This is a genomic window from Enterovibrio calviensis DSM 14347 (assembly GCF_000621165.1).
In the GTDB taxonomy this organism is placed as follows: Bacteria; Pseudomonadota; Gammaproteobacteria; order Enterobacterales; family Vibrionaceae; genus Enterovibrio; species Enterovibrio calviensis.
Genome location: NZ_JHZA01000001.1, coordinates 57,672 through 115,342, shown reverse-complemented (window position 1 = coordinate 115,342; position 57,671 = coordinate 57,672). Strand labels below are relative to the sequence as shown.

The window sequence follows — 57,671 nt, the reverse complement described above, 5'->3', positions numbered from 1 at the left end:
ACTTGGTGATGGCGCAAGCGCGTTTCCCCGTGACATCCGATGAAGAAATGAAAGATACAACGTTCGAAAATGGGTCAAATAATGACACCATTCGAAGCCACCTTGCCGCTCGCATTGGTGACTATGGCGTTGGGGCTGGCGAGCTAGCGACCAATCAGTGGCTTGCAGCTTTCCAAACCGGATTTAATAGTTCAGACGGCGCAACGACGTTAATCACCTACGACAATATCGCGAAAGCCCTTGCGGAGTATCAACGTTCGATGGTGTTTGTGAACTCCCCTTGGCAAAACTACCTTGATGGCGAGACCGATGCTTTAACCAATCTGCAAATTGAAGGTGCATTGTTATTTTTCACTGATACAACGCAAGGTGGTGCGGGGTGTGTGAATTGCCATAGTGGCATCCTGTTCAGCGACGGTTTGCACCACACTGTTGGCTTTCCACAAATAGGCCCAGGGAAAAATACAGGCGACGATGATGATTTTGGGCGTGAGCTGATTTCAGGCGACACCAATGACCGTCATCGCTTTCGTACCCCATCTCTCCTCAATATAGCGGTAACGGCACCTTATGGGCATGCAGGGGCTTATGGGAACATAGAGCGGGTATTGCGTCACTATGACAACCCGAGAAATACCGTGAATAACTATTTTAACAATGATCGACTGTGCGATTTAGATCAGTTTGAAAACGTGAGTAACTGCACTAGCCTGTATCCTGATGCGCGCTCGCATACGTTAGACGCCATTTCAAAACTGGAAGATGAACAAAACAATGGGACGTCGGAACTCAACAACGTCAATTTTGATGGCACTGAACGGGCACAGCTTGAAGCATTTCTCAATGCACTGACTGACCCTTGCGTGCTTGATCGAGCGTGTATGAGTGCGTGGATTGCTGATGAGGTAGATGATAATCCGGATGCTCAGGTCTTAATCGCGACGGATGAATTTGGTGCTCCTCTCTAGCGAATAATTAACGAAAAAAAACCGATGTAAAGCCGTGAAATGAACGACAGCACATCGGTTTTGTATCGATCTTTATGAACGATTTAAGCGCGAAGAATTACGCTTTTTTGATCGCTTTCTTGATCTGTTTTACTTTTGCTTTTGCTTTCTTCAATGATTTTTTCAGTTCTTTTTTAGTCTTAGCCATGTTGATTCTCCTTTAGTGGCTGATTAGAGAAACTTACCGGTACAACATACTCCGCCAAGCTTATTCCGAGTGGGTCAAAGACCCGTTTTCATTAATAAACTGTTTGATGAATCTTCGAATCTCTCGTGCGGATGACGTATCAAGGTCTTCACATAACGAGATGAACTCATCACGTTGCTTGCCATTGATACGAATGATTAGCTGACTGTCTTTCTTGTTTTCCGCACTTTTCTTTTTACTGCTCATCGCTATCACTTCGTGTAATGCGTTGCGTATACAATGTATATACATTTTTACGGGTGGGGCGAACAAGGCAAGCGTGAATCGCTGAGAGTGGGTTAAAGAAAAGCCACTATTGATGAGTGGCTCAATTACAGAAAGGGGTGATGTATCCCTAAAACGCTATTTTTCGAGATATTGGAGTAAAGAAGGAAATCCCCAACCGTCTTCTCCCACTTTTACTGGCTTGCCAGACAGGTATTCATACAGCGTTGGCGCAAGCGAACCATTCACCGCCGTTGGTATGCGTTTATCACTGGTGACTGGCGTTCCCCAGAAACCAATGAAGGCATCTTTTTCGTGGAAGTGCTCGCCAGCATGACGGCCCGGCACTTTGGTGTTGTAGCCCACACCCATGGCAGGGAACAAGTTGATGGTGCCAGCGCGATCTTCATCATAAAGGTGCGCTAACTGATTCACGCTGTCAGGCCGCGGTGTCAATCTCGTGAGTTGTTGCCACGTGCTTTCATCGCACCAGGTTTGCGGGTTGGCAGCATCTGCTTTGTTCATGCACTGTTCGAGCAATGTAGACTTCTCTTGCTGCTCTGATTTGCTTAGCGCTGCAGCATAAGGGTTGGCCTCATACAGATTCAATAGCACTGGGGGTTGGCCGTTTTTAGCATGATACAAGGAACGGTCGCCTTGGCGAGTAATGAACTCATCATGTCGAACACCGTCTTTCACGGCCACCAATCGCAACGTACAGGCTGACAAGCTGCAATCTTGTTCCCGTACCGCAAGGTAATCCAAACTGTCGCCAAGGCGTGAAGCGGTTTCGTGCACCATGTCTATCGCTGGGTCATTTTTCTGGGCGGACAATGGTTTCCAGACGATCAATTCACCATAGAGAGGTTGTGTTTCCCACCCACGTTGGCTGTTGAACAAATCCATCATGTAATTGCCGCCCGCGGTGGATGCCACAATCACATCAATCTCTTTATTGCTGGGGTAATCAAAGGTGTGAGTAATCTTTGGACCTTCACCTTCGTCAGACGAAATTTTGCGAAGACGCAAAGACATGTCGTAGTCCGATTGAATGCCCGCAAACACTTCTTTCTCTGGGCTGACGATATGGTAGATAGGCGACAAGCCATGATCCCCCGCCATGCCCCAAAGCACTTGATCGTACACCCCGGCTTTGCGGTAAACCGTTTCCATTTCCCCGAGCCAGAAATCTAAGCGATTAAGCTCGCCCGTCGGCGCGAGGATTTCATCCGCAAAGGGGCCAGTGAAGTGGGCGAAATGGTCGGCCCAAGGGTTATAGGCCAACACAAAGTCAGGCAGCCCTTTTTGAGAAAGCTGTGCGTAAACTTCCAGCTTGTCTTTAATGGTTAAGCGCTTGGTGGTGCGGGTCAGTGGCGTCCACCATGTGATGTCTTGATAGGCTTGAATGTCTTTGATTAAGCCTTCGCGCATTGAGTGAAGGGAGACTTCTATCTCGCCGCGCTGACGCAGATCTTTCAAGCAGCGTTGTTCGCCAAAATCACGTATCGCTTCCCCAAGACCAAGGTTGATCAGAGGATCGTAGCTGGATTGTGCATACCAATCATATTGGGCGTTGCAGTTAAGCGTGACGAGAGGGACAAGCCTTTCAAATTGGGTCTTTGCGCCGTTACCGCTGAATAAAGGGTCGAGCTGAATGGCGTCGTTACCAAAGAAGTAATAGGCCCGATCTTGTTCGCGATCGACAAAGTGGAAATTCGGGATGCCCGTGCCACCGTCTCCGGCCACGTTTGCCCCAGTTTTGATGATAGGCAAATTGCGGACGCTGATGGTGGGTGTGGTCGACACGCCATATTCCACGATGCCTTTCGCGCCGTCTTGATAAAGCTTGCTGAAAAACGGCAAGTAGCGCGGGTCGGTATAAGGTGTATCCGCAATCTCAAACAAGAAGGTGTTATCTGGCGTGTGGTCTGTTTGCGTAATGTCGACGCCTTTCGGCGCAAAGCGCTCGATGTTCTGTTCATCGCGCTTCACTTGCTGCAAGAAAGGCGAAGGTTGCTTGCTCACCAAGCCTTGAATCAGACCTTGTTGCAAACCATCGACCGTCATTTGGACGGCAAACGGGCGTGTGTTCTGATGGGCGAGATAGGCGAGTAGCCCCTCTGGATCATCGTCGAGCGCGTCTTGCATCCATTGATCGAGTGCGTCGATTTTTGCCCCTTCAAGCAGGTATTGGCGATAGCCTTTCAGCACGTTTAGTCGCACAAAGTCGACCAAACTGATGGTGATGGCTTGGGCGCGATTGTTCTCTTTGGTCTGGTTTTCAGGCTTGGCGTCATCAATGATGCCAAGAATGGCCGCTTTCATGTCGCCTTCTTCAAGGCTTTCGCTGTATTTAGTGAGCATCTTCACCAGCACTTGCTGCACGGTGGCGACCGTTTCTCTGTCCGCTTCGCTGTCAGTGAGGTATTGATATTGGTCTGGCAGCTCATCGCCATAAAGCAGTTTGTCTTTGCCAAACAGGGCATCATACAGCGTTACCAGCGCAGCGATAAATTGCCGATTCAGCAGCGCTTCTTCTTCTGTTTTGGGACCATGACTGCTTGAGTTAGACACCTCTTTTTTACCGTCGATTGAGAATAATGAATGCTCCCATTGTGCGAGCTCTGCTTTGCTGAAGGTGTCGAACAAATGTTGTTTGAAGATATCTTCATTGACCACTTCGCCGGTGTAGCGATCGTAAAAGCTATAGAGCAAGTGCCCGAGCTGGATCGCGTATTTCGGATTGGACAATTGAGAAATGACCCGAGCTTTCACGCTCGCATCGAGCGGCAAGGTCAACACCAGCGCATCGAGAGTCACGCCACCGACCGTAAACAACGCAATGTCACGGCTGGTGGCGGCACTGACGTTCATAGATTCGTAGATACCGGAGAAAACCAACTGGCTGCTGTTGTAAATAGTGCCGACGATAGGTGTACTGCCAAGATCGGTCTGGGTATTTGCAAAGGCAGAGAAAGGGGAGAAGGTCAGCGCGAAAGAGACTGCCGCTGCACAGCGTGTTAACGATTGGATGCGCGTCATGAGCCTATTACATTGTCATTGGGTATGACATAGAGCTTACTAAAGATATCAGATTGTTAGAAAGAGAGGCGGTGCAGTTTTGCGCAGTTGCTCCGCCCACAAGTGAGAACAAAACTCAGAATGTGTTATTCGCCATAATACGTGGCGAGGTAATCGAGAACACGTTCATGCTCCTCATCGTCAAGCTCATCCATGCCTTGTTCATCGACCATCCATTCCAAGGTTTCGTCCCAACTATCCCGACTGAGCCCTTGCTGCACAACAAGGTGTAAGGAATGACACACAGAACAGGCTGAGGCAACGAGCGCCATGTTTTCATCTGGGGCAAGAATACCTTCCCCCAAGGCTTTCACAGGAATCGCTTCATCACTGTTATGCCAATTTGGTGGCGTCGGATTTTTTGTGGCGAGCCATGCAATGATGGCAGCTCGCGCCCCGGGATCTTTCACGCCGGGATACACCATGTTGGTGCCCGGCGCGAAATCAGCGGGTGACGTCAAAAAGGCATCAAGGGATTCGGCATCCCACGTTTTCCCTTCAACACGGTTTGCTGAGAGCCCATCGCTATAGCTGAAACCCGAAAAACCGGCGATTTCTCGATCCGCGAGTCCGTATAGGGGAGGGCCAACAACCGTAATGCCGTTAGGTTCAACTTGGTGGCAGGCTTTGCACACGGCGGCTTGTTGTTCTCCTGCAGCAATCAACGCATCATCTGCGGCGTTTACTGCAAGGGGAGAAAACAGCAAAGCAGCGCCGAATAACGACGCTGTGGTTGATTTCATCAAAGCCATTTCACCTACCCTTTCACAACGAGTGCGATGCGGTGAAAGCTGTTGTTGAGGTAGCCTTTCGGATTCCATGCAATCGCGAAGGGTTGGCTAACGCCTTGGTCATCGGTCGCTTTTGCCCACACTTCGTAATAACCCGCTTGCGGGAAAGACACTTTTGATTCAAAGGTTTGCCATGCACCTTCGTTAGCGGGATCGGAAAGATCGGCATCGATCCATGTTGCGCCAAAATCATTCGAAAGCTGAACCTTGGAAACGTTACGATCCCCAGACCATGCATGACCGCGAACCAAGACTTCTTTGCCTTCGATTTCGCTGTTTGTTTGCGGCGAGGTGATCAGCGATTTCACGGGCATTCTTTCGATGATCACGAAATCGTCTTTATCGACTTTCTCACCGGGAGCAACAGGGCGGTTAGGCACGCGATACGCTTTGCCTGTCATCTTCGGCCCATCATGCACTTGGTCTCGCACTGTGATTTTGGTGAGCCATTTCTGCGAACACGACCCCGGCCAACCTGGCACAACCAAGCGAAGCGGTGCGCCGTTCATGTCGTGCAATGCCTCTCCATTTTGCGCAAAGGCAATCAGGTTTTCACCGCCCATGGCTTTCTCTATTGGTACACCGCGAGAAATAGGCAGTTTGCCTTCCTTGCCCGAAAGGTGTTTGTCTGCACTGTAGTGAGCGGTATACACCGCGCCTTCTTGCACGCCAGCTGCTTTCAATACATCAGCCAAGCGCACACCCGTCCATGAAGAACAGGCAACAGCACCCAAAGTCCATTGGTTGCCTTTGGCTTTCGGTTCAAAGTACGCGCGGCCGTTACCGCCACACTCCACAACCAATTGCTGTTCTACTACCTCAAAGTTCTTCTTCAGGTCTTCAATGGTGAGGGTCATGGGTTTATCGACTAAACCATCAATGGTCAGAGTCCACGTGTCAGCATCGACAGCGGTAGGCGGAATGCCGTTGTTACGAATGAAATGCCGAGCGGTTGGCGTGACATCGTCATTAAGCAGGTGAGGGGGCGTTTCTGCGTTTAGGGGTCTGTCATTGAGCACGATCAGCCCATCTTTACCTTCAATGGTGACGTCATCGAGGCCTTCAGCAAAGGCGGCAGGAACCATGCCCGCAGGCATATTGCGGTGAAAAGGAATTGCGCCGCCAAGGACGGCCGCCATGGTGGCTAAACCTGCACCTTTTAGAAATCCACGTCTGTCAGAGTGAGTCTTTCGACCAAACACGGTCTCGTCTGCGGTTTCTGGGTGTTTGCTATAGAGGTCGTAGATGCCTTCCGTTTGTTGCGCGTCCGTGTCTGAAGAATGTCCTTTCTTATCCGACATGGTGCCTCCTACTTAATGGGCCAACTGAACTGTTTGGAGAGTTGTTCAAAAATGTAAGCGGTTACATTTTTGACGATAAAGTATAGGCACACCTTTGATTGGGTTTTAGGGTGACTTGCAGGGCATTCTTAGTAGCGGGACATGGATGCACTATGCTGCATTGAAAACTGGGATGTCAGCTTGGTTTCTTTAACAAGTTTTTCTGATCTATTTTTGAACAATAGGGGGAGGGCAATCAATTTTTGTTCATGGTGTTGATTGGGGAATGGTCTTTGATTGCATCATCGCTGATTTTAGGAGAGCCGAATAGATAGGCCATTCGTTTAGATAACGGAGTTTTTGTCGGTGACAGGGCTAATCTAAAGAGTGTTCTCCATTGGTGAAAGGTAGCCACAAAGGGGTTCCAACTGTTAACGGCGTGAGGGATCCCGTAATCAATCTTGATGTCGTTTCTTTCTTCTACAAATGTGCCAAATAATTTGTCCCAGACAATCAGTACGCCGGCAAAATTACGGTCGATGTATTCTGGATTTCGCGCATGGTGCACTCTGTGATGAGATGGCGTGTTGAAGATATGCTCGACCCAGCCGAGTTTGCCAACCATTCGGGTGTGGACAAAGAATTGGAAACCAAGGTTAAGTGCAACAACGACCACAACGAAGGTCGGAGGGTAGCCGAGTAACATGAGCGGCGTCCAGAACAACCACATCCCTGATAGTGGGTAGGTTAGACTTTGGCGAAACGCGGTAGTGAAATTCATGCGCTCAGAACTGTGATGCGAGATATGTGAGGCCCATAGCCAATGCACATGGTGAGAGGCTCGATGAAACCAGTAATAGAAGAAGTCTTGTAGAATAAAAACGATGATGATTGAAAGCGGTGTGAGGGAAATATCAAAAACGCGGAATTGATAGAGCCAGAGGAAAAAGGGCATCAGCAACAGGGTAGCGATGATGTCTGAGGCCTGATGGAGTCCCGCCAAACTGAAATTACATAGCAGCTCTTTTAGCGAGTAGTCGTTGTCCCCTCGTTTTCGTAGCAGGCGATATTCGAGCACCATACATATAAAAAAGATAGGCGCGAGCAATACGAGCGTTAAAGACTCCCAGCCTGATCCCATGTCGTCTCCATACGAGGTATTGGCTTATGACAATCCAATATATACCACGAACATGTAGACGACAAATCGGTCAAATTGTTTGATAGCTAAACTATTTCTCTAGCTTGTTCAACGCTGCAGCCCATGGATCTGCGCTTTCAGTTTGACCGCAGAAAGTGTCGATATAAAGCTGTTCTGTTTTTTCTCTTGCCCACGGTGTTTTTCGCAAGAACTTGAGGCTTGATTTTACCGAAGGATCGCTGCGAAAACAGTTGATAGCAATTTGTTGGCCGAGAGACTGCCAACCATAATGTTCAACTAAATCGGTGACGATTTTCTCAAGTTTAAGGCCGTGAAGAGGGTTATTGGGTTGAACGTTCATGCTAATGCCGCAGGTGTGAGTGAATTCGGGAGCGACTTTGCCACAATGTACGTTTTGCTTCAATCAGTCGTGCAAAAAGAAAGGGAGCCTAAGCTCCCTTTCTTTTTGCAATCGAGCGCACTTAGCGGCGCATCGACAGGCTTTGTTCTGTAAATTGGCTCATATGAAGACGCGTTTTAATATCTTCACAGGCACGCTGAACACTGAAGGTTTGCTCTGCAGAAAGGTGTATTGACAGTGTACTTTTGAATCGAAAGTCTTCACAAATGGTCGCTAAGCCAAATAAATCAGTGACTTTAGCATCTTCTGGATCTTTCAGTAGCTTCTCGTGTTGCTTCTGAATTTGTATGACATAAATTTGATTGGAGTAAGTGATGGATGTCAGTGTCATCGCTACCATTGCGAAAAACAAAATAAGTGACACTGCAATCAGAGGTTTATTGTTCATATTGTACATAACTACCATTAATGGGGTGGAAAGTGATATTTCCATGCTCGAGAGTCTACTCTTCTAGGCATTCATTACGCAACAGTTTCAAACGCTTAAATGTAGATAATGTTGGAGATAAACCCAGCTTTTCGGACATCACTCTCAAACCGAAACCGTTTTAAGCTGATGACTTGGTTTTTGCACAATCCATCGAACGCAGGGTTAGATCTTTCTGTCAGGATATGACAGTATAATGAGAATCAATATCATTTAACGGGTGTTTATGTGCCTGAACTACTTTTAGTAGAAAGCAGACTTTCGCTATGCGGTTGGGTGAAGACCACACTCAATCAGCACGGTTGTAAGGTGACACGAGTGCTTGATATTCAGCAGGCTGAATGGGCGCTTAGGCAGTGTGATTTTGATTTGGTTTTTCTTGCGTCAGATACCATGCTGTCGTGCATAGCAGATGTTCAACACGTAAGGAGGCGTTCAACGCTGCCGTTGTTCGCTTTGTTGCCGAGTTTGACTGAAACAGAGCATGCTGCACTTATTCAGGCTGGTGTTGATGAGTTAATCTGCGAAAATACAACTCGCGAGACGCTCTGGACTCAAACCGAAAATTGGTTGAGTAGAGTCGCTCATCGTCCTGAACGGCAGAGATATTAACAAGCGAGATGCGGTTATCACATCGGTTGTAAGACTGGCGATAACCCATCGTATAGAAGGTGCATTAGGGTAAATCGTCTCAATAGCTAGCGAGATTTTTACACTGTAAATGCTGCAACGAACTTAGAGACACAAAATTTCATGAAATTCTTCACGCAAGCGATGGCGATTCCCCTGATAAGCCTGTCGTTCCCTGTAGTTGCCAATACTCTTGATACTGCAGCGTCTATCGAAGCTAAAACACTCCAATCGGCAGTAGCGTCGCAACAGCGGATCGATGTCAGTGATGATCGCGCCCAAAAAATGAAAGCGGAAATCGCGTTGCTTCAGCAAGACGTTGACAATCTTTCTGTCTATCGTACGCATTTACAGAATGTAACCCATGATCAAAGCCTTGAAGAGGCGAACCTGAATCAACAGTTAGAGGATATCAATCAGACAAGGCAAGGTATTGTTCCTCTGATGTATATGATGATTGATGGGTTGAAATTGTGGGTAGACACGGATTTGCCTATTAAGGCTGCACATCGCCAGAAACGTGTTGATTCATTAATCAGCATGATGTCGATGTCTGATGTGAGTGATGCAGAAAAATTCCGTCGAATTTTAGAGGCGTATCAGATCGAGTTGGATTATGGGTCGAAGCTCGGTAGCTATCAGGAAACTATCGTGTTGGATGGTGTTTCTCGTGATGTTGACATACTGCACCTTGGGCGAATTTCCCTTCTCGCAAGGCGATTGGATGGCAAAGCGTTTTGGTTTTTCAACAAAGACCAATCAATGTGGCACCCCGTCACCTCTTCTGATCACGAATCACTCGAACTCGCCTATCAAGTTGCCAACAAAAAATCAGCGCCGACTCTGTTGACCTTGCCTCTGTCCGTGTCTTCTTTGCAGGAGGAGCAGAAATGAATATGAAACGAGTACTTCCTGCACTGTTTATCTTTATGTCGCTATTGGTAGCACCTGTCCATGCGGATTTGGTAAGTGATACCCAGGCGGCCCATGCGGCTGATAAGTCGCACAACAGTGAGCGAGAGTCTGCGTTTGAAGAGCAAGAGACGGCGCTGCAACGTCAGTTGGAAGCATTGAAGCAGCAGCAGAAAACGTTAGAGAGTGACATTGAACGACTAAGCGATGACTTTGCAGCCAATGAAAATACATTGGCTGACCTAGAGCAAACCTTGTTGCTTGAAACAGGCAGTTTGGGCGAAGTGTTTGGTGTTGTCCGACAGGTTGCCAAAGAGATCCAGCAAGAGCGTGATGGCTTACCTGTGACTGCATCACAGCCTATGTTTGAGCAAGAGCTAGCTGCGATCGCAGACGCTGATGCCTTGCCGTCTCTTTCAGATCTTACCGCAATGTATTTGGGCATCATGAATGATTTGTCAGCCAGCAGCCAGATCGGCTCACTGAAGCTGAATGTACGTGATGCTAATGGCGTGATGAACCAAAAAGAAGTGCAGCACGTGGGTAACATTGCGCTCGTCGGACAAAACGGATATCTCGAGTGGGATGGCAAACGCCAGCAAGCGAATTTATCGCCGTTTCAGCCTGAGGGCGGACTCACCACGAAAGCGTTAGAGCAAGATGTGGCTGGTGACTTAGTGGTGATAGATCCCACGGGCAGTGCCGTACTTAATCAACTCGCAGCGACGCCAACGTTGGCCCAACGTTTTGAACAAGCCGGGCTTGTCGGTAAAGTGATCGCGGCGCTACTGGTGATAGGTGTGGGTATTGTGTGTGTGCGAGGGTTCGTCTTGTACCGCACAGGGTTGATGATCCGCCGCCAAATGAATACGCCTGAAGCACCAGGAGATAACCCATTAGGGCGTGTATTGAATGTGTATCGTTTAGAGCCTAATCGAAGTCTGGATGCGCTTGAGTTAAGACTCATGGAAGCCATCATGGATGAACAACAAGGCTTTGAAAAAGGCCTGTCGATGTTAAAATTATTGGCTGCGTTAGCGCCGATGCTAGGCCTTTTAGGCACAGTAACGGGCATGATAGAAACCTTCCAGATCATCACGCAATTTGGTAACAGCGATCCAAGCGTGATGGCCGGAGGCATATCAATGGCATTGGTTACAACTGTCATGGGATTGGTTGCGGCAATACCACTACTTCTTGCGCATAACTTACTCACCACACAAGCAGAGATGCTACGAGGAACACTTGAGAAAGTAGGTGTTAGCTTAGTAGCACAACAATCTGAGCTTCCGATGAAACCGACCGTTTTGGGCTTAAGTGCATGACCGACATCAGCCTTTATCAAACAAGTTTAGCGACGCAATGGTGGCTGTCGCTAGACAACTTTATGACTCAAGGTGGTCCCGTGCTTTGGGGGTTAGCGCTGGTTGCTGGCCTATGCTGGTTGCTTGTGATTGAACGGGTTTTGTTTTTGGGATTTATGTTTCCGAGCGCGTATCAATCCTTTGTGTTGCGTTGGCAGGCGAGGGCTTGTCCTTCATCTTGGGCATCAAGTGTGATTCGTGATGGCTGGTTATTTGAAGCACATAATCAACTCTTTAGACACCTCAACTTGATTAAAGGACTGGTTGCGATTTGTCCTATGTTGGGGCTGCTTGGCACCGTCACTGGCATGATCACGGTATTTGATGTGATTGGTGCTGAAGGTGCTGGCGAAGCGAGAACCATGGCGGAAGGTATTTCAATGGCGACATTGCCGACACTGGCGGGCATGGTTATCGCCCTAGCAGGCCTATTTGCACACGCACGTTTGTTCAAAGCGTGCGAGCGACGTGAAGCCGCACTAGCGAAAGCGTTGAGGGTGAAACAATGAGATTTCAAAGATATCAAAAGCCAAGAGAAGACGCGCAAGTGGATCTGACTTCCATGCTAGATATTGTCTTCATTATGCTTATCTTCTTTATTGTTACGAGTTCTTTTGTCAATGAATCGGGGGTTGAAGTGAATCGCCCGTCCGCTAGCCACGCTTCATCGCAAAAAGGGACCAGTATTCTCGTCGCGATCACGGCCTCCAATGAAATTTACATCAATAAACAGCGCGTCGATGAAGAACGCTTAGCGGCGACGTTGGCGCGTCTAAGTGTTGAACAAGCGGATGCTGCGTTAGTCATTCAAGCCGACAAACTAGCGTACAATGGTACCGTTGTGTCTGTTATCGATGCCGCGAAAGGCGCGGGTATAGAGAAGATCGCATTGGCGGCGGAGCAAGGTTGATGTTGCGTTGGGTAGTCGCACTGGGTTTTTCGATAATCTGCGTCATTGGCTTGTTTGGATTGATGGCCAAAATGGTGACACCGTCAGAAACAGCGGCGAAGCAAGTTGGTGACGCGCTAGCGTTTGATATTGTGATGGTGGAATCTGAGTCTGACCTCGCACGCAGGACACGAGCGCTGCCGCCTGAACCTCCAACTCCGCCGGCTGCTCCTCAAGTCCCTACATCAAATCCACAAACACTAAGTACGCCGAACCTCTTTGACGCTAGCTTAGATCAAGTGCTGCCTGACGTGTCGATGGATTTGAGTGTCGCGGGTATTCAAACTTCAATGCCTGCTGTGACTCAACAGCTCGATGTCAGCAGTCAGTTACCGTCAATGGAAACCGGAAGTGCCCAAATGGCGACGCCGATAGTCCGGGTGAATGCGACTTATCCTCCCAAGGCCCTCAAGCGAGGAATCGAAGGCTATGTTGTGATTTCATTTACTATCGACAGAAATGGGCGACCATCAGATTTGAAAGTGATTGAAGCAAAGCCCAAACGTATGTTTGAGCGCGAGGCAATGCGAGCGCTTAAAAAATGGAAATACACGCCAAAAAGTGTCAACGGTGAAGCGATTGAACAGCAAGGGCAGACTGTCAAACTGGAGTTTATGTTAGCTAAATGATGACTTATGTGGGTTTTCGTCTTTCTTACTTAGCGGCTGCGCTATTTGTCGCGGCAAGCTTAATGTCGCAGTCAGCGTATTCATCGCAGCTTTCCAACTACACCGCTGTTAAGGTGCAGCGAGCGATTGCGTTACAGCAGGAAGATAAATGGCAAGATGCCGCCGTCGTGCTGGAGAATCTGCCTACGTTGACGGGGTTTGACTTGGCATTTGTTCAGCGCATGCTGGGCGGGATGTATTGGCAACTGGATGAGCCAAAAAAAGCGATAGATGCGCTGAAACTTGCTGTTGATACCAATAAGTTGGAAGCGAATGATCAACGCTCTGCTGAGCGGATGCTTGCGGATCTTTTACTTTCCCAGTCTCGCTATGAAGAGGCGTTGTCTCGCTATTATCCGTTGGTTAAGCCGACATCTAACGAGTCAGAGAACAACGTATTAACGCCGAAAGAGCAAGCCGATATTTGGTTTCGTGTTGCGCAGGCGCACTACCAAATTCAGCAAATGAAGTCGTCACTTTCTGCTGTAAATCACCATCTTGCGCTGGTCGCACCTAAAGTGCCTTCTTTGTCATTGAAACTGATTACACAAATCCAGTTATCGCGTTGGAAGAGTACTGTTTCTACACTCAAACAACTTATTGCGATCGATCCTAACAATAAAACATGGTGGCTTCAGCTTACTGGTAGTTATCAGCGATTAAAGCTACCCAAAGAAATGCTCAATACCCTCGTATTGGCGCAGCGACAAGGCATTGCGTTGTCATCATCAGAAAAACAAATGATGGCGCAGCTATACCAACAACAAGGCGCGCCAGAGAAAGCAGCTGCCTTGATGCATCAACTAAACAAAGAGGATGCTTCTGTGACATCGCTTGTAATGGAAGCAGGCTATTGGCAGCAATCGAAAGAGTGGGATGAAGCGATAGCCGCTTGGTTACTTGCAGCACAACAAGACAATCAATACCGTCTCTCTGTTGCTCAGTTACAACTTCAACGTGGCCATTATCGTGACGCTTTGGAGAGTCTGGCATTAGTATCTTCAAAGGAACACTCAGCTCAAGTTGCTCTTTCCCAAGCGATGGCTTTTGACAAACTTGGAGATATCGACAATGCCCTCGTGCAGGCTAGCCGCGCTAATGAGATAGAACCAACCAGTCAAAGTCAGAGTTGGATTGAATACCTGAACCACAAACGCAACACCCTCAATCAAGCGCCTCATAGCCCAAACTAGTGGCTCCTCTAGCGAGCGATGCAGTTAGCATCGCTTGCTAGAGGATATACCCCATCAAATTCTCGTTGAACAAGCACCTTGGGGCTGTTTGGATATATATCTTTATTAGAGGTTGATAATCACATCATTATCGCCTTATTATCAGCCTGACCTTGTATTACTCCGCTAATTTGCGGGCGCTCTGGTTATATCTTCGGCAATATGACGTGTTTTGTTGTCGATAAAGAACATCGAAAATCTGAGCCTTTCATGCTCCTCTGTTAGAGAATATCCCTGAATGACGTTAGACCTCATCACAGAAATCCTTGGATGGACATCCGTTGCTTTCTACATTGGTATTACCATTTTCAACACCATGAAATTTACTCGCTTTGCCGCGTTTGGTTCTGCAACGAACGACACGCTATGGGCGTTTCTAATGGGATGGTGGCCTAAAGTTATTCTGAACTTGTCAGTGGCGTCACTGAACACGTATCGCTATGCAAAAGACTTCACTAATGCCTCTAAAAGCGTGATTGCTGGACTGGGCGCGGTAATGGCTGCGGGCATCATCTATATTGCTTATGTGGCAGTTACAGCGTTTATTGCGGAACCGACATTGCCTGTTGCTTTACAGTTTGTCGATTTGGGCATCATTCTATTGGCGCTATACATGACCACCTTGACCAACTATCGCAAGCTGATGTTGATTTCAGGCTTTGTGGGTATGGCGGCGTATTATGGCAATACCCAAATGATGATTATCAAAGCAATGGTTATAGGCATCATGACCTTTAAGTTGTTGTTTGATAAATCGCAGAAATCAGAGACTGCCGACGCGGTATAGCTTCTCCTCATTTGACAAAAAAGGGCACCTCACTGAGGTGCCCTTTTTTTATCTAATTGTTGCATATGATTTTTATTGTGGTTACGTTGTGTTCAATGTGATGTTTGTAACGTTAGTGAGTCATCTACCAGTTGTATTCAGTCGTTCTGAAGGTTTTTGGAAGGTAGCAACAATATTTCAATAACAATGAGGAGAGATAAATGAAAGGAAGCTGTCTTTGTGGCGAGGTTCAATACGAAGTAGACGCATTGAGTTCACCCATTATGCACTGTTCATGTAAGACATGCCGTAAAGCTCATTCAGCGGCATTCAATACCGGTGCTGCGGTTAAACCTGAAGATTTTCGCTGGTTAAAAGGCGAAGACAAACTGTCTCAATTTGAGTCTTCTCCGGGTAAGTTAAGAAAATTCTGCTCGGTGTGTGGCAGTCAGCTGATCTCGACCAAAGAAGGAATGCCCGTTTATGTGCTTCGTGTGGCGTCTTTAGATGACGATCCGCAACAAACCCCCGCTTTTCGTATTTGGAAATCTGATGAGGTGAGTTGGTTGGGATTTGAACAGGATATGCCGCAATACGACGAATGGCACCCAAATCGATAAGAACATTTTGATGAATCGGGACGCAACAAAAAAGCACCAGAAGGTGCTTTTTTGCGATGGGGTGTTTGGGTGAAATGAAGAATATCTAGTTTACAAATCCATCATCAATACAGACTCGAACACACTTCTCGGCGGCAATTTCTGCTTCTTCTTTGCTCTTAAATATAGACAGTGACTTGTCTGAATTCATAAGTTCATAGGCTTTTTGGGTTGCGCTATTTTTGTTCGTAGTTGTCGAAGTGAAAGAGAATGAGGCTGAGTAACCTCCTAGTTCTTCTTGCTTATTTACGTTAACAAGGTAATTGATATTGAGATGACTTCCTTTCATGACACTGTCCTTTTTTGTTGCAAGTGTGTTAAAAAATAGACAGTGATTTCTCATTCGTCAAAAAATTACCGAATTAATGACCGTAAAGGTGATCTTCTCGTCGTCTAGCTGATGGTATGTTTAGTGACGATGTAACATATTCAGTGAGTGCGGATCAGTCCACCAGCCGTCATATCTTGGCATCTTGGGCACTCAGTTGTACATTGTGTAATGGTTGGGTTCGCTGTAATGGCTCGCGCACTTTCTTGTATTAATGCTTTAAGTGGATAACTTGTCCATTTCCCCAGTCCGACATCAATGCGGGTAGAGATAGGGTTTAACACGTCTTCAAGTTGATGAAACCCTTCAGAACAGCTCCCTACACAGACTTCAACATCACCACGAGATGTGGTGCGAGCCCAACGACGAAACAACTCGCGACCTGCCAATTGTTCGGCGAAATGGATTGGCGTGATACTGTTTAGTGTGACGCCGACTGATAACACAATCGCATCGGTGGCATTTAAACAGTATTGGTAATGGCCGTATACGTCGATGTCGTTTTGATGGGACAACACGGCTTCTGCTTTTGGTCCAACACCGGCGAAACTTCCAATCGGGTGATCTGTTCGGAAGCGCACGTCATGGGTTACGACAGCGGCGGCGAATTTTCCCATCGACACTTCAATACGATTGTCATTGCCGTCAAAAGGAACAATGTCATCGAATTGCCACTCACCGCGGTGTCCATTCTGTTGGTAGTTGTTGTTTTTGGGTGGGTGGCACAACGTATAATAGTTGAACGCAGGGACGATAACCGTGCATCCTTCTGCGAGTAGCATGCTCAATAATGTGTCGGCTCCTCCTTCAAATTGACCTAGGGATCGCATAGAGGCATGGACGAAAACGATTTTATTGGCGAGGGATAGTGCATCAATCGCAGATTTAACTTGGTCTTTAGTCTTCATCAATGAACGGCCTCTGTGGATTGTTGCGTCGTTGGTGATTCATCTAACAGTGAGAGTAAGTAAGACAAGCGAGCGCTGCTTTGATTCATCCCGCCAGGTCGGTAATATTCCGTCCATAGTTGACGATATGTATCCAATAGCATCTGTATTTTCGGGCGTAGTAAGCTTTTTCGTTCCTCAGAAAAATCTTCAATCTGACGGTGGTGTTCATCGGCATATCCTTGAACGATCTCGCAGGCAATCTCAAGAGCATCAATGGTCCAGAGTAGATCGGGGGTCAATTCGCTCGCCCTCAGTGGCTTGAGCTTTTGTCGCCATTCGGCCAATTCAGTCATGGCAATATCAAGGGTGTGAGATTTAATGCCGGTAGCGCGTTTTATGTGTCTGCGTGACAGCTGATCAAAAAGGACGGGACCGAAAAACGCACAGTTTGGTGTCTGAACGCCCGTGGCGAGATAGATGTCTTGTAACGCGATAAGCGCATCTATTTCGACTTGCTTGGCGTCAGGGTAAAACCATCTCACCGCTTGGCTGACATCACTGTCTAGTTGCTGTTCTTCTCCCCAAGCCATTGCTGCACCAAACGCGTAAGCTGGAATAGGCATGGCAAACTGTTGTCCATGACCCATATCGCCCCATTCAGTGACCATATATCCTTCTGCTCCAAAACGTTTCGCCGACTTCGCAGCATTGCGCATGTGCGAAATCGCTGCATGCCAGCGTCCTGATACAGAGGCGTAGCAATCGGTAGAGACCACGACATGGAATGGATAGCCAAAAAGCGCGAGTTGTTTATGCTCAGCGTCGAAAGGGTGCTCCGGTTCGTACCCCCAATTGAGCAATATCAGGTCATTGGGGAGTTGCTCAATGAGATTGGGATAGCGAAATAGCATGTCACTGAATATTTGGCACTGCTTACCTTTTGATTTTGCTAAGTCGATAATCTTGTTTAGATAGGTCAAATAGACCTTTCCCTTTCCAAATATGTCGCAGGCCGACTTACTTGCGTTTTCACCAAGATCCATGGTCTCGTCAAAGTTGATGTTTATCGTATTGGTAGAGAAATTTGGCAGCAACTCGCTAAACAGCTCGTCGATAAAGATTTCGGTTTGCGGGCTGATAGGATTTAACCCAAACGCTCCCTCTCGAAAATCTCCCCGTTGGTCAGTAAACCCTGATGTTTGCTCGGCAAGGTGATGGTATTCAGGATGGTTGAGCCATTTCTCCATGTGACCAAAGCAGGCTTGATTAGCCACCAGTTCAATACCCAATGATTGGCAGTAAGCATCGATTTCTCGGATTTCAGCACTTGTCATTGGCGAATAGTCAGCCCACACAAGAGAGTGTTTTTGATACGCGAAAGTGTGTTCTGTGTAGAGCTGCAGTTGGTTAAATCTTAAGTGCGAAAAGTACTCGATCAGACGTTTTAAGGTTGCCATTGTTGGCACGCGATCACGGCTAATATCGACTAACACTGAGCGGGTTGGAAAATCGGGCCAGTCTTCAATGATGATGTCTTCTCGCAGCACTGCCTTTTTTTCGACCAATTGATTAATGGCAAGGTGAGCATATCGAATACCATGAAGATCCGAGTAGTCGACAAGCAAACAGCCGTTGGCAATACGGATACGATAGCCTTGTTTGGGCAGTGAATCATCATGCTGGTAATTCAATGTTGTTAAGTTGACCTTCGCACCAAAACTCACGGGACAAGATGAAGCCAATGCAGAAATACGGACATTTTTCGTCGAAAATCCTGCTAGGTAGCGTTTAGGTAAAGGGAAGATCATTGCCATCAGTTGTCCTTGTCGTTCGCTCTTAAATTGAAAGATTGCCGTTTTCGGGTAGGCGAAGGCTTTCCGCAAGTTTCAGTTCAGCCGTAAGTAGTTTTTGCCACGCCATTGAAGCTGCGCCCATCGCAGCAGCTTGCGGGCCAAGCAGCGAGAACTCGATATTCGGTTTGGCAATCAACAAACCTGATAACCCATCACTGTGATTTCTTAATGATGCGGCGAGTTCCGAGCCAAATGACATGCCATTTCCACCAATCACGATTCGACGAATACTCATCAAACCGCAAAGATTTACTGCCAGTGCAGAGAACTCTTTAATGATGACGCTTGGCGTCGCCTCTGTACCGCGAATCAGCTCCTGGCTGTTGAATTGCCCTGCCATGAATTCTTCACCGTAGAAGAGTTGACGGTTTAGAATCATTCCCACGCCTATCCCCAACTGGTGGTAGTGCTCTCTGGCATGGTGAGTTGAGAGTAATACGTAGAGAAAATGGTCATAGGGGAGACTGCGTTGCTGCATTAGCTCTCCCCATGCACCACAGTTAGCATCATTATCAATAAACACAGGATAAGGGAAATGACGCTTAAACAGCGGAGCGAAATTTATAGACGAACGAATATTGAGAGAGTGAGACACCAATAGTTGGCTTTTGTCTGGGTCAATCAGCCCTGGCATGCCGATGCCAATAGCAAGAATGCGGGGGAATAATTTTTGTATGGTGTTAACACAGGGAACAAGTGCTTCGATTAAAGCGGTATCAATAGAAACTTGCGTGTTGATCGGGAGCATATCGTGGTAGATGACTTGTCCGAGCAAGTTTACAACCGAAACTTTGAGTACATCTGAGTTAACGTCAACACCAATGATCACGCCAAAGTCAGCATTAAACACCAAAGACATTTTGGGACGTCCGCCTTTACCAGACATGGCTTTGGGCTGCTCAAGGATCATGCCGATATCAAGTAAATGGTTGACGGCTTTGGTGACGGTAGATTTGTCGAGTCCCAGCTTGGTCGCCATATCAATGCGTGACACCCCAGGCGACTGCCATAGAGAGTTCAGGATACTTGCGGTGTTACCGGTGCGACTGAGTTTTATCGACAAAACATTAGTTTCCAAAATCAACTTAACCAATGTCATGTTATTGATAGCGTGATAAAAAACAATCCAATGTCTTAACTTCAGGCGATGAATGCGGACTTATATTCAATAAGTTGAAGTGAATCGAATTTGGTATGAAAAAAACGTTGGCAATATCAGGCGTCTTACTAATGGTGTAGGTTGCCATTTGCAACTATTTGTTTTCGGGAATATTGGCATTCGTGAATTTGGTATATCAGTACTAGCAAATATGCCTCGTCGCAAAGTGACGCCGAGGCTTATCAAAAGAGATTAACCTAGAAAAGAATGGGATCAATAGGGTCGAGATCATCGGAATTGAACAGATCACTCATAGTGACGTCCTGACTATCGATACCATGTAAGACAATAGACACTTTGTCCTGAAAATCGACCACCATATTTGCGCCTTTCTGGGTAACGATGAAAGACGTTTCTGCATTGGTTTGGTATTCATCGCCGTAGAAGTGAAATTTTAGGCTATCGATTCCGACCTCGAAATCCTTAATTCGCACGACGGTGTTGCTTGGGTCTACGTTTTCGGAGGAATCAAATTCGAAGAAATTAAAGGAATCTTCTCCATCGCCGCCAATGCAGTAACTCACACCGGACTCCGCAGCACCGAGATCTCTAAACGAGAAGAAATCATTTCCGGCTCCGCCATTCATGGTGCAATTTTGCGAACTCTCAGAAGCCAGAACATCGTCTCCAACGCCCCCATCCATCACATCTCGATAGTCACCTCGCTCTGTTCCAGCATCAATTTTACTGAGTAGGTGATCGTTCCCTGTTCCCCCGCGCAATGAATTGCTGCCGGCATTGGCAAATATAAAATCGTTGCCTGCGCCGCCGATGAGTATGTCATCGCCAAGGCCTGAAAAAATCGTGTCGTCACCATCAAAACCGACAATCTTAAGATCATCGTCGTCACGACTTAAATCGAAAAAGTCGTTGTGAATTGAACCATAGATAAAATCGACATCTGATTCGCCGACGATTCTTATCGGCGTGTTTGAAACCACTGACATATCCAATACCATCCTTGAGTTTAACTACTGATACGAGTTGCCTTGCTACTTATTACAGATTCACACAATTTGCTGATTTTTGGTGGCTTAATATCGAGACAGTTCTGTTAGAAAGCCTTACAAGCCATCTTCAGGTTACTTGGGTATATAGAACCGCTGATGTCGCGATGAAGTGAGTCTACAAAATAAGGCACGGAATATTTCCGTGATAAGGTTGCTGTGATTAACGCGGTGCGGGATACTCGAAGTGCTTTGTCTTTATTACAAAATACGGTGTTCACGGAATGAATATAAATGTCTGGCTGTTGGCGTTATGCCAAGCTCTTTTAATGAGCGGCAATATTGTCCTTATTTCGGTGAATGGGCTTATCGGCCAACAACTGTCACCCAGTGATAGTTGGGTGACTTTGCCTGTGTCGACCCAGTTTGTTGGTCTCATGCTCGCCACTATTCCAGCTTCTCTCATTATGGCCAAAATTGGGCGAAAGAATGGTTTCATGCTCGGTAACGTGATTGGAATACTGGGTGCCATGCTTTGCGTGTACGCATTGAATCAAGCTGAGTTTTGGTTATTTTGCTTTAGCACCTTGTTGCTGGGTATTGGTATCGGGTTTGGCACGTTATACCGGTTTGCAGCGATAGAAGTGAGTGACCCTGATAGCCGTGATAAGGCGATTTCTCTATCTATGGTGGGTGGCGTATTAGCTGCGGTGGTGGGTCCAAATCTCGCCATTGCCAGTCAGCACTGGCTGCCGGGAACGCATTTTAGTGGCGCTTTCGTTGGAATTACCGTTCTCTACGTGCTTTCACTTATCGTTCTTCAATTTATTGGTTTGCCTCCAGTAACCCCTGTTGAAAAAGACAGCCAACCGCGAGCCGTGTCGCATATCATTCGAGCGCCGGGTTACTTGGTTGCGGTGTTTGCCGCTGTTGTGGCTTATGCCGTGATGAATCTGCTCATGACGGTTACGCCGATTGCGATGCATAAACATGGCTTTCAATTTGAGCAAGCGGCGTTAGTGATTGAATGGCATGTGCTGGGAATGTTTTTGCCTTCTTTCTTTACGGGATCGCTCATTGGAAAGATCGGCAACCGAATGACGATTATTCTGGGAAGTTTGTTCTTCATTGCTTGTATTCTGGTCAACATGAACGGGGTGTCAGAATGGCATTTCCGCATCGCATTAGTGCTGCTTGGTGTGGGGTGGAACTTCATGTTCATTGGTGCAACCAGTAAGCTCACCCAAACGTACCTACCTCAGGATAAGTCGCGAGCTCAGGCCATCAATGAGTTTGCCGTGTTTGGCAGTGTGACGATTACTGCGTTATTGGCGGGCAACTTAGAAGTCACTTTGGGTTGGCAATCGCTTAATTTAGCTGTGCTTCCCTTTGTTTGTGCTGTGCCATTGATTTATATGTTATTCACCCGCTCTCCGACGAAAGTGAAGGCATAGTGCTGTGTAACATTTTCGCTGTTAGATAGATCAAGAAAGGGCGCTGATTGCGCCCTTTCTTTCGTTTTTCAATTGATTAGTGAAGTCTCCCTTTCATGCAGAGCTTGGTATTGAACTTGGTATTGAGCTTGGTATTGAGTTTGGAATTAGCTTTGGTTGTTTCGTTCTTATCACGCTTCATTCGTTTTTTCTGTTGATTCCATCGATTTATCCCGCTGTCACTGGTCGATAGTCGGTGCCTATACTCTCAGGCATATTCCCGATAAGAGGGTTATAGAATGAACACGATTTGCAAAGCGTTACTCGTCAATTCAACGCTCTTTTTTTCTGCAAATGCTTCCTCGGCAGAACCCTTACAAATGCTCGCCAATGATTTATTTGGTGCACTGCCACGTGAGATGCCAGGCAGCGAATTCGATACCCCAGAGAGGATTGCTCTTGGCAAAGCGCTGTATTTTGAAACGGCACTTTCAGTCAATGACAATCAATCTTGCAATACCTGTCATAACCTTCTTGACGGTGGGTCGGGAACTGAACCGCTATCCGTTTCTGTGGGTTCGCGCGGTACATTGGGTACGCGGAATAGTCTGACTACATGGAATGCAGGCTTTCAATTTGTTCAATTTTGGGATGGGCGTGCGAAAAACCTCGCAGAGCAAGCCAGTGGGCCGATCACTAATCCAATTGAAATGGGTTTGTCTTCCAAAGAGGAAGCGATTAAGAAGCTCAAAGAGAAAGGTTATCAAGATGCTTTTGTTGCCGCATTTCCTGATGCTGACTATGCGCTGACGTTTGATCATCTGGTCGAGTCTCTTGCTGCGTTCCAACGCACCTTAGTGACTGAAGATAGGTTTGATGCTTACCTAGCGGGTGAAACGACCGCACTCACTGATCAAGAAAAGCGCGGTTTGGATCGATTTATTTCTACAGGGTGTAATGCGTGTCACAACGGGCCATTGCTTGGTGGTGAGCTATTCATGAAAATGGGTTTAGTCAATGCCTACTCAAACACGACCGACAAAGGCCGCGCGCACCTCACTGGCAGTTCAGCAGATAACTTTATCTTCAAAGTGCCGACGCTAAGAAACGTTGCACAGACTGCCCCCTATTTCCATGACGGAGCGGTTTTCGATTTAGATCAAGCTGTCCGTGATACGGCATGGCACCAACTTGGGGTGACGCTCAGTGAAGAGGATGTGAAAGACATCAGTGCATTTTTTACCGCTCTTGATAACACCAAGAAAATTACGTTCTAGACATTATCGACTATCAATTTTGGAGAATTCGCTTTGCAAGACGCATTGAACCCGTTGCTTTCATCAACACCGACCTTTGAGTTGGCTAACATCTACCGCGGAAAGGTTTCAGAGTGCTACGGCCTTCAAACTGCAATGAACAAGGTTGAAGTTCTAGGTGATGTTTATTTGTCTGATACCGGATTGGACGGTGATGAAACCGCGGATAAAAAGCACCACGGCGGGCCAGAACGCGCACTTCATCATTATCCGCGAGAGCACTATGCATTTTGGCGAAAAAAGCATGGTGATGAGCAGGATTGGCAAGCGCCGGGTATGGGAGAGAACATCAGTACAGTAGGGATGACAGAAGACACTGTATGCATTGGCGATCGTTACCAATGGGGCGATGCCATCATCGAAGTCAGTCAGCCTCGATCACCGTGTTTTAAGCTCAACCAGCGTTGGGACGTAGAGAATTTTTCCGTCGACATGCAAGCGCTCAGCCGTTGCGGCTGGCTTTATCGTGTGATTCAAACCGGCACAGTGAATCAACAACTGCCACTTGTGTTGATATCTCGCCCCGAGAAAGCCATGACGCTGCGTGAAGTGTGCGATGTGTTCTTTGGTGACCCTCTTAATGAAGAGGGATTGGCCAAGTTGCGAGAGCTGCGTGCGTTGTCAGAAAGTTGGATGGGAGTCGTGAAGCTTCGCCAAGAAACGAATGAAGTCGAAAACTGGAACTTTCGTTTGTTGGGTCGCGCTGCCCCTTGATGAGTCCACACGGGCAAATCGTCGAGTTATTGAGGCGACAGAAATGACAAAGGGCATCGGCTTGAAAGCGGATGCCCTTTTTTAATCTTGCTAATCGATAAGACGATTACAGATACATTTTCGCTAGTGTAGCAGGCTCAACTTCTTTGCCTTCAAGCGCAGCGTTCCAGTTGATACCAACTAGCACGCCATCTTCGTCTAGCGTGATCAGCCAATCTTGAACGAAAACGTCTAATGGGATTTCTTTCACTTCGAAATCTGCCCACTCTTCCACGTTGTGAAGCTCTGCATCTTCTTTAGAAGACCAGAATGGCATGATTTCGCTGTTTTCAAATTCGGTAGAATCGCATGCCAGCCAACCTTCTTCATTGGTAAGACCCCAAACTTGGTTGGTTTCTTGTGTTTCTGCAATGAAAAGCGTCAGGTTTGCTTCGATGTCAGCAGTCAATTTGCTCATTTTTAGATTCTCAGTGATTCAATGCGAGCGCTAGAATATCATTTTAATCCCAAATGCGCTTGTATGATGTAAAGCCACAAAATTTTGGTGTATACCCAAGACATTGTACGTGATTCAAAACGGAGCTAAAGACACCACATGACTGTCGAGTAACGACTTTAATTCTTTAAGCCCTTGCGTTAAGGCATCGTTGTTCTTTATCGACATCAAAGAAAGGCGAATACAATTAGGGTGGCTATCGCCAGCGGCAAAGTAACTGCCACTGGTGACAATCAAATCTCGCTGTTTCGCTTCCATTACAAAGCGCTCTTGTTGCCAATGTGCTGGCAAGGTTACCCAAACATGATAGCCATCAGCTTTTGATATTACGTCGCCAAGTATGTCTTTTGCGATGGTCTGTCGCTGTTTAGCAATGTCTCGTTGAGCCTCTGCCATTGAAAACGCCTCACCGCTGCTGATTAACTGTTCTGCGACGATGAAATTTATTGGAGAAGCCAACCAAATGTTGGCGCGGATATGGGCGTTCAGTGTCGGCAATAAATGATCAGGGGCAACAACAAAACCACAACGCATGGCGGGGCTAATCGCCTTAGATAAACCTGAGATGTGAATACCTTTCTCGGGCAGCCAATGACATATTGCAGGCAAGGTGGCTTCGTTCAAAAAGCCGTAAATGTCGTCTTCTACCAAATAGGCTGACGAATGCTCAATGATCGCGGCAATGGCTTTTCGGCGTTGAATAGGCATGGTGATGCCCGTGGGATTTTGATGAGAAGGAATGGCGATAACCAATTTTGGTTTGTGCGAACGCAATACTTCTTCAAGCACTGATGGAATGAGACCATCATTGTCCATGTCGACGCCGATCACTTGGCGTCCTGCCAAACTGGCGATAGCCAGAATGCCAGGGTAGGTGAGTGCTTCTACTGCAATAACATCACCGGGCTGGGTCAGTGTTTCAATCAATAATGACAAGGCGTGTTGTGCGCCATTGGTTAATAACACATTGCTCGCTGTCGCCGCACTTAATCCATAGCGATGAGCCCATATTGCACCGGCTTCACGGTGTGAAAGGTGCCCCGAATGATCGGTATACGCGAGCAACTCTGGTGAAAAACTCATGGATGCTTTTTGATAGGCAGAGCGTAAGGAAGCGAGATTTTTCGATACATAAGGCTGAAGAATCGAGAAGTTAAACTGAGCATCACTTTCAGCAGGCTGGATAGCCTGATTCAGTTGTGACTCTCCCACCACAAACGTACCGCGCCCCACAAAAGACTCCACGCGATTCATTTCCGCCAGTAGTTTATAGGCTTTGGAAATGGTTGCTGGCGTGGTGTCTAAATCAGCAGCAAGCTCACGGTGTGGGGGCAACTTGGCGTTGGGAGGATAAACCCCTTCATCAATGCGTTGCTCTATCTGACGCGCGATGTCTTTAAATTTGGTTTCGCTCACAAGCATTCCATGCGTTTTCTAACACTGGAACAAATTATGGCTAGCTTTATTCTAAATTGAAATAGTCTATTGTAATCAAATATAACATTGACATATGTCAATTGGTGCAATTATAGTCATCACAACAAACGAAGCGCGTTAAGAAAGAGTATTCACTCTTTGTTTGCGCAGCTAGGTTTAGTATTCATTTTGTTTTTCGTTGTTGCTGTCCCTACTTAGTCAGCCCCAGTCAACATGCACCCAATACGTGAGGATAAGGATATGTCAGAGAAAAAAGTTTCGTTTATCGGTTTGGGTGTCATGGGGTATCCAATGGCGGGTCATCTTACGCGTTCTGGTTTGGGCGTGACGGTTTACAATCGCACCACGGCACGCGCTGAAAAGTGGTCGACAGAGTATCAGCAGCCTTTTGCCAAAACACCACGAGAAGCGGCTGAAAGCAGCGACATCGTGTTTGTTTGTGTCGGTAATGACAATGACGTAAGAAGTGTCATTTATGGCGATGATGGTGTGTTGGCGAGCATGAAACCAGACAGTATTTTGGTTGATCACACCACAACCTCTGCAGAGTTGGCTGAAGAGTTAGCGGCCGCATGCAAAGAAAAAGGCGTTCACTTTATTGACGCACCCGTGTCGGGTGGTCAAGCGGGCGCAGAAAATGGCGCGTTGACCATTATGTGTGGTGGCAATGAAAACATCTTTAACCGTGTTAACCCTGTTTTAGATGCCTACGCCAAACAAGCCGTGTTGCTGGGTGAGAACGGACAAGGCCAGCGCTGCAAAATGGTAAACCAAATTTGTATTGCTGGAATTTTACAGGGATTGAGTGAAGGTCTTCTGCTTGCTCAAGCTTCAGGCTTGGACATTGAGCAGGTTACCAATGTATTGAAACATGGTGCAGCGGGTTCGTGGCAGATGGAAAACCGTGCAGTGACCATGGCGCAGGATAAGTTTGATTTTGGTTTCGCCATTGATTGGATGCGCAAAGATCTTGGGATTTGCCTTGATGAAGCTAAGCGCCATGACTTGACGCTGTCGTTGACGCAAGAAGTCGATAGCAAGTATGCGTGCCTTCAAGAGCAAGGCTTGGGGCGCATGGATACTTCAGTGTTGATCAAAGCGAATTAAACGCTAGATAGAGAATCAACACGAAAGAGATTGGTTAGCACGACTAGTCACAAATAAAAACGCTCATTGATGAACTCAATGAGCGTTTTTGTTTTACGTCAGTGCCTGACAATCAGTAAAGCCAGTTAAGCGACGTGCTGCTTTTTTGTCTGTTTAGTGGCGGTGAAAAACTCGTCATGCAGAGCGCGGATTGTGCTGTCATACGCGTCATCTTTTACCACGAACTGAACGTTCACGTTGCGCATTGAAGAGTGCACCGCAATCGGAGCAATGCCATGGTTCATAAGGGCCAATACACCACGGCTCAAGGTCGTGTTGGTGTTGATTTCAGCGCCAATAGCCGAAATAAGAGCCACCCATTGACCCGTAATGGTCGAGTTAGGGAATCGCTTCTCGGCTTTGTATAGCAAGTGATTGAGGTTTTTCACTGCACCACTGAGGTAATAAGTGATGGAGTTAGCATTCATTTCTTTACCCACCAAGCTGACACGGGCATCGGCAATGATTTCCATCATCTCGTAGCCCACGTTGTCCACTTGCCCTACCATGGCTTGGTCGAAAATATGCAAGGCAAAGACTTTGTTTTTACCGGCAATGATTTCGATTTTCTCGGCATCAGGTTGGTATTCCTGAGAGATCAAGGTGCCTTGGTGTTCCGGCTCGAATGTGTTTTTGATTTGTAGCGGAATGTTGTTTTGACGCAAACCAGAAGCCGCATTCGGGTGAATAGCTTCCATCCCCAAGTTGGCGAGTTGATCCGCGACATCAAAGTTTGATTTGCCAATCGGCAGTACGTTTTCTGGCCCCGCAATACGTGGGTCAGCACTGCTCAAGTGATATTCTTTATGAATAATAGCAAGATCGGCTGAGGTCTGGCATGCGATGCGGCTAAACGTCATTTCGCTATAGCCACGATCATAGGTTTTCATCAACCCTTCGTCACAGTATGCATACCCCGTCACGATTGGCAGCTCTTTGGTGACATCAATGTCTTCAAAGGCACTTTTGATTACTGTATCCAAGTTGCCGGAAAGGTTGTTATCCCAGCCAGATAAATCAACAAAACGTGCATTCACGCCAAGAGTTTTTAGCTTCAGAGCGGTGTTAAACGCACTGTGTACTTCGCCGATCGAAGATAAAAATTCTCGAATTTGTGGAAGGTACTGGCGAAGAGTGAACTGACCGTATTCACACGTAGCCAAGATGTTGGTGATACAGTTTTGCGCGTCATCCAAACGTTCAGTAATGAACTTGTCGGCTCGGGTGCGGCTTAACGGATCAGCGAACATGTTGCTGTTGATCAACTGTAAGCGTTGTTTGAGGGCATGAAATGCTTCAATCCATCGCTCATCACGCTTCGCAACAAGTTGGTATATGCCCGGCTCGCCAGAGCGTTTGCACTCAAGAAGTGCGTCGGTGATACCGCCGTATGCTGAAACGACAAACACACGGTTATAAGGTGAAGCGGGGCGAAGAAAGATATTGTCCAACACAGCATCAAATGCCGACATGGATGTACCGCCGATTTTCTCTACGGTATAAGTCATGAATACGTCCTTTGTGTATAAAAAATAGGGAGCAAAACGCTCCCTAAAATTGGTGAGTTAGATTAGTCGACGAGGGGATAAACACCGTCTTTGTCGTGGACTTCACGACCTGTAATTGGCGGGTTAAATACGCATGCCATTACCATTTCTTTACCTTCACCTGAGTAGGCACGAAGGTAATGCTCATCATTTTTGTCCAGAATGTACAAAGTGCCAGGCTTGATGGGGTAAGTTTCACCACCGACGACTTCAATTTCGCCTTCGCCAGACATGCAGTACACAGATTCAAGATGGTTCTTGTAGTGAATATGTGTTTCTGTGCCTTCGTAAATCGTTGTGATGTGGAAAGAAAAGCCCATCTGATCGTCTTTAAGGAGCATGCGAACACTTTCCCACGTTTCTGATACAACTCGACGTTCGCTGTTCTTACACTCTTCTAGCGTTCTTACAATCATCTTTCCTAATTCCTTACGACGCTTTGCGGGTGGCAGCATTTGAAACATGTTCAGCTGCTTGTTCAAAAATATGCAAACCTTTCTCTAGCTCTGACTCACTAATAGTCAGTGGCGAGAAGAATTTGACAACTTCATCATCTGGGCCTGCTGTCTCAATGATCATGCCATTTTCAAAACAGTGATCAGCAATGTCCGATGCAAATTCTGGGCGCTTACACTCAATACCCTGCATCATGCCGCGGCCTTTGGCGCGAACGAAAAGACTTGGGAAGCGTTTCAACACACGCTCGATTGTCTTTGTCACTTGCTGGCTTCGAGCGGCAATGTGCTGCTCAAAATCGTCATTCTGCCAGTAATTTTCGATAGCTGTGGTTGCAGTGATGAACGCGTGATTGTTACCGCGGAATGTACCGTTGTGCTCGCCTGGTGACCACTTATCCAATTCAGGTTTCAGTAGCACAAGTGCCATTGGCAAACCGTAACCACCAATAGATTTGGACAAGGTCACCATGTCTGGCTTGATGCCTGATGGTTCAAAGCTAAAGAACGTACCTGTACGGCCACAACCTGCTTGAATGTCATCAACAATCACAAGCACGCCATTGTCTTTACAGATTTTGCTTAAACGTTGAAGCCATTCATTAGAGGCAACGTTCAAACCACCTTCACCTTGCAGGGTTTCCAGCAATACTGCAGCAGGTTTATCTAGGCCACTTGAGTTGTCGTTAAGCATGGCTTCAAACAGCGCAAGTCCGTCAATACCTGCATAGCCTTCATAAGGGAGACGTGACGTGCCAGTCAGTGGCATGCCAGAACCACCACGGTGGTGTTGGTTACCTGTTGCTGCCAACGCGCCGTAGGTACAACCATGGAAGCCATTGGTAAAGGTGACGATGTTTGCGCGGCCGGTGACTTTACGTGCAAGTTTCATTGCAGCTTCAACCGCATTGGTGCCGGTTGGGCCGGTAAACTGCACTTTGTAATCAAGATTTCTAGGTTCGAAGATGTGATTACGGAGTGCGGTTAGAAATGCGGCTTTAGCTTCGGTGTGCATGTCTAGACCGTGTGTGAGGCCATCGTTGGTGATGTAGTCAAGCAACGCTTGTTTCATGATGTCGTTGTTGTGACCATAGTTAAGCGAACCTGCGCCTGCGAGAAAATCAATGTAGCGCTCGCCCTTATCTGTGGTTAACCAGCAGCCTTTCGCTGAAGTAAATACGACAGGGAAGCGATTACAGTAAGACTTAACGTTCGATTCTTTCTCGTTAAAAATGTTCATCATGTTTCCGTTTTTTTAAAATTAAAGATTTTTGTTCAAAGGAATGCGAAATAGAAACTCGGTATCGTGGCGGCCTTTAAAATGCTGCGCTTCATCGAGAAACACAGAAACCTCACCTTTCTTGCCATTGGCCGCTTCAAGTTTTCTAAATAGATTCCAAGACCCTTCATTCGATCGCGTGATGGTCGTTTCAACCGCGACAACGTGCTGCAGATGTTTGCGCTTTAGTAGCCCTTGCAACATGCGATAAGCCAAGCCTTTTCCACGCATGTCAGGAGACACGGCGACTTGCCATACGAAGAGTTCACTGGGTGCATCCGGTTTCAAGTAGGCAGATATAAATCCAGCAACCTTACCGTCATGTTCAGCGACAATGCAGGTCTTATTGAAGTGGGATGATTGGAGGAAATTACAGTACGAGGAGTTTTCATCAAGGGGGGGACAACTGGCGATGAGGCTATGTATCTTAATGCCATCATCGATTCGCGGAACACGAAACATCCATTCGTCCTGTTCCGTCCTAAAGCGCGTTAACGCTGCGCTTTGGTAAATTGTCTCAGTACTCATTGTGGTTTAAATCCTTTAGAGGTCTAAGCATTAAATCCCTTTAAATGATACCTGTGATAGATAATTTATCAAGTCTAAGTCACCACTTTAAGAATAATCCCTTGTATCACGGGCTTTTATGTGGGGCGAGAGCGAGTGACTCGAAAATGAAACATTTAGTGGTGTAATTAAGTTGTCATCAAATTGTCAGATAGAAAGACGTCTTTGCGGCTACGAAGGCAATGCTGGTCTTATTTGGCGACGATTATTAAGAAAAATGCAGGGCAAAAATTGAAAGACTTACGTTGTAAACTTTCAATCATATTTTCGAGGATCGGAGATTATAAATTTTTTGGACAGTAAATTTTCAACAGATAAAGAGGTAAGGCATTGAATAAAATGGGTAACTCTTAGAACTTCTTTTTACTTGGTTAATAATTATCCTGTCGTTAGACTCTTCGCCAAAATAATAAAAACAGTCTCAAGCCCCCTTTTAACTGTGAAACACCCAAAAAGGCAAAGAAAGTAACCATGAGCCCAGAACAATATCTTACCCAATGGCAACAGAGCCAAACTGACGCGGAAACCATGTCTCCTTTGATTGGTAAACTTTACCGTGAGAAAGGCGTTGAAATTCAGATCTACGGTCGTGCGGTGATCAATGCGAGTACGATAGATTTGCTTAAATCGCACCGTGTGGCGCGATGGTATACCGGTCAGGAAGTGACTACCTCCCATACGTTGCCCCTTCTGGAAACGCTCGCAGAGTTCGACTTGCCAGCTTGCCGCATTGACTTGGGACGTCTCGCTAGCCTTTATTGGCGTGAGCATCAAGATTGTGGCGAGTTAGAAGATTTTTTAAAGACATCAATCGCACATCTACCAAAAAGCACGCCTCTTAAGGAGCCCAAAGATGTTGTGCTGTATGGGTTTGGACGCATTGGACGTTTGGTCACGCGACTAATGATAGAAAAAAGCGGACCAGGGTATCCTTTGCGCTTAAGAGCGATTGTTGTACGTGGCGGCAAAGATGGCGACTTGGAAAAGCGCGCCAGCTTGCTGCGTCGTGATTCGGTACACGGACCGTTCAACGGTTCGATATTGGTTGATGAGGCGCGTAACGCTCTCATCGTGAATGGGAACTACATTCAGTTCATTTACGCTAACCATCCGTCTGAGGTTGATTACGAAGCCCATGGCATTCATGACGCCGTGATAGTTGATAACACCGGTATGTGGCGCGATGACGAAGGTCTTGGTCAACACTTAACCGCCAAAGGCGCTGCGAAGGTATTGTTAACTGCTCCCGGAAAAGGCGACATCAAAAACATTGTGTTTGGTGTGAACCATGACGATATTGAAGACCAAGACACCATTATTTCTGCGGCGAGTTGTACCACCAACGCTATTACTCCTGTATTGAAAGCGATCAATGATCAATATGGCGTAGAATCTGGCCATATCGAAACGGTGCATTCATTCACGAATGACCAGAACCTGATCGACAACTTCCACAGTGGTGATCGACGTGGACGTGCTGCTTCATTGAACATGGTGCTGACGTCGACAGGTGCCGCCAAAGCAGTGGCGAAAGCCTTGCCCGTGTTGAAAGGCAAGTTGACGGGTAACGCGATTCGCGTACCTACTCCCAATGTATCGATGGCGATTGCTAACCTGAACTTAGCCAGCAACGTTGAGCGTGAGTCACTGAATGCGTTTTTGCGTGAAACCGCGCTTGTTTCTCCGTTGGCTGGACAGATTGACTACACCCAATCTACCGAGATCGTTTCGTCTGACATCGTTGGTTCTCGTTATGCGGGAGTGGTTGATAGCCAAGCGACCATCGCAGAAGATAACCGCTGCGTCTTGTATATCTGGTACGACAATGAATTTGGCTATAGCTGTCAGGTAATTCACTGTATTGAGCATATGGCAGGAATGCGTTATCCGGTTGTGCCTGCATTGAAAAGCGAAACGAGTCTATAGACTCAAGCAATCAGCCTCTTCCTAGAGCGTGGCCAAGGTGAAAGAGCGGCTTAATTGAGCCGCTTTTTTTGGCTTCGCTATCCGCAATGCAAAGAAAGAATCAAAGCAACGCGCTGATAAAATGAAAAATGGTGCCTCACATTTCATGTTGGAAGGTATCTCCCATTTAGCATTTTTCCGAAACGGCAATTTCTGTATCAAACAAGAGCCAAGATGAATAATCATGATAAGTGGTTAATCCTCAACGGCTTTGAGCCTTGTCATGCGCTATACCTATTGTGTAGATAGACAAGGAATGGTGATGCCAGAGTTGTTAGACCGAATTGATCAGCTGTATCGCGCTGAATCGGCCAAGGTATTGGCGGCGTTGACGCGTATTTTTGGTGTCGAAAATATTGAGCTTGCCGAAGATACGGTGCAGGAGGCCTTTAGCAAGGCGTTGAAGCATTGGAAGGAACATGGCGAGCCAAAAAATCCAGGCGGCTGGTTGATGCAAACCGCAAAGAATCATGCCATTGATGTCATTCGCGCCAACAAAAACAAACACCGCTTTGCTGACGATCTCACTCACTTCCTTGAAAGTGAGTGGACTTTGGCTCGTACAGTGGAGCGAGAGTTCAGTGAAGAGGCGATAAAAGATGACACTCTCAGAATGATTTTCTGGTGTTGTCACCCAAACATGAAGCCAGAAAATCAACTGCCCGTCATATTAAAACTCCTTTGTGGTTTTAGCCTCAATGCGATTTCTCGCGCTTTGTTGGTGCCGGAAGAAACCATCAAGAAACGCCTTCACCGAACGCGCAATCAACTCAAACTGTATGCCTTCAATCAACCTTCACCAGAGCATATTGAGCAGGCACTAGATACGGTTCATGTGTCGTTGTATTTATTGTTTAACGAAGGGGTGTATTGTTCAGATGGTAAGAAAGCGATTGATATCGATTTCTGCCGAGAAGCCATGGCGTTGGTAGGTGTGTTGGTGGAAACACCACATATCGCAAATCGTGAAACACTTGCCTTGTATGCGCTGATGCATTTTCACATGGCGCGTTTGGAAGCGAGAACGGATGCAGACGGCAATCCAATTCCCTTGGACCTGCAAGATCGTGGGCTATGGGATCCAAACAGGGTCGGCATGGGACAACAATATGTGGCGCTTGCGACGTTAAATATGCATGAGACGCTGAGTGATACAGGACGATTTTGTTGCGAAGCCTTGATTGCGCAAGAACACTGTATTGCCAAGACGTTTGAATTGACCAACTGGCAGAAGGTCGAGGCCTACTATTCAAGGTTGATTGATGTGTCAGCATCGCCTATCGCCAAACTTAATCAGGCCATCGCGATCGCTTACCAAGGCGACGAACAGCGAGCTCTTCAGCGGGTTGCCGCCATTCAAGCAAAGCATGGCATGGAACACTCTCATTTACCCTTTGCCATTCTGGCGCACATTCATGCCAAGTCTGGTAATAGCGCAGAGGCTTATCAGTTTGCGGAAGAAGCAAAACGAAGAGGAGGCACTCAACAAGAACAGCAGCTTATGCTCGCTCAGATTGAACGCCTCTTAGTTCGTGAATAGTTTGATACCAACGAACGGCTTATTAACCCATCTTCACGACAGGGCGAATTTCCAATGACACGCCAGGAGATTGGAATATCGGACAGGATTTTCCAAGCTCAGCTGCGTCTTCTAAGCTGGCAGCACGAACAATTGAATAGCCGCTTACCAATTCTTTAAACTCAGCCGCAGCAATATCGGTGACCACCATATCGGTCGTCACGCGCTTGCCTTCGAAATGCAGCGGCGAGCCGCCAGTAACGAGTTGCTCTGCTTCTTGCAGTTTGGTCATCCAATCTTCCCAGCATTTCATCACTGCCGCCATGTCTTCGGTGGATGTGTTTTTCATCCAATCTGGGTCACCGCCTTGGTAGATAAACATAAACTCTTTCATCTTCGTCTCTCCATATTATGAATTGTTGTTGTGAGATTTGGTCTCGTATAGACAACGTTCGAGGGTGACCAAACGGGGACATTTATTTTCAAATATAGGAAATTAATTAGCGAAGAGAGTTACCAATTGCGATAAATCAAGATGTTAAGAATGTATACCCAATAAACAACTCAATAATGACGTGCGGAAGGCGGCATGCGAGACCTTGGATTGTGATACTGGGATCTTCCCGAAGCAAAATGCCAGAGGCTCTGGAGACGGTAACTAACTTTGTGTAAGTCCCTGTTAGCTGGCTTCCTGATTCAGCCCCAGTTCCTTTTGCTTAGCTTTTGTGAGCCCAAGCGAAACCAAACGGTGGGACTCCGTAAGGTAATAATGTAAATCGTCGTCCATCTCAGGTGTACTATCGGTTTGCTGAATCCATTTCATTCCGCGGTTCGCAAAGTAAGGCGCAGGTATGTAGCCTTCGCATTCGCGTAAGAAATAGAAGTTTCGCTCTGATGTTTTGAACGTGAACGCAGGCAGTTTGTCTTTGCTCCAGCCCCCAATAGCAAAGACTTTACCGCCCACTTTCCAGACATGCGCGTTTCCCCACTGCACAACATGCGTAGTCGCCGGTAACGAGCCGCAAAATTGATTAAATTCTTCGTAGTTCATAAAGCCTCTTTGCGAGCACAGGAGTCACTATCCTATTGGTTATTGTCGTTGTCTTCCATCGCTCTTTGCTCTCAAATCATCTTGACCTGTTTACCGCTTTATAGTTCATAATCTGTCCCATCGAAAACATATAGGCTTGTTTCAACATGTATCTGATTTCAGAGTTGGCCGCAAAAGTGGGCGTGTCGCGCACAACCTTACTCTATTACGAAAAACTTGGGCTGCTCAATGGCCAAAAGCTAAGTAATGGGTACCGTCGCTACAGTGAGCGAGACATGCAACGCTTGGTGCTTATTCAACAACTCCAAAGTGCAGGATTAACCTTAAAAGAGTGTCAAAGCTGCCTTGATGTAAAGTTGGACAAGCAAACTCTGGTTGAGCGATTACATCAATTGGAACAAGACATTGAGAAGAAAACGCAAGCGCGTCAATTGTTATTGGGACTACTTGGTGAGCGCTCTCAGAGAGATTTGCACAACCAATTAAGCCAAAGCGCCCCGCTCGAACACTTAAACTGGTTGAGCACGCAAGGGTACAGTGAGAAAGAAGCGCTGCGATTGAAATGGTTATCAAAAGACATGAATGAACATGATGCTTACATGAAAGACTTCATGGAAGTATTTGCACCGCTAGAACGGTGGGGGCCGGGGAGTCAGAAAGACACGTTGAATGCGGTCTCATTCCTGCCGAAAAGTGCGAAGAATATATTGGAAATTGGCTGTGGAAAGGGTTCGTCTACTTTGTTACTGGCTGAGCACTGTGACGCACATATTACCGCCATTGACAACGAACCGATAGCAATTGAGCATTTGAAGCGCCGATTGTCGCAGACAGCAATCGGAGAAAAGGTTTCCCTGACGTGCGCATCCATGACGTCACTGCCGTTCGCAGCAAGCAGTTTCGACGCAATTTGGGCGGAAGGTTGCGTCTATATCATGGGAATGGAAAACGCACTGGCACAATGGAAACCGCTGCTTAAAGACAATGGCATTCTTATGGTGAGTGATCTGGTTTGGCTCACCGATTCGCCAGACGAAGCGTCCAAACAGTTTTGGCAATCCGAATACCCAGATATGCAAACCATAGCGACAAGGCTTAGACAATTTGATGCGATGGGATATGACATCGTAGGGCAATTCTCTTTAGGGCGAGAGGCGTGGCAAAACTACTGGCGGCCACTTCAATGTCGAATCGACGAACTCGCGTCAACCATGGCTGCATCTCAAGCGCTTATCGATATCGGCAATGAAATTGCTATCTATGAGAAAAGTGCCGCCAATGAATTTACGTATCAATACTTTACGCTGAAGTTAAGAGCATGAAAGACCTAATGAATTACTTACTAGCAACGCCTCTGCAAAACGAAGAAATTATCACGCTATTTCGACAAACGTTTGCCAATTCCGAAGGCAAAGAAGAAGGGGACATGATCGCAAAGCTCGTTTCCGATTTTGTGTCCTCGCCATCTAAAGAAGACGATTTACATGTGTTTGTCGCGACTGATGAAACACGTATTGTTGGCAGTATTATTTTGTCGCGTATGCATTTCCCAAAGGGTGAAGATGTCTTTTTGCTATCACCTGTGGCCGTGGCGACTGACTGCCATGGTCAGGGCATTGGTCAGACGTTAATTAACGTTGGTTTAGCCGCGCTCAAAGCGCAAGGTGTCGCCGTTGTCGTGACTTATGGCGACATTAACTTTTATTCTAAAGTCGGTTTTGCCCCTATCTGTGAAACCCAGATCCAAGCACCGCTGACATTGTCCTATCCAGAGGGCTGGATTGCTCAGCCATTGCAGCGTGACAACATTGAGCCTATCAGTGGCAAACCTCGCTGTTCTGCTGCGCTCAACAACCCAGATTATTGGTAAGAAGGTTTTATGCAAACTCCAACATTAATCGATTTAGGTATGCGACCTTTCTTCCAGCAACAACTGACGCTGGAAGAGCTTGAGCATTGTTCGCTTGGGCGCGTGATTGAACACCATAAAACTGAAGTGGTTGTTTTGGCCGGTGAAGACGCCTTGCGGCTCAATCTCACTCCTAACATCGATGGAATTTGTGTCGGGGATTGGGTGGTGTTTAATGATGAGCGACTGCTCCGCGTACTTGAAAGGCAATCCCTATTTCAGCGCAAAGCAGTAGGGAGTGCTCGGGCTCGTCAGCTTATTGCAGCCAACATCGATACCGTATTTGTTGTTAGCTCACTCAACGACGATTTTAGCCTCAATCGAATTGAGCGTTACTTGGCACTGGCAAAGGAAACGAATGTTGAGCCAGTGATCGTGCTGACGAAAGCAGATCTCTGTGCAGATGCAGATGATCTTCGCCAACAAGTGCAAAGTCTGGATTCGCTGTTGAGTGTCTACTGTGTCAACGCGCTTGCGTCTGATGAGCTGGATGCATTGAAAAGCTACTGTCGACGAGGGAGAACCGTTGCCTTTATGGGGTCATCGGGCGTTGGGAAATCCACATTAGTGAATGGATTGCTTGGCAGCGAGCAAATGGATACAGGGGAAATTCGCGAACAAGACAGCAAAGGGCGACACACCACGACGTATCGCGCCATTAAATGGCTTCCTGAGGGCGGTTTGTTGATGGATACCCCTGGAATGCGCGAGCTTCAACTCAGTGATGCAAAGGAAGGCATTAAGCTCACGTTCGCGGAGATTGAGTCGCTAGCAAGCCAATGTCGATTTCAAGATTGCCAGCATCAAAGTGAACCAGGCTGCGCGGTGTTAGAAGCTTTGGAAAATGGCGACCTTTCAGCCAGAAGGTTGGATAACTTCCACAAACTGCTGCGAGAAGAGGCTCATAACAGCGCAACGCTGGCACAAAAACGGGCAAAAGATCGTGCATTTAGCAAGATGGTGAACACGATTCAAGACCAAGCTCGAGCGGGGAAAAAATTCAAGTAAACGACGCGTCCCCTTCACAATATGTTCGAGATGTTATGAAGGGGCCTTTCCTCATTTCTGCTGCTGATTATGGCTCTCGAAAACCACGCGTTTTATTTATTATCAACAATTTGTCACGTTTTTTATTCGACAAACCTGCGCAGTGCTTAGGCGCTTTCGTTATGATGAAACCATCAGCACTGCAAGGAGTAAGCTATGTTTCACTATCCGAAAACGCGTCAAGATGACACGGTCGATTCCTATTTCTCAGTGGATATTCCCGATCCCTATCAATGGCTAGAAGACGATCTAAGTGAAGATACGGCAGAGTGGGTGGATGCGCAAAACACCGTCACTTTTGGTTATTTGCGTTCGCTTCCTTTTCGCGATGCCATCCGTGATCGATTGGAAACGGCCAACAACTACGTCAAAGAGTCTGCTCCGTTTACTCGCGGTGATTTCACGTATTTCTATCGCAACGATGGTCTGCAAAATCAAGCCTTGGTGTATCGCACCCAAGGCACGGCGGAAGATGCCACTGTGTTCCTCGATCCGAATACTTGGAGCGAAGAAGGCACCACATCGTTAGATCAACTTCGTTTTTCCGGTGACGATACGAAAATTGCCTATTCCACCTCAGAGGGTGGAAGTGATTGGCGCACGATTTTCGTGATGGATGCTACGTCAGGCGAGTTGCTGTCCGATAACATAGAGAACGTGAAGTTCTCGGGTATTGAATGGCTAGGCAGCGAAGGTTTCTATTATTCAACCTACGATAAGCCCGAAGGCAGTGAGCTGTCTGCCCGTACCGAGCATCATAAACTCTACTTTCATGCTTTAGGCACCTCGCAATCCGAAGACGAACTGGTGTTCGGTGGAGAGGGGGACCCGAAATATCGCTATATAGGCGGTTACACAACTGAAGATGATCGCTTCCTTGTGATCAGTGGTGCCAGCGCGACGTCTGGCAATATGCTTTATGTGAAGGATTTGCAAGATCCCTCATCGGCGTTGATTTGTTTGACCGAAGACGACAGTGCAGATAGCGATGTGATTGAGCACCACAATGGCGCATTGCTGATTTACACCAACCTAAATGCACCGATGGGACGCGTTGTTAAGGTTGATGCGAGTGCGCCACAACAAGAGCACTGGCAAGATCTGATTGCTGAAACGGGTGACGAACTGAGCATTGGCACAGGCGCAGGATACCTGTTCGTTAGCTATCTGGTCGATGTACAAACACAGGTAAAACAATACCAGTTAGATGGCACCTTTGTGCGTGATATTGCTTTGCCAGGTGTTGGCAGTGCATCTGGCTTTAGTGGGCGCGCAACAGACAAAACGTTGTATTACACCTTTACCAATTACACCACAGCGAGTGATACCTACCGTTTCGACCCAACGACGGGAGAAGCTGAGTTATATCGCCGCAGCGCATGTGTAATAGACAGTACTCAGCTTGAATCTAAACAAGTATTTTATACTTCGAAAGACGGTACAAGAGTCCCGATGATGATCTGTTATCGCAAGGGGATCACGCTTGATGGAAGCCACCCCACTATTTTGTATGGCTACGGCGGCTTCAACATCAGCTTAGAGCCGGCATTCAATCCCAATGTTGCTTCGTGGATTGAAATGGGCGGTATTTATGCCGTCGCGAATTTGCGTGGTGGCGGTGAATATGGAAAAGCATGGCATGACGCGGGCACACAGCAGCAAAAGCAAAATGTGTTTGACGACTTCATCGCCGCAGCGGAATACCTGATTGATCAAAAATACACGTCGTCAGAAAAACTCGCTATTCGTGGAGGTTCAAACGGTGGCTTGCTGGTGGGCGCGTGTATGACTCAACGACCGGAGCTATTCCGTGTCGTATTACCTGCGGTGGGCGTGCTAGATATGCTGCGCTACCACACATTCACTTCTGGCGAAGGCTGGGCGTATGACTTCGGGACGTCTGTACAAAGTGAAGCGATGTTCAATTATTTGCTCGGCTACTCGCCAGTGCACAATGTTAAAGCAGGCGTGAGCTATCCTTCCACTTTAGTGACGACCGCCGATCATGATGATCGTGTTGTTCCCGCGCACTCCTACAAATTCATTGCCGAGCTTCAAGCTAAGCACAGCGGTGAAAACCCAGTGTTGATTCGCATTGATGTTAATGCAGGTCATGGTGCAGGTATGCCGACGCACAAGGTGATGGATTTAACCGCTGACGTGTATGCATTTTGTTTCGATCAGATGGGCGTGACGCCGCGGTAAATTAAAATACGAGATATCGTCACGTATTCAACACAGACAAAAACGCGCCGTTCATGGCGCGTTTTTTTGTTAACTGGTAGTGCTGGTAGGCTGAAGTGGCTTTCGAACGAAGCTAACGCGGACTGACGCTATGTTACATTCGCCGCAACAATGTTGTCCTTAATGGCAATGAAGGCATTTTCTAGAGCCTCAGGCAGCGGACTTCCATCAATAAATCCAGATAAGACAATGAAAGACATCGCGACACCAATGATGGCGTATTCGATGGCTGTCACACCCTCTTCGCTATGAAGGAATCGTCTAAAAGTAATTAACATTTGAAAGTGACTCTCGTTTAAGTGTCTGGTTTTCAGCGTATATCATTGTTAATGAATCGATCCAGTGCTGTATTCAGTCAGTAAGACGCTATGGAACCATGAAGTACGGGGGAAATGTGACTCAAAACTGAGAGTGTGGTATTGAATTTGCGTTGCATTGAGAGGTGATGAAAATCTGATATTAAATACATGCTTATCATCACATTAAATTATATGCATTATGTTTTTATATCAGTGTCTTAAGTCAGTCATTCAGGGGTGAAGCAATCGTTATATTTTTGATGTTCGTCACTCAATAAGAGTGAAGATCAAAATGTATAACGACAATGAGTAACCAGTTGTTTAACGATAAAAAAAGCGTCAACCATGGCGCGTGATTTAATGATGGGAGTCAGGTGCGAAGTCAGTGGGAGATAGGCTCATTGTTTGTTTAGCAAATAGCGAGCAATGTCTTCGTTCACATCAACCCAAGCGCTTTGTAATGCCTGAGTTAACCCCACATATCCATCTTGCTCGAGTGCGACAGACTTATTGAAGGTGTTCTTTATTACCAACTGTTGATCTGCATCGTAAAGCGACCAACTACCGACCACTTCAGCATCGCCGTTCAATCCACCATTAAATCGTTCGACAAAAATACGCACGGCATAACTGGCTTTTTCTGCGGATTCAGATTGCGGGATATCACCGTCTTTTTCTATCAGTACTAACCAATCTGGTAGTTGCTGCGACAATAAATTCGCAGTGGCCGATTCCAGCATGTCGGAGGGCAAAATCGCCCACTGGTGCCAAGTCGCAGCGCGTGCTCGATAGCTGTCTAAACGCTGCACCATGCCGGGTTCGTTAAGCCCTGAATACATGTCGACGTGTTCAATGATGAGCTGAGGTTTCGATGCGGGCGTGGTCACCACCTTATCTTCCGCCACAATGTCGAACTGGTAGTAAGACACTTTGCGCTCAGTCTGTGTTGAGCAGCCACTTAACAACGCGAAAGCGGCAGCGAGTCCAAATCCTGTGAGGGTAAGTTTCATGGTCATTATTCATTCCCTCGGGCTTTGGGTTGCACATCGTCTTCATCAGGTTTATCAAAAATCAGTATGTTTGGATGTTCGCTGAGTTCTTCCGCCAACGGCTGAATTTGCTTCATCAGCACTTCCATGGATTGAATCGCGTTCTGGATGTCGTTATACAGCGGCGATCCCTTTTGATAGCTCTCCAACGTGGTTTGTAACTCTTCCAAGCTGGCGGTGATTTCTTTTGGCACACTCTCGATGTTGGCATTGCTGACGATTTTCTCGGTCGAGCCAGCAAGTGAAGAGAAAGAGGCCAAGGTCTCGTCGATACGCGCGAGGGTTTTCTCGATCTCTAAGGCATTGAGCTTATCGAGGAAGCCAGACATTTGGTCGGTGAGTTGCGTAAAGCCGTCTGCCGTACTTGGGATCACGCTGTAACCGCCGAATGTCGTCGCATAGGGCTTTTCATCGCGCTGATAAAAGTCCACGTTGACGAACAGTGCCCCGGTGACAAAGCTCCCGGTTTCCATGGACGCGCGAAGACCTTTTTCAAGCCAAGAGTTGATGTTTTTGCGCCAAAAATTCTCAGCAAGCGCCACGTTTTTGTTAAGGCGAGCAAACTCGACTTTAATTAATACCGGAATGTCAGTGTTACTTTCTGTCACCAGCACCGGGATGCCATCTTTGCCTTCGTTAAGGGGCACTTCTACCACGGTTCCTATACGGACACCACGGTATTCAACTGGCGCACCGGCGCGTAAACCACGTATAGAATTCTCAAACATGACCACATAATATTGGAAGTCTGGGTAGCGTTCTTCCAAACTTTCGCTGTAGCTTTTACTCAATACGAATTGACTGTTTTCCTCCGCAATCGCGCCCGGATCTTCGCGATCAGGCACGCCAAAGGTAATACCGCCATCGACAAATTTTGTTAATGGGCCTGCTCTCACGCTTAACCCGTCTGCAGACAAGTCCATCTCTAAACCCGTTTCGACCCAGAACAGCGTCTTTTCTGTGATGAGGTTATGGTAAGGGTCTTGGATGAAAACTTGATAGTTCATCACTTGTTCTTGCCAATCAAACGCAGCAGTTTCAATGGTGCCGACGTTGTACCCTTTGAAGTAGACCGGAGAACCCACAGACATCGCATCGGCGTTTGAACTCACTAACCCGTAGCGCTTGCCTTTTAGGTTCATAGACACCAAGGGGGGCTCTGGGAGCACGGTGAATTCATCACTGCTTTCTTCTGCGTTCCCTGGGCGGAATTCAAAGTAAATACCGGAAAGTAGGGTGCCCAATCCACTGATGCCTGATTGATCGATGCGCGGTTGAACGGCCCAAATCTGTGCGTCTTCAGTCAGTAGATCGTTGTAGCGTTTTTCAATTTCCGCAGTGACTTCGACTTTGAGACGATCATCAGTCAGATGGATCTCTGTGATCAGGCCAATGGGCACACTGCGTGTTTTGATTTGCGTTTTTCCGGGGCTAATCCCTTCAGCATTTGGCATCACAATGGTGATCATAGCGCCTTTGTCGTCGAGGTAGGTGTAGACCATCCAAATGCCCAGCACCAACGCAACGAGCGGCACGATCCAAATCTTGGATATGCCTTTGCGTTGCGTGATGACGGCGTTATCTGCCTCTGCCATGTTATTCCTTATCGGCTTGTTTTTGTTCTAAATCCCACAGCAGCTTAGGGTCGAAACTGTGTGCAGCAATCATGGATGCAATCACCATGAGCGAAAAGTACACTGCGCCCATGCCAGGCAAGATTTCCATCATGCCGGAAAGCTGTACCAAGGCGGCTAAAACGGCGACGACATACACATCAATCATCGACCATTTCCCTAAAAATTCGGCGATCACGTAGAGCTGAGTAAATGACAAACGGCAGATATTGACTTGCTTGGTGGCAACCCAACAGAAAAGCGCAAACGCCGCCATTTTTGCGAGAGGGAGCATTACGCTCGCGACGAATATCACCATGGCGATGGGGTAAGACCCGTGTTCAATAAGAACGGCCACGCCGCCGATGATGGTTGAGGGTTCTGGCGAGTTAAGAAACACGGTGATCAATATCGGTGCGATATTCGCAGGGATATACAACAGAAATGCGGTCGCCAACCACGCCAACGTCTTTTGCACGCTTTGCGGATTTCTGGTGTGAACAGCACTGTGACAACGCGGGCATTCAGATTCTTTGGTGATTAAATCGCAGGTATGACACCCACCAATACCCGCATCAATAGCGCGTCCGTTAACGGGGTATTGCGGGTATTCAGAATGATGGGAAATGCTGTCCCATAAATTTTGCCGATTGATCTTGAGCATGGTCAGCAAGAAGAACACGACAAACCCTATGTATGCCCAGAACGACAGCCCCATCCCAATGTCTGCTAACGACGTGATTTTCACTAAACTGACTAGCACGGCGACCAGAAAAATCTCCGGCATGCTCCAATCTTTGCAAAAGAAAATGGCCTTGGTCATTAATATTTGCAGGGCTCTCGGCAACAGCTTTCTGAGCGGCGTGTGTAAGAAAAACGCAAATAACAGCAATGTGGCGGGCAGCAAAGTAATGGTGGCCGCCATTAGTGCGCCCAGCGGCTCGTATTGATGTTTCACCATGACAAGCGACACGTCCATCAAGCCCATAGATTGGACGAGACCCTGGCGAGAGAACGAGATCAATTCAAACAGAAGTGAGCAAAGTAAGAGGATGCTGGCCGTCGTGGCGAAGGCAATCACTTTCTCGTCATCATGTTTTGCCCCTTCCACAACATGTCCACCACAGACACGGCAAACCGCAACTTGATTTTCTTCAAGTTCGGGCACATTTGATACGTGGTCACATAAGTGGCAAACAACCTGCAAAAGACATTTTCCATTACTTAACGACTAGCTTAAGCATTCAATATGTCAGGGGTTTACGCAATGTTGTGCCGCGTATCAATCCCGAGAATGGCGCTAAATAATTGATTGTAAATGTGTATTAATATGCAGCACGGTCAGTGAAATTGGGTGTTTTCCTGCAGTTAATCCTACTTAACCACGACAAAGTGTCTTCATCTACCAAACGGGATGACAAGGATGTCTTGCATTGGCCTGATGCAAACGTCAACACATCACTTTTCTCTTTGATTCTAAGAAAATAGCCACTGCGAAATATATTGAATGCGTATGATCGCCTCGCTTAAAAATAACGATAAGACTTAGAAACTAAGCCAGCGTGACTGGCATTTAGGGATACAAAGGTTTGACTGTGGGAAATACTTGGAAAGAGACCGCGCTGACACGTGGTGATTTATCGTTGATTTTGGTGCCCGGCATCGGCGGGCGTTTGATGGACGTTGTCTACAAAGGCCATTCGTTGTTGTTTACCAACCCAGATCTCATGGGTATTGACGCAGATGCATCAACAGGGGAGTTAGACGCTTTTCCAACACGCGCGAAACATGTGCCTTTCCCTTTGTGGGGCGGCGAAAAAACGTGGCTTGCACCGGAACGCTATTGGCAAGATAAAGGGCCTGATCCCGTGCTCGATTCGGCGGCGTATCACCTTGAATGGCTCAACCCCTATTCAGTAAAAATGACGAGCCTTAAAAATCGTGATGGGCTAGTGATTTCAAGAACGGTGTCGTTGTCTGAGGACGTTCCTGGGCAATGGGAAATACATCATCAGATCACCAATGAAGGCGCCCAAGTGGTAAACGTGGGATGCTGGTCGGTTATGATGTTACAGCGTAACGCAGAAATTGCTTTTGCGCTTAATGAAGCATCGAAAATCAAAACTGATTTTGGCGACTCGGCTAACAACCTCCAAACGGTCGGGAAGCAAAATATCGTGCGTTGCCATGATGACAATGAATTCAAAGTGGGTATGCATCCGGATTCTTCGACGGCGCTGGCCTATCTCCCAATCAAAAACACCTCAACGGGCTTATTACTCACTTCAATTTCTGAAACGCTCTCCGAAGCTGCTGATTATGCGCATGGGCATGCATTGGAAGTTTATAACTCCTCTTCTTATCCCTACTGCGAGCTAGAATGGCATGGGAAAATGGGGACGTTGTCGCCACAAGATTCCGCCACATTGGTGACGACGTTTCGTGTCACTGAATCTGATAGAGAAGCATTCTTGGCTTTACTCTCATAGCCCGAAAAGAAAAACGCGCCAATGATGGCGCGTTTTTGTTGCGGCTCAGGATTGAAAGCGGGATGAGGAATTACATGAAGAAGTAATACATCCAAAAGAGGATTGATGCTGCCAGAGCAATTTTGGCTGTTGTTGAGGTGCGAGATATCGCGACCAGCAATATGATGGGTGAAAAAATGACCGCAAAAATCCAAAAACCAATACCACGCTTTTTCTTGCCTGACTCAGAAGCTGTGTTATCTACGTCCTCTGTTTGCGTGCCTGAAGATGCATCGGAGAGCTGTCTTTGTTCTGCCATTGCTTCACGCTTTTTGTGCTGGATCTGAGCGGGAGTGAACTCCAATTCAGGTGCTGGCTTAATCATCGGTTGCCACCATGTTTCTCTCGGCGCTTCACCTTTTGCCGCTTTAATCCGAAAGAGCTTCTTGTTCAACGCGCTGATCTTGCCTGCTGGTGTCGGAATGTTATGTTGGCGTTTTAAGTGAACCACGGCTTTTTGCAGGGGAATACCTTTCTCAGGGTTCACCATGGCAACAAAGTTGGCGTAGCCCGCCAAACTTTGGAACAACTCTCCGCTTCCCCAGTGTTTATTCTCGGGACCATCCATTTCTACATGGCGCAATACGGCACGAAAACGTTTTAAGGTTTTCCGCTCCACAGACAAGCCATCGTTGACGACCACGCCCGTCACTTCTTGTTTTTGATGCCGACGCATAACGCGTGTTTTGTCGGGGTGAATGACAAAACCTTCGCTGGAAACGATTTGCTTAGAACGCCAGAGCAATGCTTGTACTTTGCTCGCGTCATCGCTTGAAAAGGTCAAATCATCGGCATATCGGGTGTAAGTAAACCCTAGCTTTTCCGCCATACCCAGCAAACGGGCATCAAGTCGTCGACACAATACGTTGGTAATGGCTGGGCTACATGGTGAACCCTGAGGCAGCACGCGTTCACCGACGGCGACATGCCATGTTTTGCCATCCATCTCTAACGCCTGTGTTTCCCGCTTTGTGGCAAGTAAAGCAAACGTGGTGGCAAGCTCTTCGCTGTAACCAAGATTTATGAACATGCCTTTGACGCGTTTGTAACTGACAGAGGGAAAGAAGTCCTTCATGTCCAAATTAATCACAACCTGCTTTTTGACGTGTGGCTGTGCGTTCGAAACAATGCTTTTGCCTGAAACAAATCCGTGTGCGGCATCGTGGATCGCGAGCTTGTTTAGCACATTATCGAGTAACCAATACTGTGAACGCTTCATCCTCGGCATGGGGGCTGAGATCGTGCGTACGCCGCCGGATTTTTTGTTGATGGTAAAGTCTTGATAGTGGGAGATCGTTGACACGTCTTTTTGGTAGCAAAGAAAACGCAGCTCGCTGGTGGATATTCCCATGGCGTCAGCCACTGCACCCGCGTTGTCAAAAACGGGAAGTGCCTGAGAAACGAGTTTTTCCTCGTCTGAGGTTTTGTCTTCCAATCCGGCAGAAACATTATCACCAAGGTACGTGAAAGATGTTTGTTGTTTTGTGTACCACGCGAAGGCCCGTTGATAGCGCGCCGTGTTTCGCTCGATTTTTGTCAGCTCTCGCTTTTCGAGCGCGGCTTTTTTGCGTTCTTCATGAAGTGCTTTGAGCGCTTTTTCAGGATCGGAGTAAAGCGCATTCTCTTTGCTGAGTTCACGTAGCCTGGATTGTAACGCAGAGCGTTTTTGTAGGAACGTGTCTGTCAGGCTGGGTTTGTTTGCGTCTCTTTTCCAAAACCCCAAGCGAATCATCTCGCTCAATATGTATTCGTCTTTTCCAACGCGTCTCACGCGGTCATACAGCTCCTGACGAGTGAGCTTGGGAGACGGGTCTTGAATAGGGGAATCGTTTTGTTGTTCGTTAGACATGGCAAATACCCTCCTTGGCTAAGGAGACATCGGTAGAAAACAGAAAGGTGCAAAACGCGATGAGGGGGATTGGTAGCGCGACAACTTCCTTCGAAGAGTTCTTAGTACTGAGGGAATCAACTCGATGCCGTACGTTACCTATATCGCTCATTGACTTCTTCGAAGTCATACCGCAATAGCGATATAGGTGACAGTACGGCCCAGTTAAGATTGCCTCAGTGACGCGTGGGTAGTCTTTGTACCAGAATGGTGATCCACCATTCGCGATGCAAGGTTCTAACGTCGCGCTACCAAAAAGGGCAGAGTTTGAGTGCATAGCATTCAAACTGCTGAAATTTGAATCGATAGCATGCAGTTCGCGTGTGAACGATTCAAGTGAGTTACAGCGAAAAAGTGATGTCAATCTCGTTATCATTTTCATGCGAGACGCTCCTGAGAGAGCGTGAGTCTCAGGGCTAGCATATGTTCGCATGGGCCTTGCCGAAGTTTGTTTTGATGCCAGAAATGACACTGGCATTCGCCTTTCACCAACCGTTGGTCATTATCGATGCTCAATGCCACGTGATATTCATGGGCGTTGTCCATCACGGTACCAATGAGTTCAGTGCCCTTTTGATCTGATTCCGCCTTATCAATGGTCACGAGCTTTGCTGCCACGAAGTTAGCGGCTTTCTTTTCCCGTTCGTTATTAAAGCGGATTTCATCTAAATTAACGGGCGCGTTATACAGTGCGCGTAATCGGTACACATCCGCTGTCATGTCATACAAAACCAACCCTAACTGACTGTACTGTGCTAGGGCAGATTTTACGGTGCTAAGATCAAGTTGCAGGCGGGTCGCAAGGTTTGTCGCGCTTTCTTGATGTGTTTGTTCTAGTGCTTGATAGACACGCTGGCTGGTCAGTTGATCCACGGTTTCACGCGGGGCAAGCAAATCGAAGTTACCTGCTTGAGACCAATCATTCGCACTCCAGCCTGAAAGTCCGAGTGTGAAAGTGAGTGGGCCCATATTGGCAACGTAGAATGAGGGTAAACCATCATCCATAAGATGAACGTCAAAGTGGTCGGCAATGGGCAATAAGCGCTCAAGAATGAGCAATCGGCGGCGTCCCCAAACACGAATAGAACGTTCTGAGTCGCCTTGGTAAATTGAACGATCAAAGCGAATCACATCGTCCCACGGTTCCATTACAACCTGAATTGGCTTACCTGGTATCAGCTCAAAACGCATTGAGCGAGGGCCGACGCGTTCTTTTTTGCGCTTTAGTTGCAGGCACAGGTTATGAATATCCATGGGCTGCAGGCGAAGCGTCACCATTGGTAGCGTCATTGCAGAGCTGACTTGCAAGAAACCACGAACCCAGCTCTCCGGTAAATCAATTTTCTTTTCGTCATACGCTGCAGCGCCAGAGGTCTGAATATTGAACCCCTCTGGGTCAATTTTCAGCATGGTGGTGCGGTAATCGCGTATCTTCTGAAATTCGTTATACAGTTTGGTCGAGTAATCAATATTGGTGGTGCCATAGGCTTGCTCAGAAACGTTGGCAAACACATCGTATTGGCAACTCAACTTGCCGTAGCTGGATTCATCTTCAGAAAAGCACTCAAAAAAGACCTGGTCAGGGTGAATGGTGATGACAGGATCAAGCACATACCACGCATCCATGTCGTTCTTGTAAAGATACTTAAAATACGCATCTTGCGCTTTGTAGTAGGGAGTCAGCATCTCACCCGCTTGACGGTTCATGTCCCCTAGCTCAGCGCTCACCGTATCAAGTTCCGCTTTCACTTTTCCTGATCGGCTAACGAACTCTGCGAGCATGCGTTCTTCTTCACCCGCTAACCATCGTTGGTATTCTTCGCGGTTTTTCGGCATGAAACGCATGTCTGAAATCACCACATCGTGAAGGCTGGACATGGCTTCTCTAAAACGTCGCTTATCTTTAAGTTCACCAACGAAGAAGGTGGGCGGACGGGATAAATCTGGCGCAAACGACATGTCGGTTTGCTTGGTGTTTGAACCAACGCGAGAAGCATTGGCATAGCGATAGGTCACTTCCATGTTTACTCCTCAAGCTCATGATGCGCGGCATGACGAACGACTTTCAGCTCGACAGGCAGGGCCAAATCGCCGTGGGTTTGTTTTAGGTGCATCATTAGCTTGATGTATTCTGCTTTGTCTTTTTGTACTGAGGTGAGCGACAAGCGCGTCAGCAATTGACTGAGCATGGCTCTTACGGCATCAGAAGTGTTCGCTTGAGCGGTCAAAAAGCGGATGACATTGTCTTTCGCAGGACGTCCCGTGTTAACGCGTGTCAGCACGGAAACGAAATAGGGTTGCAGCGCAACAATCGTGGTTTCATTGTTGCTGGCGTGTTGAGGCAGCAACTGACTGACGAATAGCTCAACGTTAGCGGCTGGATGCTGACTGAGTTGTAAGAGGTACTGCTCGGCATCCCCTTGATCAAAATAGGTTTGCACTAACTCTCGCCCAAAGCGTTGCACTGGCTCCATCACACTGTCACAAACGGCCACGATCTGGTCCGGTGTCCATTGATCTCTCGACAGCGACTCTCTGCAGAAGTTGAATACAAAGCCTTGTGTGTCTTGCCACTCACTTTCCATGACAGAAACAATGTTGTCCATCTGGGCAACGAGTTCGTCAGGTGAATCACCGAAGTATTCCTGTGCATGTTCGCGCAATGCCAGCGTGGGACTGTTGAGTAGCGCGATCCCTTGCTCGGCAGTGAATCGTGAAAAAGGTGTGCGTTCTTCAAAGTGCTCAGACGCAAGCGTATGGGCCATTTCAGAGCGTGCGGTCGCCAGTTTCCATAGACTCTCATTGTGCGTTTCATCGCGTAATAAGGTGCGGCCATGCTTACGCAGAAAATCGAGAAGCTGCTGCTGAAGACTGTCTTCTAGCTTATTGGCGTGCAGTAAGCTCACCATGTGTTCAACAATCGCCTGTTGATTCTTAGCGTTACTTTCGTTGTATGACGAGGCTTTCATTGTCTCGGCAAACACGCTCAGGGTTGCGTGTTGTTGTGCAGGGGCGCATTTCGCCAATGAACCGAGCAAGTAACCGAGTTTGCCTGCGAGCTCGTCGTGGGTCAGCTTTTTCAGCAAAGCGATCGCGAACGCCTGAATATCTTCATCATCAGAGGCTTGAATCGTACTTAATGTTGCTTCTGAGATTTGATGGTAAGCAATCGGCATGGCATCAAGAAGTTTGCATCCGAAAAGTGCAAGGTTGATGGAAGGCGATTGAATCAATACCTCTGCGGTTGCGATATCAGGCAATGATGTCGTGCGCGCATTGGTAAGTTCGTCATGACATTGCGTCATCAACCAGTCAAAGGTCTGTGTAGCATGCTCTTTAGACGTGAAATCTTTTTCGCTGACCACGGAGAGCACGGCTGAGAGCAATGCGGATTTATCGACAAACGTGAATTTGGCTTTTTGCTCTGGCGCGTCAAGCCAAGCAATGACGCTGGTGTGATCGGATAGCGCAATACTTGGGTCGATACACAGTGCATGGGCTATCGCCGTTAACATGTCGTCAAAATCGCGTTTTTGCCCGAGCAGTTCTAGCCCAAGTGAAATGGGCGCAGCCAAACCGCTATTAAACAAAAGAACAAGAATTTCGCTCGTGACAGGTTGGCTGGCGAGTAAATGTTTCAGTCGGGTTGATGCGAAGGCTTGAGAGCGCGTGAATGGCTTTGTAAAAAGGCGAATGACATCATCGAGTGAAAGTGTTTCAAGAAAATCGGTGTTGTCTTCGAGCGCGCGAATCGCAAAGTCTGAAATAGGTTCACAGGCCGTGCGACAAGCAATGCGAAGCAAGCTGTCAGGTGCAGTGTTCCAGCGTTCTGGGAATGCATCACCCCGACCGTCAAAATGCGTGTCAGGGTCGAAGCGCCAAATACCACGGCGGTTTTTTGAATAGGCAGGGTTGTTGGCACGAAGCAAGGTGTTCAACGCCGCGCAGTGTGCGTACTCGTCGTAATGAAGTGTCGCGATCAATTGGCGACGCCAGTTTTCGTCCCATCGGTATTGTGGGGTTGAGCGCGCGGGTTTTGCATGGTCGGCGTTGTATTGCAGTAGCGTCGCTTCGGCGAGCTCAATAAAGCGATCGCTTTGCGACACACCCAAACGCTTAAGCACCCGAGAATAGCGAGAAACAAGGTATCGATGCGTTTTTTGTGAATGAGCAAGACGTGCGTGATCGGATGCCAATTCTTCTTCTACATTCAAGCGCCCGTGTTCGTTGTAGAGTACGCGCCACTCCCGATTGAAATGGGGTTTGCTTTGCTCCAACCGAATACTCAATGCACTAAATACCTCAACATCCATTCTGAATTCGCTCATCTTGAGCAAGTAGCGGACGCCGCGGAATGCACCGGGTGTAAAAGGAATCTTGGGTAGAATATCGAGCAGAGCGCGGCGAATGTTTTTATCGACGAGCGCCTGCAAATACGCGGTTTTCAATAATGGGCCGATCGGGACGCTGGTGGCGCGTTTAGTGTCCGCGTCGTTAAACAGAGACAAGGATTTCTTCAACGCTTCAGGCGTGATGTCGTCTTGATTAGTTCGCAGTGATTGGTAGCGCTCTTTTCTTTCGTTTTCTGGCGTTAGCGCAAAGATGACTTCTACAGCAAGCTGCGCCAACATTTCATTGTTGTGGCGCAAATAAGGCGTGATGAGGTTGATCTGAGCTTCGTCGCCAATCCGTCCTAAGGTCCATAACATGGTGTATTCATGTAAGTCGGATTTTTGTCCCAAAAAAGTGGATACCAGTGCGGCTGCTTCTTCATTTTTCTCTGGTGGCAATCGCCATACTTGACGGGCCCGCGCATCTGGGTGCTTTTCATGTCGAATACGATCGAGTAATGACGCACTATTGGTAGGAGCCGATATCGGATCTTTTGATGGTGAAGACGGGGACAGGCTATCGCGATAACCTTTGTTCGTTTTGGAGATGACAACGGAATCAAACAGCTTTTGTGCTTTTTCCAGCGAAACGGGAGCAGACGTTTTAGTGCCCTCACGTAAGTTGGCACCGCGACGACCATAACGGAAGTTCACTAAGTACTTTGCGTTATCATCTGTACTGCCCGTGTCGACTAAATCAACTTCGTAGACTTTGTCTGAATTTCCATCCTGAAAAAACAAACGTGATTTCTGTATCAACCTCATTCCCTGTCTCACTCGATTTAACAAGTTACGACAACCGTACCACAGTGATATTTTCAGAGAACCAGCAGGATAGTTAAAATCTCGAAAAATCACAAAGATGGGAATCAACCGTGTTTATTGACAGGGCATATTCATGAGGAAAAGCCAACGTGTCTTGCGGTTAAATAAAAGAAATTGAGTATCAGGGAGCGTTCCGAACTTTATCGTCATAACCCGCATAAAAAAACGCGCCTTGCGGGCGCGTTTTTATCGCAAACTATTATTGCGTGATATGGCCTTGCTGAATCAGCCACTCAAGGGCAATCCAAGCGGCTTTAGAAGTAACGGCTTCGTCCGCTGCACCCAAGTACGCCAACTCTTCAATTTCCGAATCCGCGACTAACTCGCCCGTGAAATCACCGAAGTAACAGGTTAATTGCACTGACACGCCTTCCGCTTTGCCATCAGCAGGGCCTGTGAAAGTCTCTACATATTTCAGGCTTTCAGGCACTAGATCGACAGACAGTTCTTCTTTGATTTCGCGGATCAGCGCTTGCTCATCGGTTTCGCCCGCCTCACGTTTGCCACCCGGTAGATAGAAAAGCGATTTTCCTTTTGAACGTACGGCCAAAAGTTTGCCGTCTTTAATCGTTAGCCAAGCCAGTTTATCAATCAGTTTCATTGTCTTCGTCATTTGTTATGTGTTGTTGGAATGGATTATGGCATGGAGTGCTGGCGTTGTGAGAGAAGAAAAGCACGGGGCAAGCGGCAAATTGAATCACGAAGGCATTATGGCTGTTCGATTCGTTTCTGGCGTGCGTTGGGAGTATTAAATGGCGCTGAATGAGAAAAGGGTGGTGCTGATGGCAGGTAGGATGTCACTTTTTTGGACATACACTGGTCGCACTATTGAGCACTAACTCAAAAAGAATCTCAATGTCTCATAAGTGAGTCATATTCAACCAATGGAATAGGTCAGAATGTGCCCAGTTGAATGCAGCCTTATGTTGTCTCTGATAACAAAATGCGAGTGAGGGGCCTAAAGGATGCCATTTAATCTTGAGGTTCATGGAACGTGAGATCCATGAGTGGGACGAAGACTTCATACCCAACAGGGAATAGCAAAAGGAATTGAAATGGTACACGACATTGAGATGAGCACCGCCCAATCGAATAGATTTCTTCAACGCGCCACCTTTGGACCAAAGGTCGGTGACGTTGACGTATTGATGTCGCAAGGCATTAGAGCGTGGTTCGACGAGCAAGTAGACCGTCCAGTGTCATTGCATCTTCCTCTTGCAATTGAATATACGCCCACTTACGAAGAGAAAAGCCAAGTGACTGAAACTGGTCACTATGGCGCATGGTGGAAGCATGCATTGCATGCAGAAGACCAGCTCAGACAGCGCATGGCCTATGCATTGAGCCAGATCTTTGTTGTGTCAGACAAAGGTGTTGCGGCCCGTCGTGATGTCGTTGTGAACTATTATGACATCCTCGTTAACAATGCTCTGGGCAACTTTCGTACTTTGATGGAAGAGGCTTCGCTAAGCCTTGCAATGGGTTTATACCTAACAATGAAGGACAGCAAGAAAGCCAATCCTGCATTAAATACCTACCCGGATGAAAACTACGCACGTGAAATCATGCAGCTTTTTTCATTGGGCCTTTGGGAACTCAATATTAACGGCACGCCGGTGCTCAATGCGAATGGAAAACGCATTCCCACTTACACACAACGAGATGTATCAGAACTGGCGCGTGTGTTTACTGGTTGGGTGGGTGTTGATCCGTTGAAGCAGATGAGAGCCAAAACGGACAATCATGATTTTGGTGCTAAGGTTGTATTGGGTACGCAATTTGATGAGGGGCAATCAGCGAGGAAAGACATGAGTCTTGCGCTGGATATGTTGTTTGAACATCACAACACTCCGCCTTTTATCTCAACACTGCTTATTAAGCGCTTTGTTACCAGCAACCCACGCCCTGAGTATGTTGAACGTGTGGCGCGCATATTCATCGACAATGGTGAGGGTGTTCGCGGCGACCTAAAAGCCGTGCTGTTTGCGATTCTGACGGATGAAGATGCTGTCAATCAAATCGGTAAAGGTGATAGTGCCATTGAACAGCGCCAGCACTTCGGCAGTGTAAAAGAGCCTATTCTCGCGATGGCGCAAATATCACGTGGCTTGGGTGTCGACACAACAGAAAGCGTATGGCGCGACTTCTTTAGAACGGAAAGAACGTTTGGTCAGGCGCCACTTGCTGCTGCTTCGGTCTTTAACTTTTATACGCCAGATTATGCGCCACGTGGCGAAATCAGCGAGAAGGGCATGACGGCACCGGAGTTTGCCATTATCAACGCGCAAACCTTGCATGATACCCAACAGTACATTTTTGAATTGCTTCTGACGCCACGCGGTGGGTACAACAATTTAACGTGGGACCATTCGGATTACGTTACCGCTGCTTCCGGTAATACTGCCTCAGATAACACTGCACTGGTAGAGCTTATCAGCGACAGATTCTTCTGTAGTGCGATGCGAAACAGTTTGAAAACGCGCTTGGAGCAAGCGCTTGTTGAACACTCGGAACTGCATGTAACAACGAAAGTTAAGTTGTCACTATATACGGCACTCACTTCGCCAGAATTTTTCACGCAGGAGGCGGTAGCATGAAGCTAACAAGACGTAATTTTTTAAAAGGATCAGCAGCGGCCACCGCTTCAGGCCTTGTTAGCACGCCACTTGCGGCATCACCATTGTCACCATCCGATCACAAAGCACTGGTTGTTGTATTCTTGTTTGGTGGAAATGATGCGTTTAACACCATTATTCCTCTCGACAGAAAGTACTACCGAGCTTATCGCCGAGCACGACGCGACCTTAAAATTCCGAAAGAGAACGTGTTGAATACCACACTAAAAGCGGGATCAAGAATTAAGGTCGGCATTAATGATGCGATGCGCCCGCTGATGCCTCACTTTAGACGTGGAGATGCCACCGTTCTTCTCAACTCAGGTCAGCTCATTGAGCCAACCCGCATCCAAGGTATTGAGAACAACACCGTGGAGCTTCCTGAGTTTTTGATGGCACATAACCTTCAACAAGATATGTGGCAAACCGGCACATCTAACTTTGGTTCTGAGCTTGGTTGGGCGGGCAGAATGCTTGATCGTTTCACTAATACATCTGCGGCGCCTTCGCTGTTTTCACTCTTCGGAGAGAACAAGCTGATGCGCGGGGAGTCTGTACGACAAAGCGTGCTAAAGCCAGAAGGTGTCGGTACCTACCCTAGTTGGGGGCAGCTTGATGGCGCGAGCGATGGTTATTTCGGGCACTTTATGGAGGAGGGATACGAAAATCTTTACTCTCGTCAGTATGCGAAAACCATGCGAGATGGCGTGCTTGAGAATAACTTCCTGAATACGGCGTTGACTGATTTCCCCGCGAGTGGAAACCTTCCAGAGTCTCGATTGGGTCAGCAACTCGGGATGGTAGAACGCTTAATCCAAGCTCGTGAAGCGCTGGGCCAAAATCGACAGGTGTTCTTTGTTGGTATGGGTGGGTTTGATACGCACCATGACCAAGCGTCAGTCCACCCTGTGCTATTACAAGAGTTGGCGGAATCGCTCTCTGCTTTCCAGAACTCACTAAATGATAAAGGGTTATCAGATTCGGTCACCACAATCACAATGTCTGAGTTTGGTCGTCGCGCACAAGCAAACGAAACCGGCACCGATCATGGATGGGGCGGACATCAGATTGTTCTGGGTGGCTCGGTCAATGGTGACCGTGCTTACGGTAGGTTCCCATCACTGCGTCCAAATTCATCTCTGAACTACGAAAACGGTCGTATCATTCCTACGATGGCAGCAGACAGAGTGAATGCGAGCCTGTGTCGCTGGTTTGGTTTACCAGAAGACGACATTTTCAAGATGTTCCCGAACACGCGGAACTTCAGTAGGCCGTATGTGGACTTTATCTAAGCATACGCTTCTAGCTTAGTTAGCAATTCAAAGAAAACGGCAAACAGTGTGTTTGCCGTTTTTCATTTGTATTTTTCATGAAACAAGGGGGAGTTGAAGAGTGCTGTGTAAGTGCATCTTCACTTGTCC

At 47.3% G+C, this 57,671-nt stretch carries 50 protein-coding genes and 1 pseudogene (1 of these 51 only partly in view); 23 read left to right on the top strand and 28 right to left on the bottom strand.

Annotation, left to right across the window (positions count from 1 at the left end):
• On the top strand, positions 1-968 hold the 3' portion of the coding sequence (locus Q365_RS0100525; protein WP_028021500.1) for a cytochrome-c peroxidase. The gene continues 583 nt to the left of window position 1, outside the view; only the last 968 of its 1,551 coding nucleotides appear in the window; its start codon lies beyond the left edge, outside the window; it ends in the stop codon at positions 966-968.
• A gap of 247 nt (positions 969-1,215) precedes the next feature.
• Here the strand turns inward: Q365_RS0100525 and Q365_RS0100515 are convergent, their stop codons facing one another.
• The 7 genes and pseudogenes from Q365_RS0100515 to Q365_RS0100485 form a co-directional block, all read right to left on the bottom strand.
• Positions 1,216-1,401: a hypothetical protein gene (locus Q365_RS0100515; protein ID WP_028021499.1), complete on the bottom strand. Its 186-nt coding sequence runs from the start codon at positions 1,399-1,401 to the stop codon at positions 1,216-1,218.
• Positions 1,402-1,557: 156 nt separating this feature from the next.
• A complete protein-coding gene (locus Q365_RS0100510) occupies positions 1,558-4,293 on the bottom strand; it encodes an alkaline phosphatase family protein (protein ID WP_035024376.1) in 2,736 nt (911 codons plus the stop codon).
• Positions 4,294-4,586: 293 nt separating this feature from the next.
• Positions 4,587-5,243 carry a c-type cytochrome gene (locus Q365_RS0100505; RefSeq protein ID WP_028021497.1) on the bottom strand — a complete coding sequence of 219 codons (657 nt, stop codon included), beginning with the start codon at positions 5,241-5,243 and terminating at the stop codon, positions 4,587-4,589.
• 14 nt (positions 5,244-5,257) lie between these two features.
• The gene (locus Q365_RS0100500) at positions 5,258-6,592 is read right to left on the bottom strand and encodes a molybdopterin-dependent oxidoreductase (RefSeq protein ID WP_028021496.1); all 1,335 of its coding nucleotides are present in this window, start codon (positions 6,590-6,592) and stop codon (positions 5,258-5,260) included.
• 235 nt (positions 6,593-6,827) lie between these two features.
• Positions 6,828-7,712, bottom strand: coding sequence for a sterol desaturase family protein (locus Q365_RS0100495; RefSeq protein WP_028021495.1), 885 nt, complete (start codon positions 7,710-7,712; stop codon positions 6,828-6,830).
• Between the two features lie 151 nt (positions 7,713-7,863).
• Positions 7,864-8,073 (bottom strand): annotated as a pseudogene (locus Q365_RS0100490) (VF530 family protein); the annotation flags it as partial.
• A gap of 121 nt (positions 8,074-8,194) precedes the next feature.
• Positions 8,195-8,521, bottom strand: a complete 327-nt coding sequence (locus tag Q365_RS0100485; protein WP_245621462.1) for a hypothetical protein — start codon at positions 8,519-8,521, stop codon at positions 8,195-8,197.
• A 267-nt stretch (positions 8,522-8,788) separates the two neighbouring features.
• On the opposite strand from Q365_RS0100485, the gene Q365_RS0100480 reads away from it, so the two are divergent.
• The 9 genes from Q365_RS0100480 to Q365_RS0100440 all read left to right on the top strand — a co-directional run bounded on the left by Q365_RS0100480 (position 8,789) and on the right by Q365_RS0100440 (position 15,701).
• Complete coding sequence (locus Q365_RS0100480) at positions 8,789-9,172, top strand: DNA-binding transcriptional response regulator (RefSeq protein WP_028021492.1); 384 nt, start codon at positions 8,789-8,791, stop codon at positions 9,170-9,172.
• A 141-nt stretch (positions 9,173-9,313) separates the two neighbouring features.
• Complete coding sequence (locus Q365_RS0100475) at positions 9,314-10,084, top strand: DUF3450 domain-containing protein (protein ID WP_035024220.1); 771 nt, start codon at positions 9,314-9,316, stop codon at positions 10,082-10,084.
• On the top strand, positions 10,081-11,427 hold the full coding sequence (locus Q365_RS0100470) for a MotA/TolQ/ExbB proton channel family protein (RefSeq protein ID WP_028021490.1): 1,347 nt from the start codon (positions 10,081-10,083) through the stop codon (positions 11,425-11,427). Before Q365_RS0100475 ends, Q365_RS0100470 begins: the two co-directional genes overlap by 4 nt.
• Positions 11,424-11,975, top strand: coding sequence for a MotA/TolQ/ExbB proton channel family protein (locus Q365_RS0100465; protein WP_028021489.1), 552 nt, complete (start codon positions 11,424-11,426; stop codon positions 11,973-11,975). The genes Q365_RS0100470 and Q365_RS0100465 overlap by 4 nt, the downstream gene beginning before the upstream one ends.
• On the top strand, positions 11,972-12,376 hold the full coding sequence (locus Q365_RS0100460; RefSeq protein ID WP_028021488.1) for an ExbD/TolR family protein: 405 nt from the start codon (positions 11,972-11,974) through the stop codon (positions 12,374-12,376). Before Q365_RS0100465 ends, Q365_RS0100460 begins: the two co-directional genes overlap by 4 nt.
• Complete coding sequence (locus Q365_RS0100455) at positions 12,376-13,044, top strand: energy transducer TonB (RefSeq protein ID WP_028021487.1); 669 nt, start codon at positions 12,376-12,378, stop codon at positions 13,042-13,044. Before Q365_RS0100460 ends, Q365_RS0100455 begins: the two co-directional genes overlap by 1 nt.
• Positions 13,041-14,276, top strand: coding sequence for a tetratricopeptide repeat protein (locus Q365_RS25205; protein WP_035024216.1), 1,236 nt, complete (start codon positions 13,041-13,043; stop codon positions 14,274-14,276). Before Q365_RS0100455 ends, Q365_RS25205 begins: the two co-directional genes overlap by 4 nt.
• A gap of 277 nt (positions 14,277-14,553) precedes the next feature.
• Positions 14,554-15,102 (top strand): hypothetical protein, encoded by a 549-nt coding sequence (locus Q365_RS0100445; RefSeq protein WP_028021486.1) that lies wholly within the window; start codon positions 14,554-14,556, stop codon positions 15,100-15,102.
• Positions 15,103-15,302: 200 nt separating this feature from the next.
• Positions 15,303-15,701: a GFA family protein gene (locus Q365_RS0100440; protein ID WP_028021485.1), complete on the top strand. Its 399-nt coding sequence runs from the start codon at positions 15,303-15,305 to the stop codon at positions 15,699-15,701.
• A gap of 85 nt (positions 15,702-15,786) precedes the next feature.
• Here the strand turns inward: Q365_RS0100440 and Q365_RS0100435 are convergent, their stop codons facing one another.
• From Q365_RS0100435 to Q365_RS0100415, 5 genes are all read right to left on the bottom strand, one after another.
• Positions 15,787-16,029 (bottom strand): hypothetical protein, encoded by a 243-nt coding sequence (locus tag Q365_RS0100435; RefSeq protein WP_028021484.1) that lies wholly within the window; start codon positions 16,027-16,029, stop codon positions 15,787-15,789.
• Between the two features lie 140 nt (positions 16,030-16,169).
• Entirely contained in the window at positions 16,170-16,976 is an 807-nt protein-coding gene (locus Q365_RS0100430; protein WP_035024212.1) for an AAC(3) family N-acetyltransferase, read from the bottom strand.
• Positions 16,976-18,772, bottom strand: a complete 1,797-nt coding sequence (locus tag Q365_RS0100425) for a family 20 glycosylhydrolase (RefSeq protein WP_028021482.1) — start codon at positions 18,770-18,772, stop codon at positions 16,976-16,978. The genes Q365_RS0100430 and Q365_RS0100425 overlap by 1 nt, the downstream gene beginning before the upstream one ends.
• 22 nt (positions 18,773-18,794) lie before the next feature.
• Positions 18,795-19,874: an ROK family transcriptional regulator gene (locus Q365_RS0100420; RefSeq protein ID WP_028021481.1), complete on the bottom strand. Its 1,080-nt coding sequence runs from the start codon at positions 19,872-19,874 to the stop codon at positions 18,795-18,797.
• 293 nt (positions 19,875-20,167) lie between these two features.
• Positions 20,168-20,917 carry a calcium-binding protein gene (locus tag Q365_RS0100415; protein ID WP_028021480.1) on the bottom strand — a complete coding sequence of 250 codons (750 nt, stop codon included), beginning with the start codon at positions 20,915-20,917 and terminating at the stop codon, positions 20,168-20,170.
• Positions 20,918-21,201: 284 nt separating this feature from the next.
• On the opposite strand from Q365_RS0100415, the gene Q365_RS0100410 reads away from it, so the two are divergent.
• The 3 genes from Q365_RS0100410 to Q365_RS0100400 all read left to right on the top strand — a co-directional run bounded on the left by Q365_RS0100410 (position 21,202) and on the right by Q365_RS0100400 (position 24,380).
• On the top strand, positions 21,202-22,371 hold the full coding sequence (locus tag Q365_RS0100410; RefSeq protein ID WP_028021479.1) for an MFS transporter: 1,170 nt from the start codon (positions 21,202-21,204) through the stop codon (positions 22,369-22,371).
• 278 nt (positions 22,372-22,649) lie between these two features.
• Positions 22,650-23,627, top strand: coding sequence for a cytochrome-c peroxidase (locus Q365_RS0100405; protein ID WP_028021478.1), 978 nt, complete (start codon positions 22,650-22,652; stop codon positions 23,625-23,627).
• Between the two features lie 33 nt (positions 23,628-23,660).
• Entirely contained in the window at positions 23,661-24,380 is a 720-nt protein-coding gene (locus Q365_RS0100400; RefSeq protein ID WP_035024208.1) for an MOSC domain-containing protein, read from the top strand.
• 106 nt (positions 24,381-24,486) lie between these two features.
• On the opposite strand, the gene Q365_RS0100395 is transcribed toward Q365_RS0100400, so the two are convergent.
• A complete protein-coding gene (locus tag Q365_RS0100395; RefSeq protein ID WP_028021476.1) occupies positions 24,487-24,837 on the bottom strand; it encodes a DUF2750 domain-containing protein in 351 nt (116 codons plus the stop codon).
• Positions 24,838-24,951: 114 nt separating this feature from the next.
• Positions 24,952-26,292 (bottom strand): aminotransferase-like domain-containing protein, encoded by a 1,341-nt coding sequence (locus tag Q365_RS0100390; RefSeq protein ID WP_028021475.1) that lies wholly within the window; start codon positions 26,290-26,292, stop codon positions 24,952-24,954.
• Positions 26,293-26,553: 261 nt separating this feature from the next.
• Here Q365_RS0100390 and Q365_RS0100385 point away from each other — a divergent pair, with 261 nt between their 5' ends.
• Entirely contained in the window at positions 26,554-27,420 is an 867-nt protein-coding gene (locus tag Q365_RS0100385) for an NAD(P)-dependent oxidoreductase (RefSeq protein ID WP_028021474.1), read from the top strand.
• Between the two features lie 125 nt (positions 27,421-27,545).
• On the opposite strand, the gene Q365_RS0100380 is transcribed toward Q365_RS0100385, so the two are convergent.
• The 4 genes from Q365_RS0100380 to ectA all read right to left on the bottom strand — a co-directional run bounded on the left by Q365_RS0100380 (position 27,546) and on the right by ectA (position 31,268).
• The gene (locus tag Q365_RS0100380) at positions 27,546-28,967 is read right to left on the bottom strand and encodes an aspartate kinase (RefSeq protein ID WP_028021473.1); all 1,422 of its coding nucleotides are present in this window, start codon (positions 28,965-28,967) and stop codon (positions 27,546-27,548) included.
• A gap of 62 nt (positions 28,968-29,029) precedes the next feature.
• Entirely contained in the window at positions 29,030-29,422 is a 393-nt protein-coding gene (locus tag Q365_RS0100375; RefSeq protein ID WP_028021472.1) for an ectoine synthase, read from the bottom strand.
• Between the two features lie 13 nt (positions 29,423-29,435).
• Positions 29,436-30,701, bottom strand: coding sequence for a diaminobutyrate--2-oxoglutarate transaminase (gene ectB, locus Q365_RS0100370; protein ID WP_028021471.1), 1,266 nt, complete (start codon positions 30,699-30,701; stop codon positions 29,436-29,438).
• A gap of 21 nt (positions 30,702-30,722) precedes the next feature.
• Complete coding sequence (ectA, locus tag Q365_RS0100365) at positions 30,723-31,268, bottom strand: diaminobutyrate acetyltransferase (protein ID WP_028021470.1); 546 nt, start codon at positions 31,266-31,268, stop codon at positions 30,723-30,725.
• Positions 31,269-31,778: 510 nt separating this feature from the next.
• On the opposite strand from ectA, the gene Q365_RS0100360 reads away from it, so the two are divergent.
• Entirely contained in the window at positions 31,779-33,233 is a 1,455-nt protein-coding gene (locus tag Q365_RS0100360; RefSeq protein ID WP_028021469.1) for a glyceraldehyde-3-phosphate dehydrogenase, read from the top strand.
• Between the two features lie 301 nt (positions 33,234-33,534).
• The gene (locus Q365_RS0100355; RefSeq protein ID WP_035024202.1) at positions 33,535-34,812 is read left to right on the top strand and encodes an RNA polymerase sigma factor; all 1,278 of its coding nucleotides are present in this window, start codon (positions 33,535-33,537) and stop codon (positions 34,810-34,812) included.
• Positions 34,813-34,834: 22 nt separating this feature from the next.
• Here Q365_RS0100355 and Q365_RS0100350 read toward each other — a convergent pair whose 3' ends face one another.
• Entirely contained in the window at positions 34,835-35,185 is a 351-nt protein-coding gene (locus Q365_RS0100350) for a YciI family protein (protein WP_028021467.1), read from the bottom strand.
• A 285-nt stretch (positions 35,186-35,470) separates the two neighbouring features.
• On the bottom strand, positions 35,471-35,842 hold the full coding sequence (locus Q365_RS0100345; protein WP_028021466.1) for an MmcQ/YjbR family DNA-binding protein: 372 nt from the start codon (positions 35,840-35,842) through the stop codon (positions 35,471-35,473).
• Positions 35,843-35,988: 146 nt separating this feature from the next.
• Here Q365_RS0100345 and Q365_RS0100340 point away from each other — a divergent pair, with 146 nt between their 5' ends.
• From Q365_RS0100340 to Q365_RS0100325, 4 genes are all read left to right on the top strand, one after another.
• Complete coding sequence (locus Q365_RS0100340) at positions 35,989-37,164, top strand: MerR family transcriptional regulator (protein ID WP_028021465.1); 1,176 nt, start codon at positions 35,989-35,991, stop codon at positions 37,162-37,164.
• An 8-nt stretch (positions 37,165-37,172) separates the two neighbouring features.
• Complete coding sequence (locus tag Q365_RS0100335) at positions 37,173-37,712, top strand: GNAT family N-acetyltransferase (RefSeq protein ID WP_028021464.1); 540 nt, start codon at positions 37,173-37,175, stop codon at positions 37,710-37,712.
• 9 nt (positions 37,713-37,721) lie between these two features.
• Entirely contained in the window at positions 37,722-38,759 is a 1,038-nt protein-coding gene (rsgA, locus tag Q365_RS0100330; protein WP_028021463.1) for a ribosome small subunit-dependent GTPase A, read from the top strand.
• A 195-nt stretch (positions 38,760-38,954) separates the two neighbouring features.
• Positions 38,955-41,003, top strand: a complete 2,049-nt coding sequence (locus Q365_RS0100325) for a prolyl oligopeptidase family serine peptidase (protein WP_028021462.1) — start codon at positions 38,955-38,957, stop codon at positions 41,001-41,003.
• Positions 41,004-41,131: 128 nt separating this feature from the next.
• Here the strand turns inward: Q365_RS0100325 and Q365_RS0100320 are convergent, their stop codons facing one another.
• From Q365_RS0100320 to Q365_RS0100305, 4 genes are all read right to left on the bottom strand, one after another.
• Complete coding sequence (locus Q365_RS0100320; RefSeq protein ID WP_028021461.1) at positions 41,132-41,320, bottom strand: Flp family type IVb pilin; 189 nt, start codon at positions 41,318-41,320, stop codon at positions 41,132-41,134.
• 419 nt (positions 41,321-41,739) lie between these two features.
• Entirely contained in the window at positions 41,740-42,357 is a 618-nt protein-coding gene (locus Q365_RS0100315; RefSeq protein ID WP_028021460.1) for a PqiC family protein, read from the bottom strand.
• The gene (pqiB, locus tag Q365_RS0100310; protein WP_028021459.1) at positions 42,357-43,985 is read right to left on the bottom strand and encodes an intermembrane transport protein PqiB; all 1,629 of its coding nucleotides are present in this window, start codon (positions 43,983-43,985) and stop codon (positions 42,357-42,359) included. Before pqiB ends, Q365_RS0100315 begins: the two co-directional genes overlap by 1 nt.
• A 1-nt stretch (position 43,986) precedes the next feature.
• Positions 43,987-45,210 carry a PqiA/YebS family transporter subunit gene (locus tag Q365_RS0100305; RefSeq protein WP_028021458.1) on the bottom strand — a complete coding sequence of 408 codons (1,224 nt, stop codon included), beginning with the start codon at positions 45,208-45,210 and terminating at the stop codon, positions 43,987-43,989.
• Positions 45,211-45,598: 388 nt separating this feature from the next.
• Here Q365_RS0100305 and Q365_RS0100300 point away from each other — a divergent pair, with 388 nt between their 5' ends.
• The gene (locus Q365_RS0100300) at positions 45,599-46,492 is read left to right on the top strand and encodes a hypothetical protein (RefSeq protein ID WP_028021457.1); all 894 of its coding nucleotides are present in this window, start codon (positions 45,599-45,601) and stop codon (positions 46,490-46,492) included.
• Positions 46,493-46,562: 70 nt separating this feature from the next.
• Here Q365_RS0100300 and Q365_RS25200 read toward each other — a convergent pair whose 3' ends face one another.
• The 4 genes from Q365_RS25200 to Q365_RS0100275 all read right to left on the bottom strand — a co-directional run bounded on the left by Q365_RS25200 (position 46,563) and on the right by Q365_RS0100275 (position 54,236).
• A complete protein-coding gene (locus Q365_RS25200) occupies positions 46,563-48,380 on the bottom strand; it encodes a reverse transcriptase family protein (protein WP_051563686.1) in 1,818 nt (605 codons plus the stop codon).
• 417 nt (positions 48,381-48,797) lie between these two features.
• Positions 48,798-50,441, bottom strand: a complete 1,644-nt coding sequence (locus Q365_RS0100285) for an SWIM zinc finger family protein (protein ID WP_028021455.1) — start codon at positions 50,439-50,441, stop codon at positions 48,798-48,800.
• Between the two features lie 2 nt (positions 50,442-50,443).
• Positions 50,444-53,569, bottom strand: coding sequence for a WGR domain-containing protein (locus tag Q365_RS0100280; protein WP_162176364.1), 3,126 nt, complete (start codon positions 53,567-53,569; stop codon positions 50,444-50,446).
• Positions 53,570-53,834: 265 nt separating this feature from the next.
• Positions 53,835-54,236, bottom strand: coding sequence for an NUDIX hydrolase (locus Q365_RS0100275; protein ID WP_028021453.1), 402 nt, complete (start codon positions 54,234-54,236; stop codon positions 53,835-53,837).
• A 454-nt stretch (positions 54,237-54,690) separates the two neighbouring features.
• On the opposite strand from Q365_RS0100275, the gene Q365_RS0100260 reads away from it, so the two are divergent.
• Both Q365_RS0100260 and Q365_RS0100255 read left to right on the top strand, forming a co-directional pair.
• On the top strand, positions 54,691-56,232 hold the full coding sequence (locus Q365_RS0100260) for a DUF1800 domain-containing protein (protein WP_051563685.1): 1,542 nt from the start codon (positions 54,691-54,693) through the stop codon (positions 56,230-56,232).
• Positions 56,229-57,542, top strand: coding sequence for a DUF1501 domain-containing protein (locus tag Q365_RS0100255; RefSeq protein WP_028021451.1), 1,314 nt, complete (start codon positions 56,229-56,231; stop codon positions 57,540-57,542). Before Q365_RS0100260 ends, Q365_RS0100255 begins: the two co-directional genes overlap by 4 nt.
• The last annotated feature ends 129 nt before the right edge of the window (positions 57,543-57,671 follow it).

Bases quoted from the DNA above. Each gene is read 5' to 3' on its own strand.
- Q365_RS0100515 (WP_028021499.1), bottom strand. From the start codon at position 1,401: ATGAGCAGTAAAAAGAAAAGTGCGGAAAACAAGAAAGACAGTCAGCTA.
- Q365_RS0100510 (WP_035024376.1), bottom strand. From the start codon at position 4,293: ATGAACGTCAGTGCCGCCACCAGCCGTGACATTGCGTTGTTTACGGTC.
- Q365_RS0100505 (WP_028021497.1), bottom strand. From the start codon at position 5,243: ATGAAATCAACCACAGCGTCGTTATTCGGCGCTGCTTTGCTGTTTTCT.
- Q365_RS0100500 (WP_028021496.1), bottom strand. From the start codon at position 6,592: ATGTCGGATAAGAAAGGACATTCTTCAGACACGGACGCGCAACAAACG.
- Q365_RS0100495 (WP_028021495.1), bottom strand. From the start codon at position 7,712: ATGGGATCAGGCTGGGAGTCTTTAACGCTCGTATTGCTCGCGCCTATC.
- Q365_RS0100485 (WP_245621462.1), bottom strand. From the start codon at position 8,521: ATGAACAATAAACCTCTGATTGCAGTGTCACTTATTTTGTTTTTCGCA.
- Q365_RS0100475 (WP_035024220.1), top strand. From the start codon at position 9,314: ATGAAATTCTTCACGCAAGCGATGGCGATTCCCCTGATAAGCCTGTCG.
- Q365_RS0100470 (WP_028021490.1), top strand. From the start codon at position 10,081: ATGAATATGAAACGAGTACTTCCTGCACTGTTTATCTTTATGTCGCTA.
- Q365_RS0100465 (WP_028021489.1), top strand. From the start codon at position 11,424: ATGACCGACATCAGCCTTTATCAAACAAGTTTAGCGACGCAATGGTGG.
- Q365_RS0100460 (WP_028021488.1), top strand. From the start codon at position 11,972: ATGAGATTTCAAAGATATCAAAAGCCAAGAGAAGACGCGCAAGTGGAT.
- Q365_RS0100455 (WP_028021487.1), top strand. From the start codon at position 12,376: ATGTTGCGTTGGGTAGTCGCACTGGGTTTTTCGATAATCTGCGTCATT.
- Q365_RS25205 (WP_035024216.1), top strand. From the start codon at position 13,041: ATGATGACTTATGTGGGTTTTCGTCTTTCTTACTTAGCGGCTGCGCTA.
- Q365_RS0100445 (WP_028021486.1), top strand. From the start codon at position 14,554: ATGACGTTAGACCTCATCACAGAAATCCTTGGATGGACATCCGTTGCT.
- Q365_RS0100440 (WP_028021485.1), top strand. From the start codon at position 15,303: ATGAAAGGAAGCTGTCTTTGTGGCGAGGTTCAATACGAAGTAGACGCA.
- Q365_RS0100435 (WP_028021484.1), bottom strand. From the start codon at position 16,029: ATGAAAGGAAGTCATCTCAATATCAATTACCTTGTTAACGTAAATAAG.
- Q365_RS0100430 (WP_035024212.1), bottom strand. From the start codon at position 16,976: ATGAAGACTAAAGACCAAGTTAAATCTGCGATTGATGCACTATCCCTC.
- Q365_RS0100425 (WP_028021482.1), bottom strand. From the start codon at position 18,772: ATGGCAATGATCTTCCCTTTACCTAAACGCTACCTAGCAGGATTTTCG.
- Q365_RS0100415 (WP_028021480.1), bottom strand. From the start codon at position 20,917: ATGTCAGTGGTTTCAAACACGCCGATAAGAATCGTCGGCGAATCAGAT.
- Q365_RS0100410 (WP_028021479.1), top strand. From the start codon at position 21,202: ATGAATATAAATGTCTGGCTGTTGGCGTTATGCCAAGCTCTTTTAATG.
- Q365_RS0100405 (WP_028021478.1), top strand. From the start codon at position 22,650: ATGAACACGATTTGCAAAGCGTTACTCGTCAATTCAACGCTCTTTTTT.
- Q365_RS0100395 (WP_028021476.1), bottom strand. From the start codon at position 24,837: ATGAGCAAATTGACTGCTGACATCGAAGCAAACCTGACGCTTTTCATT.
- Q365_RS0100385 (WP_028021474.1), top strand. From the start codon at position 26,554: ATGTCAGAGAAAAAAGTTTCGTTTATCGGTTTGGGTGTCATGGGGTAT.
- Q365_RS0100380 (WP_028021473.1), bottom strand. From the start codon at position 28,967: ATGACTTATACCGTAGAGAAAATCGGCGGTACATCCATGTCGGCATTT.
- Q365_RS0100375 (WP_028021472.1), bottom strand. From the start codon at position 29,422: ATGATTGTAAGAACGCTAGAAGAGTGTAAGAACAGCGAACGTCGAGTT.
- ectB (WP_028021471.1), bottom strand. From the start codon at position 30,701: ATGAACATTTTTAACGAGAAAGAATCGAACGTTAAGTCTTACTGTAAT.
- ectA (WP_028021470.1), bottom strand. From the start codon at position 31,268: ATGAGTACTGAGACAATTTACCAAAGCGCAGCGTTAACGCGCTTTAGG.
- Q365_RS0100360 (WP_028021469.1), top strand. From the start codon at position 31,779: ATGAGCCCAGAACAATATCTTACCCAATGGCAACAGAGCCAAACTGAC.
- Q365_RS0100355 (WP_035024202.1), top strand. From the start codon at position 33,535: ATGCCAGAGTTGTTAGACCGAATTGATCAGCTGTATCGCGCTGAATCG.
- Q365_RS0100350 (WP_028021467.1), bottom strand. From the start codon at position 35,185: ATGAAAGAGTTTATGTTTATCTACCAAGGCGGTGACCCAGATTGGATG.
- Q365_RS0100345 (WP_028021466.1), bottom strand. From the start codon at position 35,842: ATGAACTACGAAGAATTTAATCAATTTTGCGGCTCGTTACCGGCGACT.
- Q365_RS0100340 (WP_028021465.1), top strand. From the start codon at position 35,989: ATGTATCTGATTTCAGAGTTGGCCGCAAAAGTGGGCGTGTCGCGCACA.
- Q365_RS0100335 (WP_028021464.1), top strand. From the start codon at position 37,173: ATGAATTACTTACTAGCAACGCCTCTGCAAAACGAAGAAATTATCACG.
- rsgA (WP_028021463.1), top strand. From the start codon at position 37,722: ATGCAAACTCCAACATTAATCGATTTAGGTATGCGACCTTTCTTCCAG.
- Q365_RS0100325 (WP_028021462.1), top strand. From the start codon at position 38,955: ATGTTTCACTATCCGAAAACGCGTCAAGATGACACGGTCGATTCCTAT.
- Q365_RS0100320 (WP_028021461.1), bottom strand. From the start codon at position 41,320: ATGTTAATTACTTTTAGACGATTCCTTCATAGCGAAGAGGGTGTGACA.
- Q365_RS0100315 (WP_028021460.1), bottom strand. From the start codon at position 42,357: ATGACCATGAAACTTACCCTCACAGGATTTGGACTCGCTGCCGCTTTC.
- pqiB (WP_028021459.1), bottom strand. From the start codon at position 43,985: ATGGCAGAGGCAGATAACGCCGTCATCACGCAACGCAAAGGCATATCC.
- Q365_RS25200 (WP_051563686.1), bottom strand. From the start codon at position 48,380: ATGTCTAACGAACAACAAAACGATTCCCCTATTCAAGACCCGTCTCCC.
- Q365_RS0100285 (WP_028021455.1), bottom strand. From the start codon at position 50,441: ATGGAAGTGACCTATCGCTATGCCAATGCTTCTCGCGTTGGTTCAAAC.
- Q365_RS0100275 (WP_028021453.1), bottom strand. From the start codon at position 54,236: ATGAAACTGATTGATAAACTGGCTTGGCTAACGATTAAAGACGGCAAA.
- Q365_RS0100260 (WP_051563685.1), top strand. From the start codon at position 54,691: ATGGTACACGACATTGAGATGAGCACCGCCCAATCGAATAGATTTCTT.
- Q365_RS0100255 (WP_028021451.1), top strand. From the start codon at position 56,229: ATGAAGCTAACAAGACGTAATTTTTTAAAAGGATCAGCAGCGGCCACC.